Annotated in this window: 56 protein-coding genes (1 of these 56 cut by a window edge); 21 read left to right on the top strand and 35 right to left on the bottom strand. The window is 65.1% G+C overall.

Features of this window, described 5'->3' with window-relative positions; genetic code table 11:
* A protein-coding gene (locus Mrose_RS02590) for an insulinase family protein (protein WP_119275871.1) crosses the window boundary here: on the top strand, window positions 1-2,517 show its 3' portion. Its footprint begins 420 nt before the window's first position; only the last 2,517 of its 2,937 coding nucleotides appear in the window; its start codon lies off the left edge, out of view; its stop codon occupies window positions 2,515-2,517.
* A gap of 301 nt (window positions 2,518-2,818) precedes the next feature.
* Here Mrose_RS02590 and Mrose_RS02585 read toward each other — a convergent pair whose 3' ends face one another.
* The 14 genes from Mrose_RS02585 to Mrose_RS02520 all read right to left on the bottom strand — a co-directional run bounded on the left by Mrose_RS02585 (window position 2,819) and on the right by Mrose_RS02520 (window position 15,535).
* A complete protein-coding gene (locus tag Mrose_RS02585; RefSeq protein WP_119275870.1) occupies window positions 2,819-3,589 on the bottom strand; it encodes an ABC transporter permease in 771 nt (256 codons plus the stop codon).
* Between the two features lie 2 nt (window positions 3,590-3,591).
* Window positions 3,592-4,530 (bottom strand): ABC transporter ATP-binding protein, encoded by a 939-nt coding sequence (locus Mrose_RS02580; protein WP_119275869.1) that lies wholly within the window; start codon window positions 4,528-4,530, stop codon window positions 3,592-3,594.
* Complete coding sequence (locus tag Mrose_RS02575) at window positions 4,527-5,831, bottom strand: ABC transporter permease (protein WP_119275868.1); 1,305 nt, start codon at window positions 5,829-5,831, stop codon at window positions 4,527-4,529. Before Mrose_RS02575 ends, Mrose_RS02580 begins: the two co-directional genes overlap by 4 nt.
* A 9-nt stretch (window positions 5,832-5,840) precedes the next feature.
* Window positions 5,841-6,755: a glycine betaine ABC transporter substrate-binding protein gene (locus Mrose_RS02570; protein WP_182482638.1), complete on the bottom strand. Its 915-nt coding sequence runs from the start codon at window positions 6,753-6,755 to the stop codon at window positions 5,841-5,843.
* 130 nt (window positions 6,756-6,885) lie between these two features.
* The gene (cax, locus tag Mrose_RS02565; RefSeq protein WP_119275866.1) at window positions 6,886-7,959 is read right to left on the bottom strand and encodes a calcium/proton exchanger; all 1,074 of its coding nucleotides are present in this window, start codon (window positions 7,957-7,959) and stop codon (window positions 6,886-6,888) included.
* Window positions 7,960-8,118: 159 nt separating this feature from the next.
* On the bottom strand, window positions 8,119-9,231 hold the full coding sequence (locus Mrose_RS02555) for a zinc-dependent alcohol dehydrogenase (RefSeq protein ID WP_182482640.1): 1,113 nt from the start codon (window positions 9,229-9,231) through the stop codon (window positions 8,119-8,121).
* 135 nt (window positions 9,232-9,366) lie between these two features.
* A complete protein-coding gene (locus tag Mrose_RS02550) occupies window positions 9,367-9,801 on the bottom strand; it encodes a hypothetical protein (protein ID WP_119275864.1) in 435 nt (144 codons plus the stop codon).
* A 174-nt stretch (window positions 9,802-9,975) separates the two neighbouring features.
* Complete coding sequence (locus Mrose_RS02545) at window positions 9,976-10,938, bottom strand: VWA domain-containing protein (RefSeq protein ID WP_119275863.1); 963 nt, start codon at window positions 10,936-10,938, stop codon at window positions 9,976-9,978.
* The gene (locus Mrose_RS19300; RefSeq protein ID WP_245969465.1) at window positions 10,939-11,280 is read right to left on the bottom strand and encodes a vWA domain-containing protein; all 342 of its coding nucleotides are present in this window, start codon (window positions 11,278-11,280) and stop codon (window positions 10,939-10,941) included.
* Entirely contained in the window at window positions 11,277-11,834 is a 558-nt protein-coding gene (locus tag Mrose_RS19295) for a VWA domain-containing protein (protein ID WP_245969462.1), read from the bottom strand. Before Mrose_RS19295 ends, Mrose_RS19300 begins: the two co-directional genes overlap by 4 nt.
* A 9-nt stretch (window positions 11,835-11,843) precedes the next feature.
* Complete coding sequence (locus Mrose_RS02535; protein WP_119275862.1) at window positions 11,844-12,890, bottom strand: VWA domain-containing protein; 1,047 nt, start codon at window positions 12,888-12,890, stop codon at window positions 11,844-11,846.
* On the bottom strand, window positions 12,887-13,849 hold the full coding sequence (locus tag Mrose_RS02530; protein ID WP_245969460.1) for a DUF58 domain-containing protein: 963 nt from the start codon (window positions 13,847-13,849) through the stop codon (window positions 12,887-12,889). Before Mrose_RS02530 ends, Mrose_RS02535 begins: the two co-directional genes overlap by 4 nt.
* 16 nt (window positions 13,850-13,865) lie before the next feature.
* Window positions 13,866-14,921, bottom strand: coding sequence for an AAA family ATPase (locus tag Mrose_RS02525; RefSeq protein WP_182482637.1), 1,056 nt, complete (start codon window positions 14,919-14,921; stop codon window positions 13,866-13,868).
* A gap of 107 nt (window positions 14,922-15,028) precedes the next feature.
* Window positions 15,029-15,535 carry a hypothetical protein gene (locus Mrose_RS02520; protein ID WP_119275861.1) on the bottom strand — a complete coding sequence of 169 codons (507 nt, stop codon included), beginning with the start codon at window positions 15,533-15,535 and terminating at the stop codon, window positions 15,029-15,031.
* 150 nt (window positions 15,536-15,685) lie between these two features.
* Between Mrose_RS02520 and Mrose_RS02515 the strand changes: the two genes are divergently transcribed.
* Window positions 15,686-17,308, top strand: coding sequence for an N-acyl-D-amino-acid deacylase family protein (locus Mrose_RS02515; RefSeq protein ID WP_119275860.1), 1,623 nt, complete (start codon window positions 15,686-15,688; stop codon window positions 17,306-17,308).
* A gap of 18 nt (window positions 17,309-17,326) precedes the next feature.
* On the opposite strand, the gene Mrose_RS02510 is transcribed toward Mrose_RS02515, so the two are convergent.
* The 6 genes from Mrose_RS02510 to gmk form a co-directional block, all read right to left on the bottom strand.
* Window positions 17,327-18,199: an NAD(P)-dependent oxidoreductase gene (locus tag Mrose_RS02510; RefSeq protein WP_119275859.1), complete on the bottom strand. Its 873-nt coding sequence runs from the start codon at window positions 18,197-18,199 to the stop codon at window positions 17,327-17,329.
* Complete coding sequence (locus Mrose_RS02505) at window positions 18,196-18,591, bottom strand: RidA family protein (protein ID WP_119275858.1); 396 nt, start codon at window positions 18,589-18,591, stop codon at window positions 18,196-18,198. The genes Mrose_RS02510 and Mrose_RS02505 overlap by 4 nt, the downstream gene beginning before the upstream one ends.
* 22 nt (window positions 18,592-18,613) lie before the next feature.
* Window positions 18,614-19,231 carry a MarC family protein gene (locus tag Mrose_RS02500; protein ID WP_119275857.1) on the bottom strand — a complete coding sequence of 206 codons (618 nt, stop codon included), beginning with the start codon at window positions 19,229-19,231 and terminating at the stop codon, window positions 18,614-18,616.
* A gap of 6 nt (window positions 19,232-19,237) precedes the next feature.
* The gene (argR, locus tag Mrose_RS02495; RefSeq protein WP_119275856.1) at window positions 19,238-19,696 is read right to left on the bottom strand and encodes an arginine repressor; all 459 of its coding nucleotides are present in this window, start codon (window positions 19,694-19,696) and stop codon (window positions 19,238-19,240) included.
* A 204-nt stretch (window positions 19,697-19,900) separates the two neighbouring features.
* Window positions 19,901-20,230: a DNA-directed RNA polymerase subunit omega gene (gene rpoZ / locus Mrose_RS02490; protein ID WP_119275855.1), complete on the bottom strand. Its 330-nt coding sequence runs from the start codon at window positions 20,228-20,230 to the stop codon at window positions 19,901-19,903.
* A 31-nt stretch (window positions 20,231-20,261) separates the two neighbouring features.
* Window positions 20,262-20,930, bottom strand: coding sequence for a guanylate kinase (gmk, locus tag Mrose_RS02485; protein ID WP_119275854.1), 669 nt, complete (start codon window positions 20,928-20,930; stop codon window positions 20,262-20,264).
* Between the two features lie 175 nt (window positions 20,931-21,105).
* On the opposite strand from gmk, the gene Mrose_RS02480 reads away from it, so the two are divergent.
* From Mrose_RS02480 to lpxA, 3 genes are read left to right on the top strand one after another with little or no spacing between them, the layout of a single operon-like run.
* Window positions 21,106-22,077: a Gfo/Idh/MocA family protein gene (locus Mrose_RS02480; protein ID WP_119275896.1), complete on the top strand. Its 972-nt coding sequence runs from the start codon at window positions 21,106-21,108 to the stop codon at window positions 22,075-22,077.
* 7 nt (window positions 22,078-22,084) lie between these two features.
* Entirely contained in the window at window positions 22,085-22,513 is a 429-nt protein-coding gene (gene fabZ / locus Mrose_RS02475) for a 3-hydroxyacyl-ACP dehydratase FabZ (protein WP_119275853.1), read from the top strand.
* A gap of 6 nt (window positions 22,514-22,519) precedes the next feature.
* Window positions 22,520-23,308, top strand: coding sequence for an acyl-ACP--UDP-N-acetylglucosamine O-acyltransferase (gene lpxA / locus Mrose_RS02470; RefSeq protein WP_119275852.1), 789 nt, complete (start codon window positions 22,520-22,522; stop codon window positions 23,306-23,308).
* A 73-nt stretch (window positions 23,309-23,381) separates the two neighbouring features.
* Here the strand turns inward: lpxA and Mrose_RS02465 are convergent, their stop codons facing one another.
* From Mrose_RS02465 to Mrose_RS02430, 8 genes are all read right to left on the bottom strand, one after another.
* Window positions 23,382-24,671 (bottom strand): NAD(P)/FAD-dependent oxidoreductase, encoded by a 1,290-nt coding sequence (locus tag Mrose_RS02465; RefSeq protein WP_182482636.1) that lies wholly within the window; start codon window positions 24,669-24,671, stop codon window positions 23,382-23,384.
* A 230-nt stretch (window positions 24,672-24,901) separates the two neighbouring features.
* Window positions 24,902-25,528, bottom strand: a complete 627-nt coding sequence (locus Mrose_RS02460; protein ID WP_119275851.1) for a rhomboid family intramembrane serine protease — start codon at window positions 25,526-25,528, stop codon at window positions 24,902-24,904.
* Between the two features lie 84 nt (window positions 25,529-25,612).
* Window positions 25,613-26,032, bottom strand: a complete 420-nt coding sequence (locus Mrose_RS02455) for an Hsp20/alpha crystallin family protein (protein ID WP_119275850.1) — start codon at window positions 26,030-26,032, stop codon at window positions 25,613-25,615.
* A 131-nt stretch (window positions 26,033-26,163) separates the two neighbouring features.
* Window positions 26,164-27,318, bottom strand: a complete 1,155-nt coding sequence (locus Mrose_RS02450; RefSeq protein WP_119275849.1) for a VLRF1 family aeRF1-type release factor — start codon at window positions 27,316-27,318, stop codon at window positions 26,164-26,166.
* Between the two features lie 146 nt (window positions 27,319-27,464).
* On the bottom strand, window positions 27,465-30,029 hold the full coding sequence (gene clpB, locus Mrose_RS02445; RefSeq protein ID WP_119275848.1) for an ATP-dependent chaperone ClpB: 2,565 nt from the start codon (window positions 30,027-30,029) through the stop codon (window positions 27,465-27,467).
* A gap of 268 nt (window positions 30,030-30,297) precedes the next feature.
* The gene (locus Mrose_RS02440; protein WP_119275847.1) at window positions 30,298-30,840 is read right to left on the bottom strand and encodes a hypothetical protein; all 543 of its coding nucleotides are present in this window, start codon (window positions 30,838-30,840) and stop codon (window positions 30,298-30,300) included.
* Window positions 30,841-30,883: 43 nt separating this feature from the next.
* Window positions 30,884-31,621 (bottom strand): molybdenum cofactor guanylyltransferase, encoded by a 738-nt coding sequence (mobA, locus tag Mrose_RS02435; RefSeq protein ID WP_119275846.1) that lies wholly within the window; start codon window positions 31,619-31,621, stop codon window positions 30,884-30,886.
* A gap of 32 nt (window positions 31,622-31,653) precedes the next feature.
* Window positions 31,654-33,162: a carboxypeptidase M32 gene (locus tag Mrose_RS02430; protein WP_119275845.1), complete on the bottom strand. Its 1,509-nt coding sequence runs from the start codon at window positions 33,160-33,162 to the stop codon at window positions 31,654-31,656.
* Window positions 33,163-33,281: 119 nt separating this feature from the next.
* On the opposite strand from Mrose_RS02430, the gene Mrose_RS02425 reads away from it, so the two are divergent.
* The gene (locus tag Mrose_RS02425) at window positions 33,282-34,613 is read left to right on the top strand and encodes a cytochrome P450 (protein WP_119275844.1); all 1,332 of its coding nucleotides are present in this window, start codon (window positions 33,282-33,284) and stop codon (window positions 34,611-34,613) included.
* Between the two features lie 304 nt (window positions 34,614-34,917).
* Here Mrose_RS02425 and Mrose_RS02420 read toward each other — a convergent pair whose 3' ends face one another.
* Window positions 34,918-35,262, bottom strand: a complete 345-nt coding sequence (locus Mrose_RS02420; RefSeq protein WP_119275843.1) for a DUF4342 domain-containing protein — start codon at window positions 35,260-35,262, stop codon at window positions 34,918-34,920.
* A gap of 185 nt (window positions 35,263-35,447) precedes the next feature.
* Here Mrose_RS02420 and Mrose_RS02415 point away from each other — a divergent pair, with 185 nt between their 5' ends.
* Window positions 35,448-35,945: a hypothetical protein gene (locus tag Mrose_RS02415; RefSeq protein WP_119275842.1), complete on the top strand. Its 498-nt coding sequence runs from the start codon at window positions 35,448-35,450 to the stop codon at window positions 35,943-35,945.
* Here Mrose_RS02415 and Mrose_RS02410 read toward each other — a convergent pair.
* From Mrose_RS02410 to Mrose_RS02400, 3 genes are all read right to left on the bottom strand, one after another.
* Window positions 35,938-36,669: a hypothetical protein gene (locus Mrose_RS02410; protein WP_119275841.1), complete on the bottom strand. Its 732-nt coding sequence runs from the start codon at window positions 36,667-36,669 to the stop codon at window positions 35,938-35,940. The genes Mrose_RS02415 and Mrose_RS02410 overlap by 8 nt on opposite strands.
* A 109-nt stretch (window positions 36,670-36,778) precedes the next feature.
* On the bottom strand, window positions 36,779-37,231 hold the full coding sequence (locus Mrose_RS02405; RefSeq protein ID WP_119275840.1) for a hypothetical protein: 453 nt from the start codon (window positions 37,229-37,231) through the stop codon (window positions 36,779-36,781).
* Between the two features lie 51 nt (window positions 37,232-37,282).
* Window positions 37,283-39,427, bottom strand: coding sequence for an ATP-dependent helicase (locus Mrose_RS02400; RefSeq protein ID WP_119275839.1), 2,145 nt, complete (start codon window positions 39,425-39,427; stop codon window positions 37,283-37,285).
* Window positions 39,428-39,524: 97 nt separating this feature from the next.
* Between Mrose_RS02400 and Mrose_RS02395 the strand changes: the two genes are divergently transcribed.
* The 8 genes from Mrose_RS02395 (at window position 39,525) to Mrose_RS02365 (ending at window position 46,031) form a co-directional block, all read left to right on the top strand.
* Window positions 39,525-39,923, top strand: a complete 399-nt coding sequence (locus Mrose_RS02395; RefSeq protein ID WP_119275838.1) for a hypothetical protein — start codon at window positions 39,525-39,527, stop codon at window positions 39,921-39,923.
* A gap of 95 nt (window positions 39,924-40,018) precedes the next feature.
* Window positions 40,019-41,416, top strand: coding sequence for a phosphoglucomutase/phosphomannomutase family protein (locus tag Mrose_RS02390; RefSeq protein WP_119275837.1), 1,398 nt, complete (start codon window positions 40,019-40,021; stop codon window positions 41,414-41,416).
* Between the two features lie 117 nt (window positions 41,417-41,533).
* Complete coding sequence (locus tag Mrose_RS18755) at window positions 41,534-41,704, top strand: hypothetical protein (RefSeq protein ID WP_182482635.1); 171 nt, start codon at window positions 41,534-41,536, stop codon at window positions 41,702-41,704.
* 99 nt (window positions 41,705-41,803) lie between these two features.
* Window positions 41,804-42,085: a hypothetical protein gene (locus tag Mrose_RS02385; RefSeq protein WP_119275836.1), complete on the top strand. Its 282-nt coding sequence runs from the start codon at window positions 41,804-41,806 to the stop codon at window positions 42,083-42,085.
* Window positions 42,086-42,871: a nitroreductase family protein gene (locus Mrose_RS02380; RefSeq protein ID WP_119275835.1), complete on the top strand. Its 786-nt coding sequence runs from the start codon at window positions 42,086-42,088 to the stop codon at window positions 42,869-42,871.
* A 7-nt stretch (window positions 42,872-42,878) separates the two neighbouring features.
* Window positions 42,879-43,922, top strand: a complete 1,044-nt coding sequence (locus Mrose_RS02375) for a type III polyketide synthase (protein ID WP_119275834.1) — start codon at window positions 42,879-42,881, stop codon at window positions 43,920-43,922.
* Complete coding sequence (locus Mrose_RS02370; RefSeq protein ID WP_119275833.1) at window positions 43,922-44,740, top strand: ABC transporter permease subunit; 819 nt, start codon at window positions 43,922-43,924, stop codon at window positions 44,738-44,740. Before Mrose_RS02375 ends, Mrose_RS02370 begins: the two co-directional genes overlap by 1 nt.
* 136 nt (window positions 44,741-44,876) lie before the next feature.
* Window positions 44,877-46,031: a BMP family ABC transporter substrate-binding protein gene (locus Mrose_RS02365; protein ID WP_119275832.1), complete on the top strand. Its 1,155-nt coding sequence runs from the start codon at window positions 44,877-44,879 to the stop codon at window positions 46,029-46,031.
* A 116-nt stretch (window positions 46,032-46,147) separates the two neighbouring features.
* Here the strand turns inward: Mrose_RS02365 and Mrose_RS19605 are convergent, their stop codons facing one another.
* Window positions 46,148-46,273, bottom strand: a complete 126-nt coding sequence (locus Mrose_RS19605) for a hypothetical protein (protein ID WP_275052652.1) — start codon at window positions 46,271-46,273, stop codon at window positions 46,148-46,150.
* A gap of 105 nt (window positions 46,274-46,378) precedes the next feature.
* Here Mrose_RS19605 and Mrose_RS02360 point away from each other — a divergent pair, with 105 nt between their 5' ends.
* The 6 genes from Mrose_RS02360 (at window position 46,379) to Mrose_RS02335 (ending at window position 53,810) form a co-directional block, all read left to right on the top strand.
* A complete protein-coding gene (locus tag Mrose_RS02360) occupies window positions 46,379-48,673 on the top strand; it encodes a 3-hydroxyacyl-CoA dehydrogenase/enoyl-CoA hydratase family protein (RefSeq protein WP_119275831.1) in 2,295 nt (764 codons plus the stop codon).
* Window positions 48,674-48,680: 7 nt separating this feature from the next.
* The gene (locus tag Mrose_RS02355; RefSeq protein ID WP_119275830.1) at window positions 48,681-49,292 is read left to right on the top strand and encodes an SGNH/GDSL hydrolase family protein; all 612 of its coding nucleotides are present in this window, start codon (window positions 48,681-48,683) and stop codon (window positions 49,290-49,292) included.
* 95 nt (window positions 49,293-49,387) lie between these two features.
* The gene (locus Mrose_RS02350) at window positions 49,388-49,903 is read left to right on the top strand and encodes a DUF4442 domain-containing protein (RefSeq protein WP_245969458.1); all 516 of its coding nucleotides are present in this window, start codon (window positions 49,388-49,390) and stop codon (window positions 49,901-49,903) included.
* 35 nt (window positions 49,904-49,938) lie between these two features.
* Window positions 49,939-51,111, top strand: a complete 1,173-nt coding sequence (locus tag Mrose_RS02345; RefSeq protein ID WP_119275829.1) for a thiolase family protein — start codon at window positions 49,939-49,941, stop codon at window positions 51,109-51,111.
* A gap of 123 nt (window positions 51,112-51,234) precedes the next feature.
* Window positions 51,235-51,864 carry a hypothetical protein gene (locus Mrose_RS02340; RefSeq protein ID WP_119275828.1) on the top strand — a complete coding sequence of 210 codons (630 nt, stop codon included), beginning with the start codon at window positions 51,235-51,237 and terminating at the stop codon, window positions 51,862-51,864.
* A gap of 206 nt (window positions 51,865-52,070) precedes the next feature.
* Entirely contained in the window at window positions 52,071-53,810 is a 1,740-nt protein-coding gene (locus Mrose_RS02335) for an acyl-CoA dehydrogenase family protein (protein ID WP_119275827.1), read from the top strand.
* Between the two features lie 206 nt (window positions 53,811-54,016).
* Here the strand turns inward: Mrose_RS02335 and Mrose_RS18535 are convergent, their stop codons facing one another.
* Together Mrose_RS18535 and Mrose_RS02330 are read right to left on the bottom strand one after the other, a co-directional pair.
* Window positions 54,017-54,610, bottom strand: coding sequence for a hypothetical protein (locus Mrose_RS18535; protein WP_147371550.1), 594 nt, complete (start codon window positions 54,608-54,610; stop codon window positions 54,017-54,019).
* The coding region (locus Mrose_RS02330) for a CHAP domain-containing protein (protein ID WP_119275826.1) at window positions 54,607-55,420 on the bottom strand (814 nt) is incomplete at its 5' end. The genes Mrose_RS02330 and Mrose_RS18535, both read right to left, overlap by 4 nt.

Raw genomic sequence — 55,420 nt, 5'->3', positions numbered from 1 at the left:
TTTCGTCAGGAGGGCTGGCACTACCGCTTTGCCGAGCCGGAGAACCCGGCCTCGCCCTTGCAGTACAGCGGGGTGGTCTTCAACGAGATGAAAGGCGCGATGTCGACGCCGACCAACGTCATGTTCCGCAGCCTGGGCCAGGCCATCTTCCCCGGCCTCACCTACGCCCACAACTCCGGCGGCGACCCCCGCCACATCCCCGAGCTAACCTGGGAAGCGCTCAAGGCCTTCCACGCGCGGCACTACCACCCCTCCAACGCCTACTTCTACACCTACGGCAATCTGCCGCTGGAAAAGACGCTGGGCTACATCGAGCGCTACGCCCTCTCGCGCTTCAGCCCCATTGACCCTGGCACCGCCATCCTCGACCAGGTGCGCTTCAGTGCGCCCCGGCGGCACGAGGCCACCTACCCCCTGGCCCCCAGCGAGAACCCCCACAAGAAGTCGCAGGTGCTGGTAGCCTGGCTCACTACCTTCGTGGGGGACGTGGTGGAGGTGCTGGGGCTTTCGGTACTGCAACGGGTGCTGCTGGCCAACGCTGCCTCGCCCCTGCGCAAGGCGCTGCTGGAGAGCAAGCTCGGCGAGGCCCTGGCCGATAGCACCGGCTTCAACACCGTCTTCCGCGAGGCGGTTTTCGCCGCCGGGCTCAAGGGGGTCAACCCCGAGGACGCCGAGGCCATCGAGGACCTGATCCTGGATACGCTGCGCGGTCTGGTGCAGGGCGGCGTGGACCAGAGCATGGTGGACGCGGCCATTCATCGCATGGAGCTGGAGTCGCGCGAGGTCTCCAACCAGGGCTTCCCCTACGCGCTCAAGGTCTTTTTCCAGATGGCGGGGCCCTATCTCCACGGGGGCGACCCTTACCTGGCCCTCCAGTTCGACGCGGCCCTCGAGCGCCTGCAGGCCGAGCGCGCCAGGGGGCCTTTCTTCGAAAACCTCATCCGCAAGCACTTCCTCGACAACCCCCACCGAGCAACCATCGTGCTCAAGCCCGACCAGTCCCTCACCGAGCGGCAGGAGCGCGAGGAACGGGAGAAGCTGGAGCGCGTCCGGGCCACGCTAAGCGAGGCCGAGGTGCGGCGGATCGTCGAGGAGGCCAGGACCCTCAAGCTGCGGCAGGAGGCCAAAGAGGACCGCTCGGTGCTGCCGACGCTCGAGCTCTCCGACATCCCCATGAGCCTCGAGGACGTGCCCCACACGCTCAAGATCGTGCAGGGAGCGACCGTGGGCCTTTTCCCCCAACCCACCAACGGCATCAGCTACCTGGATTTGAGCTTCGACCTCTCCGGGCTGAGCGATGCTCACCTCGACCTGCTGCCGCTCTTCGCCTTCGCCCTGACGCGCATGGGTGGAGGGAGGAGCGATTACCTCGAGATGGCCGCCCGCATCGAAGCCCACACCGGGGGCCTGAGCGCCGGGGCCTCGCTGCGTTCGCTGCCGGAGGACTACAACGCCTTCCGCCAGTCCTTCGGCCTCTCCGGCAAGGCCCTCTACCGCAATCACGCCGAGTTCTTCGCCATCCTGCACGACCTGCTCAGCGAGCTCAGGTGGGACAGGGCCCACCTTAAGAACCTGCTGGGCCAGCTCAAGGCCAGCTACGAGGCCCAGATCGTGCAGGCGGGGCACGCCTACGCCATGCGGCTCGCCGCGCAGCAGTTCGGCGGGGTGGCGGCGCTGCGCGAGCGGCTGGAGGGCCTCTCCCAGCTCGCCACCCTCAAGCACCTGGCCACCCTCGACGAAGCCGGCCTGGAGCGCCTGCTCGACGACCTCGAGGCCATTCGCCAGCAACTGTTCCGGCGCGGTGGGCTGCGGGTGTGCGTGACGGCAGAGGAGCCGGTGCTGGAGGAGCTCGAGGGGCGGCTGGAGGAACTTCTGGCGGCCTTGCCTGACGGAGCGGAAGAGCCAGCGAAAAGCGAGCGCAGCCTGCCGGGCCGCAACCTGTCCCCCCAAGCCCGCACCACCGCCGTAGCCGTGGCCTACGACGCCAAGCTCTTCCAGACCGTGCCCTACACTCACCCCGACGCGCCCGCGCTGCAGGCCCTGGCCAACCTGCTGCGCTCGGAGTACTTGCACAGGGAAATCCGGGAGAAGGGCGGGGCTTACGGGGGCTTCGCAGTCTTCAACCCCGAGAGCGGCCTGTTCGGCCTGCTCTCCTACCGCGACCCTCACATCGTGCGCACCTTCGAGGTCTTCGCGGGAATCCACGACTTCCTGGCCCAAGACATCGAGGCCCAGAAGGTCAAGGAGGCCATCCTGCGCGCGGCGGGCGACGTAGACCCCCTGCTCTCTCCCGATTCCAAAGGCCGCACCCGCTTTTTCGACGACCTAGCCGGGTACACGCCGGAAAAGAAACAGCAGTACAAGGAGCGGCTGCTGCAGGTGAGGCCGGAGGATTTGCGCCGGGTAGCCCAGCAGTACCTCTCGGGCGAGGCCGCGCTGGCGGTGATCAGCAGCGAGGAAAAGGTTAAGGAAGCCAATAAACTGATAGCTCACCCCTTCGCGGTGGCTGCAATTTAACCTCAACCCATACCCCCTGCGCTTCGTCTCCGACCAGCAAATCCTGTTCCTTTTCATGAACCTGTTTCTGGCTACCCTGTTCATCGAACGCGCTGATCCTGACCGGAGGCCGCATTGGCCGCAGCCTGCAAATCCTCAACTCCAGCCGGGTGTCGATAGGGCTGTCGCGGGGGGCTTTCGTGCTGATCCCCGGAAGCTTGGACTTCAGGATGACCGATCTCTTTTTCCTGCTCGCCCTGAGCCTCATCGTCATAGGCAGTGCTCAGCAGATATCGAGCAGCTAGGGGACAAGCATCAGTCGTCAGGCCCTTATAGCCCGCCAGGGCGTGAGTACGGCTTCCAGCCGGGCGAAGGTCCAGTCCAGGAGGACGGCCAGCAAGGCCACCGCGATCGCCCCCTCACTCACGAAAGCCTGGTTGTTGACCGCCAGCCCCGCCACAATCGGTACTCCCAGACCTCCCCCGCCGATCAGCGGGGCTAGCGTGGCCGTGGCCAGGATGAGCACCGCGCTGGTCCGTATGCCGGAGAGGATGACCGGGAGGGCCAGGGGGATTTCAACCCGCCAAAGGCGTTGGAGAGGGGAATAACCCATGCCGCTGGCCGCCTCGAGCACGTCCGGCGGCACGGCAGCAAGCCCCTCGAGGGTGTTGCGCACCACCGGCAACAGCCCGTAGAGCAACAGGGCCAAAATCGCTCCGTTCGAGCCGAAGCCTACGAAGGGCAGGGCCAAGGAGAGCACCGCCACCGGGGGAAAGGTCTGGCCCACGGCCACCAGGTTCTCGACCAGGGGCCGAAACGCCGCCCCCGAGGGCCGGGCGACCCAGATCGCCAGCGGCAATCCCACCAGCAGCACGAAGAGCCCGGCGGTGGCGGTGATGGCGAGGTGCTCCAGCGCCAAGTTGAGTAGGGTCTGGCGCTCAAAGAGCGGAGTCTGGTTGGGGAACAGCGCAGCCAGGGTTCGTTTCCAGAGGTCCTGGTAAGCGAACAACCCCATCAACAACCCCCAGGCCACCACCGGGGCGACCAGGGGGGCGATCGCGGCGCTTCGCTTCAGGGAGCGGGCCTCGAGCATGCTCAGTCCTCCGAGGCCACCCGCAGCAGGGTCTCCAGCCGCACCTGCCCCACCGCTCTGCCCTGCTCATCGGTCACGGCAACGCTGCGGGCTCCCTGGGCCAGCAGCACCGAGAAGGCTTCGCGGGCCATGGCGCTCAGTGGAACCGAAGCCGCCGGAACCTTGCCGTTGAGGGGTTCGATCAGCCCCTTGAGGGGGATGCGCGAAAGCCGCAGCAGGGTGCGCGAGGGACCGATGAACTCCCGCACGAAGGGGGTCTTGGGGTCGCGCAGCAGGGTCTCGGGCTCGTCGTACTGCTCGACTTTGCCGTGGTTCATCAGACAGATCCGGTCGGCGAGCTTGACCGCCTCCTCGAGGTCGTGCGTCACGAACAGCACGGTCTTCTTGAGGTCGGCCTGGAGCCTGAGGAACTCGTCTTGCAGGCGTTCGCGGGTGGGCGGGTCCACCGCGCCGAAGGGCTCGTCCATCAGCAGCACCGCCGGATCTGCTGCCAAGGCCCGCGCCAGGCCCACCCGCTGGGCCTGCCCGCCGGAGAGTTCGCGGGGGTAGCGGCTGGCGAAGACCGCCGGTTCCAGACCCACCAGCCTCAGCATCTCGCGGGCGCGCGCCTCGCGCCGCGAGCGCTCCCAGCCCAGCAGGCGCGGCACCACCAGCACGTTTTCCAGCACGCTCATGTGGGGGAAGAGCCCGATGCTCTGGATCACGTAGCCGATCCCCCGGCGCAGTTCCTCGGGCTTCAGCCGCCGCACGTCCTCCCCACCCAGGTAGACCGTTCCCTCGCTGGGCTCGACCAAACGATTGACCGTGCGCAGCAGGGTGGTCTTGCCGCAGCCCGATGGCCCCAGCAAAACCACTACCTGACCCTGGGCGACCTCGAGGCTCACCCCCCTGAGGGCCTCGAAGTCCCCGTAGCGCTTGACGACATTCTCGAAGCGAATCATGCCAAAAGCCCCAGACGACGGCGTAGCGCCAGCCCAATGCCCCGCAAAAGCCCATCCGCCAGCAGCGCCAGGGCGATTACCGGCAGCGCACCCACCAGCACCATGTCGCTGGCTCCGCTCTGCACGCCTTGCAGGATGAAATAGCCCAGCCCCCGCGCCCCGATCAGCGCAGCCACCGTGGTGATGCCGATGGTGAGCACCAGTGCTCCCCGGATGCCCTCGAGGATCAGCGGCGAGGCCAGGGGCAACTCCACCCGCCAGAAAAGCTGGCGGCTGCTCATGCCCATGCCCCAGCCCGCATCCCGCGCGGCTTCGGGGACCGCCCGCAGGCCGGTGTAGGTGCTGATCACCACCGGCAGCAGGGCATAGAGGCTGAGGGCCAGCACCGCCGGGGCCGCCCCGATACCCCGCACCCCGGCGGCAGCCAGGGGCTGGGATAGCTCCAGCCGCAGGGGTTCAGGCCCCACCAGGTTGAACAGCAGGGTTCCGCCCAGCACCAAGGCCAGCAATCCCACCGGGAAGGCCACCACCAGCCCCAGCGAGGGGCTGGTAGCCCACAACAGCCGGCTGAGGAACAGCCCCGCCGCGATCACCCCCAGGGCCAGCCCGAGGCTCACCTCCTGCCCGAGTTGGGCCAGGATGGGCAGCAGCAAGCCGAAAAGGGCCAGCGAGGGAATGGTCTGCAAGAAACCGCTCAGGCTCAGCACCCAGCCAAAGCGGGCGCTGCGGGCGGCCAGGACGCCGAGGGGAATACCCACCAGCAGGGCCTGCACCACCGCGCTCGAGGCCATTGCCAGATGTCGCCAGGCCTCGAGGCCGAACTGCTCCCCATAGGCCGCCCCCTCGACCACCGGGGCCAGGGGCCGGAAGCTTCCCGTCAGCAAGGCCACCAGAAGCGCCAGGGGAAGGGTCAGGGGAATCCAGCGCCGGGCCTGAGGGGGTGCGCCCACCGAGGCCGAATACAGCGCCAGCAAGGTCAGCCAGAAGCCCGCAGCCAGGCTGGCCCGCGCCACCTCGGACTCCCCCTCGAGCAAGTCCCCAGCCACCGCCCCAGCCAGCACAGCCCAGCCCAGCGTGAGCAGGCCCAACAGCAGCGGGTAGGCCGCACGGCGCAGCCAGGGCAGCGCCAGCCAGCCTGCGGCCAGGGCCGCGGCGAGGCCGGGCTCGAGGCCCCACACCCCCACCCCGGTTCCCTCGAGCAATCGGTTGGGCTTGAGGGTGATCCAGGGCAGCGCCAGAGAAAGCAAGCCCACCCCGGCAGCCAGCAGGGCTACCGGATTGAGCTCACGCAGACGCAGCACACAGCGCCCCTACTTGATCAGGCCCTTTTTCTTGAGATACTCGGCGGCCACGTCAGCAGCCTTCTTGCCCAAGGCCACCTGGCCGTTGAGGTCGGAGAGCACCTCCTCGGTGAGGGTGGCGAAGAGGGGGTTGATGAGGGTAGCGAGTTCAGGGTACTTGTCGAAGACCGCCTTGCGCACGGTGATGGCCGGCTGGTAGACCGCGACCGCACCCTGGGGGTCGGTGAGGGCCACCAGGCCCAGCGTGGCGATGGCCCCGTCGGTGCCGTAGGCCATGGCCGCGTTGACGTTGTTGGTGCCCCGTGCCGCAGCCGTCTCGGTGAGGGTGGTATCGCCGCCGGGCAGGATGAGGATCTGCTCGGGTTTGAGCTTGAAGCCATAAACCCGCTCGAAGGCCTTGAGCGCGTCGTCGCGCTCGGCAAACTCCTGGCTGGCCGCGAGCTTGACCGGCTTGCCGGCGTTGACGTAGCGGGCGAAGTCGGCCATGGTCTTGAGGCCTTCCTTCTCGGCCAGGGCCTTAGGCACGGCGATGGCCCAGGTGTTGTTGGCCGGGGCCGGGTTGAGCCAGACGACGCCATTCCTTGCGTCGAGTTCCTTGACCTTGTCGAAGCCCCTCTTGGCGTCGCGGGTAAGGGCCGCGTCGATCTGGGCTTCGGGGAAGAACTGCGTCAGGGCGGTGCCGGTGTACTCAGGGTAGAGGTCGATTTCGCCCGAGGTGAGGGCCCTGCGCACGATGTTGGTGGTGCCGGTACGGCAGCGGTCGTTGACCCTGAACCCGGCAGCCTCGAGCCGCAGCTTGACCATCTGACAGAGCACCTCTCCCTCGGTGTCGATCTTGGAGCCGATGGTAATGGGGCCCTTCTGGGCCAGCGCAAGGCCCACCCCCAGAGCAATCAACAGCGTGAAGACACTCTTCACTCTCATCCTCCTCGAGGTACTGCTTAGGTTTGTAACATAACACTTCAGCCTCAGTAGTATGTCAGCGAGCTTACTCAACAACCACTCGGTGGACAGGCGAATAGCCGATCGGACGTACTCATTGTCTCCTGGCGCATTAGCGCGGTGTGAAGAAGAAGGCAAAGCCCAGCAGGGCATAGACACCCAGCAGCAAGAAGCCCTCGAGCCAGTTGCTCTCCCCGTCGCGCACCACCGCGTTGGTCGCCAGGATGCTGGCGGCCAGGGCGGCGAGCTCGAGGGGGTTGTGGAAGACCAAGTCCATGGGTCGCCCGGCGAAGTAGCCCACCAGCACCAGGATGGGGGCCACCAGCAAGGCGATCTGGAGGGAGGAACCCACCGCGATCTGCACCGCCAGGTCCATCTTGTTTTTCATGGCGAAGACCACCGCCGCGAAGTGCTCGGCGGCGTTGCCCACCAAGGGAATGAGGATGATGCCCACGAAGAACTCCGACAGCCCCAGGACCTCGGTGGCCGCCTCGAGGCTTCCCACCAGGAACTCGGCCATCACCGCCACCCCTACCGTGGCCGCGGCCAGCACGCCCACGGCCACCGGCACGCTCCAGGTGGCTGGGTGTTCCTCGGGGTGAGCCTCGTCGAGGCCGCTGACGAGGTCCTTGTGGGTGCGCAGGGTGAAGTAGATGTTGGCCAGGTAGATCAGGATCAGCACCCCCGCCGTGGCGAGGCTGAAGAGTTCGTCGGGCAGGGTGGGGTCGAGCACCTTGAAGAAGTTGCGCTCGGCGAGATCGAAGAGGGTGGGCAGCATGAAGGCGATGAGGGTGAGGGTCAGCAGCGAGGCGGAAAGCCCGGCGGCGTGGGCATTGAAGTTTTGGCGCAGGTAGCGCAGGCCCCCCAGGAAGATGGATAACCCCAGCACCAGCAGCAAGTTGGAGAGGATGGAGCCGGTGATGCTGGCCTTGACAACCTCAAGCTTGCCCGCCAGCAGGGCCACGACGGCGATGATCAGCTCGGCGGCGTTGCCGAAGGTGGCGTTGAGCAGCCCCCCCACCGTGCTCCCGGCTCGAGCGGCCAGCTCCTCGGTGGCCTGGCCCATCCAACTCGCCAGGGGCAGCAGCGCCAGCGCCGAGACCAGGAAGATCCAGACCGCCGGGGCGTGGGTGAACTCGAGCACGAGGGCCAGCGGAATGAATACCAGCATGCCGTAGCGAAACATGGGGGTATTCTACCCGCCTGCCGGTCATGCCCTTGCAGTCGCCGGGACGTGCCCCTACCCCGCCGGAAGCAGGGCCAGCACCTCTCCCCCAGCCCGCTGCCGCAGCTTTTCCACCTCGCGGCGGGCTCGAGCCAGCCCCAGCCAGGGGGTCCAGTAGGGCTAGGGTTTAAACACGATCTTGGCCCCCCCGCGCCTGGCCGCACGGATGGCCTCGGGCCAGGCCTCGAGGCCGAACTGCTGGCCTACCAGGGCTTCGATGCCTTCCAGCTCGGGCAGCAGCTTGACTGCCGTGGCGAAGGCATCCCAGTTGTAGGCGTAGCTGCCCATGAGCCGCACCTCGCGGAACCAGTAGGGCGAAAAGTCGTGCAACGCGCTGCCGGGTGAACCCAGGAGCAGGATGCGGCCTCCTTCGGCTACGGCCCAGCTCGCCTCCTGCAAGGCCGCAGGGTTGCCGGAAGCTTCGATGACCGCACCGAAGCCGCCACGCCAACCCCACCGGCCCAGCATTCCCTGGTAACTCTGGTACTTCTGGGCTTTCTGGGCCTCACGCACCGAGGAATAGGTCACGTTGGCCCCGAAAGCCCTGGCCCACTGCGCAGCGTGGCTGCGCCGGACCACCGCGTGGATGGGGCCTTCGAAGCCCAGCACCCGCAAAAGCGCGATCGAGAGCAGGCCAATGGTTCCCCCTCCAACCACCAGGATTTCCTCGGGCCAGTCCTTCGCCAGGGCCTGCTGAATGCCGTGCACGGCGACCGCGAGCGGCTCCGCCAGCACTGCCCGCTCATCCGGGACGCTCTCGGCGATGGGGAAAATCCGCTCGCGATGGGCTACGATGCGTTCGCTCCAGCCGCCGGGCAGGTCGGAGCAGTAACCTAGCATGCCAGAGCGGAAGTTTCCCTCGGTGAGGTTGCGGCAGCGGTGGTCCTCGCCCTTGGCGCAGGCCGGGCAGTCGGGCAGGCCCCGCTCGAGGCAGGCCAGCAGGGGATTGACCACCACCCGCACCCCACCCAGCTCAGCCAGGATTTCGTGCCCCAACACCGCTGGGAAGGAGTAGAAGGGCGAGAGTGCGAGGGAAGTCCTTCCATAGATCAGGTCCAGATCGGAAGCGCAGATGCCGGCCAGGCGCACTTTAAGCCGCTCGAAGCCCCGCGGAGGGATCGGTTCGGGCAGGTGAACGAGGTGGAGCGGCAAGCCCCGTACGGGATAGCGCCGGCCCATGAGCCTGGCAAAGACGTAGCGGGGAAGCGAGGGGGAGAAGCTCAGGGCACGCATCATGGCCCGGCTGCCCCCGGCTAGCTGCGTGGCGGCTCGAGCGGGCAAGGCAGGTGCCTGAAGCATAAACCTGGTTCTAGCTTACCGCTTTACACCGAAGGCCAACCAAGTGCAAAACGCCGAACACTGAAGACATCACATCGCATAGCGCAGCATAGCCCAGGCCATCAGCAGCCCCCGGGCCGACCAGGCAAAGGTGCGAACCCAGTTGGCCTGTATGAGCAGGCTGAGGTCTCGAGGATCGAAGCGTCGGGCGAGTCTTTTCTGCACGGGAGCCTGCACCAGCAGGCCCCATGCCCAGATCAGCGCAAGCAGGGCCATTCCCAGGGCAAATACCCACGATGGAATCCAGCCTGGCGGAAAGATCAGCAAGAAGGCTCCGGTGAGGAGTTCGATCACCATCAGCGTCCCCATGACCTGAGGCAAGAGCAGGCTGTGGTTGGCCTCGTAGGCCGAAAAATCATCCTTCCCCACCTTGGCAAAGAGGGGCAGGTACACGATCTGAAGTGCCCAGATCAGGCCCACCAGCGCCCAGGTAGCGCAGAAGTGCGAAAGGATGATAAAGCGCATATCCGTTTGTGCCCAGAGTATATGGGGCTTTTGCCAGCGCTTCCAGGCTCATCGCGGTGTAGGAGCATAAGTCGAATGGCTTAGGTCGTACGCTGGACGCGCGTAGCTATCGACTACCGAGCACCGACGCGCTTTTGACTAAGTGCCCTCCACTTGATTTTCCCTCATCTGGGGTTAAATCACCCTTCGCCGCACCTCGCTCAGCAGCAAACTCGCCACCAGGCACAGCGCTGCCGCGATGACCGCGTAGCCGGTGGCCTCGTCGCGGCGATAATGCCACACCAGCGAATGGCTGAGGTCGCTGTAAAGCTGCTTGAGCTTGTCGGCAGAATCGACGAAGTAGTAGTTACCGCCGGTCTTCTGGGCGATTGCACGCAGCGTTTCCTCGTCGAAGCGGGCTGCCCACCACAGGCGAGGCTCGATTCCCTCAATCGGCCCGTCGCTAGCCGTGCCGACGCCGACGGTGTGCACCACGACCTGTTGCCGCGCGGCCTCATCGGCGGCCTCGAGCGGGTCCATGCCGCCGAAGTTGCGTCCGTCAGAGAGCAGGATGATGGTCGTGAGCTTGCGGGGGTCCTCACCCGTAGCCAGGCGCTCCTCGAGGCTGGGCAGGGCGCGCAGGCTCTCCATGATGCCGTCGCCGATGGTGGTGCCATAATCCATGCTCAGCAGGTTGACCGCTTCCATCACCCGGTGGTGCTCGCTGGTGAGCGGAACCACCAAGCGAGCATAGCGGGCGAAGATCACCAGGCCCACCCTCGCTCCCTCGGGCAACTCCCGCACGAAGGTTTTCACCGCGTTTTGGGCAGCGATGAAGCGGTTGGGCTTGACGTCACCCGCAGCCATCGAACGGCTCACGTCGAGGGCGAGCATCACGCCGGCCCTGGGATTGGCCTGGGGAACGGCCAGGCTGGGACGGGCCAGGGCCACAATCAGCAAGCCCAGCGAGGCCAGGTACAGCAAGGCTGGCAGGTAGCGCGACCAGCGGCGGCCCCCGGCTGTGGCCCGCACCAGCAAGGTCAGGTCGGGGTACAGGGCCACCGCCTCGGCCCTGCGGCGCAGGTTGTGGCGATATACCCACACGAACAGCGGCAGCAGCGCCAGCAAGAACAGTGCCCAGGGCCAGGTCAGGCTCATTCACACCACCCTTCTGCGAGAGAATGCCGTACCCAGGCTGAGGCACAGCAGCACGGCGGCGGCCAGCGAGAGCATTCCACTCACCTCCGTCGGCCTGGGCCGAAGGGCGATGACCCGGCCCAGGTCGCGATGGGCGTCGCGCAGATCACCGGCCGAGAAGATGGGGTAGTAGCGGCCTCCGGTGCGATCAGCCACCTGCTTGAGCACGTCGTCGTCGAAGTTATGGCCGTGGGTTCCCACTCCGATGGTGTGGATCCGGACGCCGCGCCTGGCAGCTTGGTCGGCGATCTCGAGCGGGTCGTTGCCGGAGTTGTCGTGGCCGTGGGAAAAGAGCACGATCACGCCGGGGGGGTGCCCGGCGTAGCTTCGGGCAGCGCCTCGAGCGCGGTCAGCAGGCCGTAGGTGAAGGCATAGCCACCGCCCAGCTCGAGGAGTTGCAGGACCTCGTAAACCCGCTCACGCTCGGTGGTGAGGGGTAGCATGGGCGTGCCGTAGTTGGAGAAGACGGCGATACCCACGGGGATGCCTGCGGGCAAGGCCTCGACCAGGGCACGGGCAGCGGTCTGGGTGGCCTCGAGGCGGTTAGGGGCGATGTCGGTCGAGCGCATGGACCAACTGGTCTCGATGGCCAACATCACCCCGGCCAGGTTGTCGGCAGCCAGGAGCATGAGGGTGGGACGGGCCAGAGCCAGCAGCCCCAGGACGAGCGCTCCCAGGTACAGCAGCGCCGGAAGATGCATCGCGCGCGGGTTCTGCTCTTGTGCCCCAGCCAGTATCCGGGTGTCGGGGTAGGTGGCGAAGGCCCTCGAGCGCCCCAGCACGCCCCGTCGGTACAGCAGCACCAGCAGGGGCAGCCCCAGCAAGGCCAACAGCACCCATGGGCTGAGAAAACCCATCCCCCACCTCTAGGGCACCCTGCGCTGCCAGTGCAGGTTGAGCGCACCGGCCAGCACCAGCAGGATCAGGGCCACACCCGACAGCAAGGCCGAGACTTCGGTGCGGGTGGGCTCCCAGCGAATCACCGTGCCCAGCTCGGCAAAGACCTCCCGCAGCGCCTCCCGGCTGGGGGCATAGGTGTACTTGCCGTCGGTCTCCTGCGCCAGGGTTTGCAGGGTTCGGGGCTCGAAGGGCACGAAGTAGTTCTGGCCGTTGAGCTGCATGATGGCCCCGCCCTCGCGCCCCACGCCCACGGTATAGACCCTCACCTTCCACTGCGAGGCGAAACGGGTGGCGATGCGCAGGCCGTCGCTGGCCGAGATCTCCGGGTTGGAGCTGGTGTTGTTGACCCCATCGGAGATGATCAGGATGGCTCCTGGCGGCATCTTCTCGGGCTGGAGGGTCGGCGGGGTGGAAGGCTGGACGTCAGGGAGGCTGAACATGCGCGGGGTGAGTTCCTCGGGGGGCCTGACGTCCTTGCGCCCGGGCAGCATGCGCACCCCGGTCACCACCGCCGAGGCCAGCGAGGTGTTCTGGGCGATCTTGAGCTGGGAGATAGCCTCGCGCAGGCGCTCGCGGTCGGTGGTGGGGGGCACCAGCACCGTAGCCACGTCGGAGAAGCTGGTCAGCCCGATCTGGGTGGATGGAGGAGCCAAATTGACGAACTCCAGCGCGATGGCCCGTGCGGCCTCGAGGCGGTTGGGGTTGAGGTCGCTGGCCAGCATAGAGCGGGAGGTGTCTATGGCCAGCACCACCGCTGCCTTGTTCACCGGCAGGGGCAGCAGGGCGACGGGCCGGGCCGCTGCGAAGAGCAGCACCCCTAAAGCCAGGAGCTGGAGGGCCAGCGGCCAGCGGCGGTGAGCCCTGGAGGCCGGGCGCAGCACGCTCCCCAGCAGATGTGCATCGGCGAAGGCCTGGGCGGTGCGCTCACGGCGGCGCTCGAGGCCCCACAGCACCAAGGCGGTGACGGGCAGCAGCACCAGCGCCAGCAACAGCGCAGGCCAGGTGAAGCTCATACAGACCTCCTCCCCTTGCGGCGCAGGGTGAACTTCAGCAGCGGTTGCACCAGTTCCTGGGCCGTGGAAAGCTCGAGGTGATCCACTCGGGCAGCCCTGAAGGCCCGCAGCAGGCTGTCCTCACGCTGCTTGACCAGCGCCGCGTGGGCCGCGCGCACCCTGCGATCGTCGGTGTCGAGCCAGACCTCCTCGCCACTCTCGGGGTCGCGCAGGCGCACCTCGCCGGCCTTGGGCAGCTCCCGCTCGGCGGGGTCGAAGATGCGCACCGCGATGGTCTCGTGACGCTGAGCCAGGCGGCGCAGGGCGCTCTCCCAACTCTTATCCTCGTCGAGGAAGTCGGAGATCACGAAGATCAAAGCCCGTCGCCGCAGGCTCTTGCTGAGGTGCTCGAGCCCTTCACCCAGGCTCGAGCGCCTTCCCTCGAGGGAGGGCTCGCTCATCAGCGAGTCCAGGATGCGCAGGGCCTGCTGGCGGCCACTGCGCGGGGGGATCAGGCGAAGGCGGCCATCGCCCAGGCCCACCGCCCCCACCTTGTCCCCGTGACGGATCGCGATGGAAGCGGCGATGGCGGCAAACTCCAGCGCCAGCTCACTCTTGAGCACCCGGCGGGTGCCAAACTGCATCGAGGCTGAGCGGTCCACCACCAGCCAGGCGGTGATCTCACGCTCCTCGCGGTACTGCCGCACGTGTAGAGTGCCGGTGCGGGCGGTCACGTTCCAGTCAATCCGGCGCACCTCGTCGCCGGGCTGGTACTGCCGCACCTCGGCCAGGTCGAGGCTGGGGCCGTAGAACACCCCGCTGTAATCCCCGAACAAAAAGCCGTCCAGTCGTCGCAGCACGGTGAACTGCAAGCGCCGCAGCAACTCGGCAGCCGGTGGCTTTACCCGCAGGCCCGAGGAGGGCGAGGGGTTAGCCCTGGGGGGTGGCAGGGTGGAAGGACGTCTGAACCGTCTGAGCATCACAAGACCTCTGGGCTCAGGCAGTGGGGTTGTTGGGCTGGCTCAGCAGACGCCCGTCGCGGTGGGGATCACCCAGGTGGACACGGGGCAGCGGCACGGCGGCGATGAGCCTGGCCAACAGAGCTTCGAGCTGCACCCCATCGGCCAGGGCCTCGTAGGAGAGGATGATGCGGTGACGCAGCACTTCCGGAGCTAGGTCGCGCACGTCCTCGGGCAAGGCATACTCACGCCCGCGCAGGATAGCCAGGGCCTTGGCTCCGAGGATCAGGTTGACGCTGGCGCGGGGGCTGGCCCCGAAGCTGATGTAGCGGCGCTGCTCGGGCTGGCCCACCTCGCCGGGCTCGCGGGTGGCCCGCGCCAGGTTGACGGCATACTCAATGACCAGCGGGTGGACGTAGACCTGGTCGGCCATGTTTTGCAGCTCGAGCAGTTCCTGGTGGCTCAGTTGTACTTCGACCGGGGGAAACTTCGCGGAAACCCGTTCGACCACCGTGATCTCCTCGTGCATGCCAGGGTAGCCCACCACCACCTTGAACATGAAGCGGTCTACCTGGGCCTCGGGCAGGAAGTAGGTGCCCTCCGACTCGATGGGGTTCTGGGTAGCCAGCACCAAGAAGGGATCGGGGAGCTTGTAGGTCTCCTTGCCGATGGTCACCTGCCGCTCCTGCATGGCCTCCAGCAGCGCCGACTGGATCTTGGCGGGCGCGCGGTTGATCTCGTCGGCCAGGATCAAGTTGGCGAACACCGGCCCCAGCTCGACCTCGAAGGCGGCCTCCTTGGGGTTGTAGATGCGGGTGCCGATGAGGTCGGCGGGTACAAGGTCGGGGGTGAACTGGATGCGCTTGAAGCTCGCGCCGATGGCTTCGGCGAGGGTCTTGATGGCCAGGGTCTTGGCCAGCCCTGGCACGCCCTCGATGAGAATGTGCCCCCGTGCGAGCAAAGCCACGAGCATGCGCTCGAGCATCAGATCCTGCCCTACGATGATCTTCTTGACCTCGAAGAGCAGGGTGCGCAGCCTCGACGAGGCATCTATCACGGCCTGGGGCTCGAGGGGGGTGATCGGCTTATCCATCAGATAATCCTCCTGGAGATCGCGCGAAAGGGGGGAAAGTTTACGCAGAATCTTCGTCCGTGGAGGGTGAGCCAAAGGTGACTCAGGTGTCAATCCCCCAGACCGCTTCAGGTGCGGTTGTTTGGCTGGGGACTGGGTGGCTCGGGCAGCGGGGCTGGGATGGTGGGACCAGGGTTGACGGGATCGAGCGGGATGAGTTCGGGCGAACCTCCAGGCCAGCCGGGCAGCGGGCCTGGGCCGGGACCGGGCTGCTGCTGTTGCGGCTCCTGCCCCGGACGCGGAAGCTGGTAGAGCCGCCCGTCCTGATAGATGAAGATGGGGCACTCCTGTGGCTGCTGCCCCTGACCCGGCTGGGGCTGTTGGCCCTGCCCTGGCTGGTTGCCCCGGCCCGGTCCTGGCAGCGGGATCAACTCCTGCGCTCCCTGATCCGGCGGGGTCTGAGGGAACTGCAACTGAACGGGCCGGGCAAATTCAGCAGCAGAAGAGGCAACAACGAACGCGCTCGAGCCCTGCGAGAGCCGCCCGGCGAAAAACCCCGTAAGCAGCAGGCCCACTCCGGCCAGGACCAAACCGGAGAGGCGGAGCCAAGGAAACTTCCCTGCGGTGGTTGCCATGGTTCAGTGTAGGCGCCCTCGGGAGCTGCGATCAACAAAACAAGGCACAGTGTTTGTGAAGATGAACCAAAGAGTCCTCCAGGTTCGAGGGCTGGGGGCTGGTGGTTATCAGCTTTCGGCGTCTTGCGTACGACCCAATACAATGACCGCGTGCGCTTCGACCAGCTCATCCGCAAAGCCAAGGTGGTCGATGGCTGCGGCAATCCCTGGTTCTACGGGGACGTGGCCATCGCAGGAGAAAAGATCGCGGCCATCACCCCGGCAGGGCAGCTTTCGACCCGTGAAGCCAGGGAGGTGCTCGAGGCCGAGGGCCGGGTGCTGGCTCCGGGCTTCATCGACATCCTCTCCCACTCCATCCAGCCCCTCATGCGCGACGGGCGCTGCCTCTCCAAGATCACCCAGGGCGTGACCACCGAGATCATGGGCGAGGCCTGGACCCCAGCCCCCCAGGGCGGGCACATCGCCCCACGCAAGCTCGCGCCCTACGTGCCCGAGGCGTGGAACGAGCGCATGAAAACCTGGGAGCGCTTGGGGGACTGGCTCGAGGCCATGCTCGAGCACGGCGTATCGCCCAACGTCGGAAGCTTTCTGGGCGGGGGCACCCTGCGGGAGTACGCCTGTGGGATGCGCATGGGAAAAGCTGGCCGGGACGAACTCGAAGCCATGCGCCGCGTCGTGCGCGAGGCCATGGAGGACGGGGCCTTCGGGGTGTCCTACGCGCTCATCTACCCGCCGGACGACTACGCCGACACCGAGGAGATCGTGGAGGTCTGCAAGGTCGTGGCCGAGCACGGCGGGCTCTACATCACCCACCTGCGCTCGGAGAGCGACCGGCTGCTCGAGGCTGTGGAAGAGGCCCTGGAGATCGGGCGGCGGGCCAAGCTGCCGGTACAGATTTACCACCTCAAGGCCTCCCGCGAGGACAACTGGCCCAAGATGGCCCAGGTGATTGCCCGGATCAACCAGGCCCGAAAGGCCGGGCAGGACGTGAGCGCCGACGTGTACCCCTACACCGCCAGCGGCACCGGCCTCACGGCCATGCTGCCCAACTGGGTCGCGGAGGGGGGCGGGCTCTACGAGAAGCTGCGCGAGCCGGGGGTGCGGGCGCGAATCCGGGCTGAACTCGAGGGCCCCAACCCCAACGTGGACACCCGCTCCCGCGCCGAGCACGTCATGCCCGTGGGGTTCCAGAGACCCGAAAATCAGGTCTACGTGGGCAAGCGCCTCTCCGAGATCGCGGCCATGCGCGGCCAGGACTGGCTCGAGGCCGTCTTCGACCTGCTGGCGTCGGAGGGACAGCGCATCAGCACCATCTACTTCAGCATGAGTGAGGACAACCTGCGGCTCGAGCTCTCTCAGCCCTGGACCATGGTCTCGACGGATGCGGGCGGCTTCGACCCTGAGTGGGCCAGCGCCTACGGGCCGGTCCACCCCAGGGCTTATGGCAGCTATCCCCGCGTGCTGGGGCGCTACGTGCGCGAGGAAGGCGTGCTGAGCCTCGAGGAGGCGGTGCGCAAGATGAGCTCCTTGCCCGCCAACCGCCTCTCCCTCTTCGACCGTGGCCGTATCGCCCCCGGCTGCAAGGCCGACCTCGTCCTCTTCGACCCCGACATCATCAGTGACCGCGCCACCTTCGAAGACCCCCACCAGCTCTCGGTGGGCGTGCAGGAGGTGTGGGTCAATGGGGTGCGGGTGCTCGAGGGAGGCCAGCACACCGGAGCGACGCCGGGACAAGTCGTGCGGGGACCAGGCTGGAGAAGTGCAGCGAACTGAGGCTCACCCTGTCTAGTACTACCTAATCTCCACCCCTGCCCACCGCTCGAGCAGCCTCGCCACCGCCGTGTGGTCGACGTCGGCTGAGCCCACCTCGCGTTTGGCAATCTCGAAGAACTCGCGGAGCTGGCGCAGTAAGGGGGCGGGCGTGCCGGCGGCCTCGAGCACCTTCACGCAGATTCCCATGTCCTTCGCCAGCAGGCCCAGGGCAAAGGTGTTGGGGAATTCGCGGCTGAGCACCCGTTGCCCGAAGAGGTTCTCCGAGACGTTGGAGCGGCCCGAGGAAGCGTTGATGACCTCGAGGGCCAGCTCCAGCTTGATGCCCTGCTTGGCCAAGGCCACCATGCCTTCGCTCAGGGCCCAAAGGTTGACCGCCAGCAAGCCCTGATTCACCGCCTTGACCGCGTGGCCCGCCCCCAACGGCCCCACGTGCACAATCTTGGCGGCGTAGCTCTCCATCACGGGCTTGGCCCGCTCGAAGTCGGCCTCGCTCCCGCCGCACATCACGGTAGCCCTGGCGTTGATGGCTCCGGCCACCCCGCCCGACAGGCAGGCGTCGAGGTAGCTCACACCCCTGCTCGCCAACAGGGCAGCAGTCTGCTTCGCCAACTCGGGTTCGCCCGAGGTGTGATCCACCCACAGCGTTCCTGCCCGCAAGTGCGGTAAAAGCGCGCGGGCCAGGTCGTCGACGTCCTTGGAGACGGGGACACAGGTGAAGATGATGTCGGCTTCGGCGGTCTGCTCGAGGCTCACCGCTTTGCTGCCGAACTCGAGGGCGTGCTGCTGGGCCTTGGCCGGAGTGCGGTTGTAGACCAAGGTCTCATACCTCTTGGCGAGGTGCCCCGCCATGGGATAGCCCATCGCGCCCAAACCGATAAATGCCACCTTCATAGTCCCTCCGCAATGATTGCGTCTGCCTCGATCTCTACCAGCATCTCGGGGTCGATGAGGGCGCCGACTTGCACCATGGTAGCCGCCGGGCGAACCTCACGGAAGAACTCACCGTGGGCGCGGCCCACTGCTTCCCAATCACGCTCGATGTTGAGCACGTACATGCGGGTGCGCACCACGTCGGATAGCCTGGCCCCGGCTTTAGCCAAAGCTCCTTCGATGATGTGCAGGATCTGTTTGGTCTGGGCGTAGGCATCACCCACGCCCACCAGCCTGCCGTCTGGCCCCACCGCCGTCGTTCCCGCCACGTGCACGTAAGGGCCAACCCGCACCGCCCGGCAGTAACCGACGATGGGCTCGTAGGGAGAGGTTCCGGGGATGTTGTGGCGCATGGACAGAGAATACAGGATGCAGCTAGCTCTCCAAAAAGGCCCGTGCCCCGTCGGCCACGTACTGCACGGCCAGGGCGGCCAGCAGCAGCCCAAGTACCCGCGTGATCACGTTGATGCCGGTGCGGCCCAGCAAGAAGCGCAGGCGGCTCGAGGCCCGCAGAAGGAAATAGGCCATCACCAGCACCACCGCGGCCATGCCCAGCACGATCCACAGCCCGAACTCGACCCTGCGCGACTCGCCCGCCAGAATCAGCACGCTGGCCAGGGTTCCCGGCCCGGCGATGAGGGGGATGGCCAGCGGGAAGACCGAGACGTCCGAGCGCTCCCTGGCCTCGTCCTGCTCCTCCTTGGTCTCGCGCTCCCAGTGGGCAAAGACCATGTCCACGGCGATGCGGAAAAGCAGGATCCCCCCGGCGATGCGCAGGGCCTCGAGGCTGATCCCCAAGCGCTCGAGCAAGGGGCCTCCGACCAGGGCGAAGAACAAGATCACCCCGCCCGCAACCAGGATGGCCTTGCGGGCGATGCGAAGCTGCTCGGGGCGGGGGCGGTTCCCCGCCAGGGCCACGAATATCGGCACCACCCCCACCGGGTCGATGACCACGAAGAACGTCAGGAAGGCCTTGCTCGCCAGTTCCAGCATGTGAGCCTACTCGAGGTAGCCCTCGAGGTCATTCTGAAGCCGCTCGGCGTCCTTGGCGCTGCGGGTCACGATGAAGATGGTATCTTCCCCGGCCAGCGTCCCCACGATCTCGTCCCGCGCGAGGCGGTCCAGCAGCAAGGCAATCCCCGTGGCATGTCCGTCGGCAGTGCGCAACACCAGGATGTTTTCCCCCCGGTCCACGTCGTGCACCATCTCGCGGAACATGCGCCGCAGTTCCTCCTCCACGTCCTCGGCCAGGGTCACCGCCGCGAGCGCATACTTATGCCGACCCCGGCCCATGGGCATACGCACCAGCCGCATCTCGTTGATGTCCCGGCTCACGGTGGCCTGGGTCACCGCATAGCCACGCTTGCGCAGTCGATCGACTAGTTGGGCTTGGGTGGAGATATTCTCCTGGGAGATGATCTCCTGAATGGCCCGGTGACGCTGTTCTTTGCTTGCCATAATGATCCCTCTGCGGTTTGCGCAGGTGAGTATACATCATTTTTATGCAAGGAAGTGCTCCTTGCTAGAAGTCATGCATCGTACAAACGTGCCGACGGTCGATATCGATAGTCGATACCCATCGGACCGTATTCACACAAATATGCCGATAGCCAAAAGCCCCTATAGGGCAAGCAGGTGGCTCGCCCTCGCTTACTGTTTTCTCTAATCCCGGTCCCGCTCGCGGTCGGCGACGGGTTCGGGGACTTCGCGGGGGTACATCTGGTCGAGCATGCGCGAAAGGCGGTCCTCGGGCACCAGGCCCTCACCAATGCTCAAGCGGCCAGTCCGCAGTTCCTGCATGGCCCACGTCACCGCGTTGGGGTCGGGTTTCTCCCCTTCCAGGGTGCGCATCTTGGGCCACTCGGAGGGCTCGAGGACGGTGTTCTTGAACTGGTAGCGCAGCAGTTGCTGGGCGCGCTTGGCCACCACTACGGTGAGTCGGTACTTAGAGTCGGTCAGGCTCAGCAGATAATCAATACCAGGTTCGGCCACGCCCCGATTTTGACCACCCCTCCTCACTCTGTCAAGATCCCGCCTTGCGAATTTTTTCCTCCAGTACAGCATTTTCTGCGTCAATTTCCGGGTCGTGGGTCAGGGCTTGCGCGATGGCCTCCTTCATCCGGGGATAACGCAGGCGCTCGGCGCGGATAATCGCCATGAAATCGTTCACCGCACTGCCCAGCTCGTCATTGACCACCACGTAGTGGAAGTTGTGGGCAGCTTCCATCTCACGCCTGGCCTGGGCCAGGCGCTTCTCGATCTTCTCCAGGCTCTCGGTGCCTCGTAGGAGCAAGCGGTGCTTCAGCTCGGAGAGCGAGGGTGGAACGATAAAGATCATCACCGCGTCGGGCGCTTGCTTGGCGACTTGCAAGGCCCCTTGCACCTCGATTTCCAGCAGAACATCGAGCCCCTTGTTCAAGGCTTCCTCCACCGGCTCGCGGGGGGTGCCGTAGTAGTTGCCCACGAACTCGGCGTACTCGAGGAAGCCATTGCGGGCGATACGGGCTTCGAACTCCTCCTTGCTGACGAAGTAGTAGTCCTGGCCGTTCTTTTCGCCAGGACGCGGCGCGCGGGTGGTCATCGAAATAGAGTAGTGCAGGCTTCTGTGCAAGTAGCCCATTACCTGAGCCCGGATGGTGCCCTTGCCCACCCCCGAGGCCCCCGTCATCACAAACAGCGTTCCTCTTGCCACAGCTTTCTCCCCCGGAGAACTACTGCAAACCACGGCATCCTACCAGAGCCCCCGCGGCCACACAAGGCGGAACGAGATATGCGTGTAGACAATTTCAGGTTCAGTTCAGCCTGGCGGATTGAAGTGTGGGTGTTATGATGCTGGCGATGTCAGATATGCCCCTACTGAGGTGGCCATGGAGCTAAAAGTTGGCGTGGTTGGCGTGGGGGTCATGGGGACCTACCACGCTCAGATCTATGCGGGCCTGCCGGGAGTCAAGCTGGTGGGCGTGGCCGATCCTGACCCCATGCGACGGCGGGTTATTGAGCAAGACCTCGAAGTACCCGCCTACGCCGACCCCGAAGCCTTGCTAGGCCAGGTACAGGCCGTAAGCATCGCCTCCCCCACTTCCCATCACTACCAGCAAACGCGGCTATTCCTGGAAGCCGGCGTTCACGTGCTGGTGGAAAAACCCATGACCCCCTCCCTCGAGCAAGCCCGCGAGCTGGTGCAACTGGCCGAGCGCCGGGGCCTGGTGCTTCAGGTGGGACACATCATGCGCTTCTACCAGGCGGTGGCGGATCTGCCCAACCTGCTGGGGAATCCCTGGGTGATCGAGGCCAGGCGGGTGAGCAACAACCGCCGCATCCGGGACATCGGGGTAATCCTCGACCTGATGATCCACGACCTGGACCTCATCCTGCTGCTTCTGCGGGAAAAGCCCATGCGCTACACGGTGGTGGGCCAGGCCCTCGACGGGCGCGACGAGTATGCCCACGCGGTGCTCGAGTTTCCCTCCGGGACCCAGGCCGTGCTCACCGCCAGTCGGGTCTCTCCTCAACCCGAGCGCTCGCTGACCATCGCCCAGCCGGGCGAGGTAGTGCGCATGGACTTCACCAACGACCCCTACACCGAGTTGTCCATCCACCGCGCCATGAGCAACGGCGAACTGGGCGGCCCCACCCACGTGCACGTCGAGCGCACCTCCATCCACAACGAAAACCCGCTGCGCCGCCAACTCAAGCATTTCGTCGATCGTATCCAGCGCGACGATCCTCCCTTGGTAACCCTCGAGGACGACCTGCTGGCCCTCGAGATGGCCCTCGAGCTTTCCAAGGCCCTCAACTCCTTGCCGCAGGACAGGAGGGTGATGCCCTATCCCAGGTGAACCTGTCATGGATATCACGCAAATTCTGCAATTCCTGCCCCATCGCTACCCCTTCTTGCTCATCGACCGGGTGCTCGAGGCCGATGAGAAGCGCTTCAGGGCCCTCAAGAACGTGACCTTCAACGAGCCCCATTTCCAGGGCCACTTCCCCAGCTACCCCATCATGCCGGGAGTGTTGATCCTCGAGGCCATGGCCCAGGCTTCGGTGGCAGTGGTCACCAAGCAGCCGGAGTTCAAGCCTGGGGGCCTGGTGTTTTTGGTAGGGGTCGAGGAGGCGCGCTTCCGCAAACCGGTAACGCCCGGCGACAGCCTGATCCTCGAGGGCGAGCTTTTGCAATACCGCCGGGGCTTGGGCAAGGTCAAGGTTGAAGCCAAGGTGGAGGGTGAGGTCCGGGCCGAAGCTACCCTGACCTTCGTGCTGCGCAGCGAGGGCTGAGCCATCATGACCCACACCCTCATTCACCCCACGGCGGTTGTCTCACCCAAAGCCCGATTGCTTGGCAGGGTCGAGATCGGCCCCTACGCGGTTATCGAGGGGCCCTGCGAGGTCGGCGACGGGGTTCGGATCGGGCCACACGCGGTAATCCTGCCCTACGTGCGCCTGGGCGAAGAGGTCCGGGTGGGAGCCCACGCGGTGCTGGGCGGGGAGCCCCAGGACCTGAGCTTCAAGGGGCAGGAAAGCTGGCTCGAGGTAGGAGCCCGCACCATCCTGCGCGAAGGGGTCACCCTGCACCGCTCGACCCGCGAGGACTGCCCTACCCGCATCGGTACGGGCTGTTACCTGATGGCCTACAGTCACGTGGCCCATGATTGCCAGGTTGGCGACGGAGTGATCCTAACCAACAACGTCATGCTGGCCGGTCACGTCAGCGTGGGCAAGGGTGCGGTGATCGGCGGTGGGGCAGCAGTACACCAGTTCGTGCGCATCGGGGCGGGCGCGATGCTCGGGGGCATGGCGGGCGCCCGTAAGGACATCCTGCCCTTCACCCTGGCCACCGAGGTTCCGGCCATCCACTACCGGCTCAACACGGTGGGCCTGCGGCGCAGCGGCGTGAACGGAGAACGTTACAAGGCCCTCGAGCGGGCTTTCCGCGCCCTGCGTGCTGGCAACTCCCTCCCCGAGGATCTGCCCGAAACCCCAGAGGTGCTCGAGCTTCGCGCTTTCCTCGCCAGCCCCAGCAAGCGCGGCATCGCTCGTTTCGTCCAGCACGATGCGGATTGGGAGGGGTAGCCATAAGACGTTCAATCCTAAACGCCAAGCGACGTTGAGCGCGCTCTGGCCATCGGCGTGCTTGAGGCTATCCTCAAGCACCCATCTCCGCCGGTTGTTCCAGAGGCGTCTTTAGCGCCGGGAACTCGTGGCGGTGGTGCATGACCCGCACAGCGTAGTCGTAGGTGAAGTAGCTGTAAGCCCAGTTGCCCAGCACCATCAGGCGGTTGCGGAAACCGGCCAGGTAGTAAAGATGCACCCCCAACCAGGCGACCCAGGCCGGGAAAGCGCTCAGGCGAAGCCCCTTAATTTCGGCGACTGCGGCATTGCGGCCCAGCGTCGCCATGTTGCCTTTGTCGAAATAGCGGAAAGCCCTCTTCTCTTCCCCCCGCAGCTCGCGCAGGATGTTCTGCGCAGCCAGGCGGCCCTGCTGCATGGCCGTGGGGGCTACTTGCGGGTAGGGGCGGCCATCTTTGTACTCCAGGAAGTTCATGTCGCCCGCCACGTAGACCTCGGGGTGCTCAGGCACATAGAGTTCAGGGGTAGTGGCGACCCGGTTGCCCCGCACGACCTGTAGGCCGGGGATCCCCTGCCCGGTTACCCCGGCAGTCCAGACGGCGGTGAAGGTGGGGATGAACTTGCCGCTCTCCAGCCTGACCCCGTCGGGCCGGATCTCCACCACCCGCTCACCGAGCCACACCTCCACGCCCAGCCGCTCGAGGAAGCGCTGGGCATAGCGGGCCGAGGAGGGTGCGAAAGCATCGAGTAGCCGACTGCCGGTTTCGATGAGGATGACCCGCACCTCACGCAAGTCCACGCCGGGGAAGTCCCGGGGGATCACGTGGCGGCGCACCTCGCCCAGCGCCCCAGCCAGCTCCACGCCGGTCGGCCCACCCCCCACGATCACCATGGTCAGGAGGGCCCTACGGCGGTGGGGATCTGCGGTACGGCTGGCCTCCTCGCCAGCCGAGATCAGGCGATCACGAATGCGCATGGCGTCATCGAGGGTCTTCAGGGCGTAACCGTATTTCGCCACACCCGGCAGCCCGAAGTCGTTGGTCCTCGTGCCCAAACCTACGATCAGGTAGTCGTAGGGCACCGGCCTGCCCTCGACCATCAGCACCCTGGCCCTGGGGTCAATCCCCTCGGCGTTTCCCAGCAAGAAGCGGGCGTTCTTGTGCCGCCGCAGGAAAGCCCGGACCGGGAAAGCAATCTGGGGGGCCTCGAGGCCCGCCGAGGCCACCTGATACAGCAAGGGCTGGAAAAGGTGGTAGTTGTTGCGGTCTACCAGCGTAACCCGCACCGAAGGCTCGCGCGAAAGCTCCCGCACGGCGTTGAGACCTGCGAATCCAGCACCCAGTACGACGACGTGTTTCTCGGCCATCTGGCCTCCTCCTTCATTCAGGAATCCAGGCAGAGGCGTCAGCTTAATGTTGTGCGAGTATGGCGGCCTTCCCCGGACTCTTGTGTGGGGACAAATGTCCCTCGAGAACAAATGTACTTCTTTTCACAAGTCACAGTGGTATAGATTTCACAATTGCTCCGCAACATCGGGTGCAACAACCCACCACAGCGAGAGGCTGGACCCAACTCAACGTGCTTTGCTTCCGGCCCTCAACGCCGCCGCCAGGCGGGAGCCATTACCCGAATCAACACCACGCCCACGACAAAGCCGCCGATGTGAGCCCAGAAAGCGACCCCCGGAACTCCGCCAAAGGATTGGAACAGCTGCAGCAAAAACCACAGCCCCAGATAGATCACGGCTGGAATGAGGATGGGGAAAAAGCCCAGCAGGCTCACGATCAGCGCACCGGGGTAGAGCACGATGTAGGCCCCGAGCACTGCGGAAATCGCCCCCGAGGCTCCGATCATGGGTGCGTCGCTTCCATAAGAAACGAGGCCCTGGGCCAGCGCCGCTCCCACACCCCCTAGCAGGTAGAACAGCAGGAACCTTCCACGCCCCAGGCGGTCCTCGACGTTATCCCCAAAGACCCACAAGAACCACATGTTCCCCACCAGATGCCCAATCCCCCCGTGCAGGAACATGCTGGTGAAAAGGGTGGGCCACTCAGCCAGGGAGTCGGCGAAGAAGTTGGCAGGAATGAAGCCGTAGGCGTAGATGATGGCCCCAGGATCGTTGAGTACCCACTCCCACACGAAGGCCAGCAGGTTGGCGACGACCAGCACGGGTACCAAAACCGCCCGGCGGCGCGGGCGATTGATGTCGTAAAGGGGGAACATGGGCCAAGTTTACAGGTCCAAGCGCAGGTCAAAAACAAAAATCCCGGCAGGAGTCGCCGGGATAGAGGACTCGAGGCTCGAAACTCAGCCCACCTGCACGTCAATCTTGCGGGGCTGGGCAGCCTCGGCCTTGGGGATGTCTACGTAGAGCACGCCATGCTTGAAGTTGGCGCTCACCTTGGAGAGGTCGTAGGTGTTGGGGATGGTGAAGCTGCGGGCAAAGGTGCCATAGGCGCCCTCGAGGCGGTACTGCTGCACCCCCTCGGGCCGGTTGAAGGGCCGCTGGGCCGTAACACTGAGAGTGTTGTTCTCGGTAGTCAGCTCAACGTTGCCGGGCTCGACGCCGGGCAGGTAGATGGCGAAGTGCAGGCCCTGGGCATCGTCCATGACGTCAACCAGGGGAGCATAAGTGCGGTTGCCGTTCTCGGGGCGGGTCAGGCCGAAGTTGCGGAACAGGCGTTCCTGAATCTCCTCGATTTCTCTGAAGGGGTCAAAGCGTACCATCGTTTACCTCCTGTTTGAATAATAAAACTTGAGTGTTATATTGTCAAGTTTATTGACCATAGCAAACCATAAAAAATTATGGCCAGGAGACTACCCTGGCCTTGAGATGAAGCGGGCCCCCGCGAGCCACCTCACCAGCGAACGAGGCCCGCTAAGCCGCCAAACTCCTCACGCAGGCGGGCTTCAGCCTCGCCGTGAACGATCTCCAGCCGCAGGTTGTAGGCCTGGGCCAGGGTGGGCAGGACCTCCTTCAAGGAGACTTCCTCCAGCTTCTCTCCAGGGCAGTAGGCTTCGGCGGCCTCACGGGTCAGCTCTACCCTGCCCGAGGCGCAGCGGAACACCCTCACCTCCAGACCCCAGGGCACCACCAGCAGGTGCAAGCGCCCTTCCTGCAAAGCTTCCAGCACCTGCTGCAAGCCCCAGATGCCCCGCTCGCGAATGGCATCGAGGAGCTTTTCCTCGCGGGCACGCTCGAGCAGAGGCAACTGCTGCTCGAGGGCCTTGAGAACCTCCCCCGGGCCGACTCTGGAGTGCGGCATGGAGGGCAGGATGTAGGGTTCGGGGAGGCCGTTCGGCAGGTGAGCGGCGAAGTTCTTGGTGTCGGGGTCAGGTCCCATAAGAATGAGCCGTCTAGTGCCCCTGGTTTTCATGGTTTCGGCCAACCTCTGGGCCATCTCCCGGTAAAAGCGTTCGGTCCACTCGCCCATGCGCTCGTTGAAGCGATCCTTGCCACTGCCCCCCGAGGCCCGGCCTACGTACCCCACGGCTCCGGGACCGGCGCTGCGCCCCCCGGCTGCCGTAGCGTCCTCTCCTAGGTCGCGCCACTCATTGGCGGCAACCGCCCGGAAGGCTCCCTCGAGTTCCTCCACCCGCCCCATGTGCAGCTCGAAGAGCCGCCACTTTTCCCGGTCCACCAACACCACCGCGTAGCGCTCGTACTCGTCGAGGGCGTACATCAGGGGGGTGAGGTAAGGTTCGCCCCAACGGGCCTCGACCCCGTCCGGCAGGGGTAGTTCGGTCTGGAGGTCGTAAGCCTCTACCCAGTCTTCCCCGGCGAAAACCGCCCGCAGACGTCCCTCCGGTAGCCTCTCCATCGCGCTCAGGGCCCGGTCGAGCACCTTTTCAGGCACTCCCAGGACCCTCATGGCTTCCTTGGCCCTGGTCAGGTAGGCCCTACCCGAGTTGCTGGGGTTGGCCGGGTTGATGTCAACGTAGAGCGAGAGCATGGGGGCGGGTTTCGCGGCGATCTGCTCGTGAATGCGGCGAATGTTCTCCTGGTTGAGCATACAGGCCTCCTCGAGTTCGCATCCTGTCGTGGTTACCTTTAGGCCGTACGCAATGCGTCGAACACCTAACGCCAACCGCTGGAACTTGTGGCTTCCTGCTCAGCGCTTATCGCTTAGCTGAGTGTCTACCCTCAGTGTAACCCTCTTCAGGCCTGAACAGCTTTCTTGAGCTCGAAGGTCAAGCCCAGCGGTCCGACGTCAACCCACAAGTTGGCTCCCTCGCCGACCTCGCCCGAGAGGATCTTGCGCGAGAGCGGGGTCTCGAGCTCGCGCTGGATGACCCGCTTCAGAGGACGTGCACCGAACACCGGGTCGTAGCCGCGCTCGGCCAGGAAGTCCAGGGCTTCGGAGGAGAGATCGAGGCTGATGTGCTTCTCGACCAGCCGCGCGCGCAGGTTCTTGAGCTGGATTTCCACGATCTGGGCGATCTGCTCGCGCGAGAGCGGGCGGAAGACCACGATTTCGTCGAGACGGTTGAGGAACTCGGGGCGGAAGTTCTGCCGCAGCACGCCCATGACCCGCTCGCGGATGCCCTCGTAGCTCAGGCCCGACTGGATGCCCTCGAGGATCAGCGGCGAGCCGAGGTTGGAGGTGAGGATGATGACGGTGTTGCGGAAGTCCACCGTGTGGCCCTGTCCGTCGGTCAGGCGCCCATCGTCGAGGATTTGCAGTAGGATGTTGAACACGTCGGGATGGGCCTTCTCCACCTCATCGAAGAGGATGACGGCATAAGGGCGGCGGCGGATGGCCTCGGTGAGCTGCCCGCCCTCCTCGTAGCCCACGTAGCCGGGCGGGGCCCCCACCAGCCTCGAGACCGAGTGCTTCTCCATGTACTCGGTCATGTCAATGCGCACCATGGCCTCCTCGGTGTCGAAGAGGGTAGCTGCGAGGGTCTTGGCCAGCTCGGTCTTGCCCACGCCGGTAGGCCCCAGGAACAGAAAAGAGCCAATGGGCCGTTTGGGGTCGCTGAGCCCGGCCCTAGCCCGGCGGATGGCGTCGGCCACGGCCAGGATGGCCTCGTCCTGGCCCACTACCCGCTGGTGCAGCTCGTCCTCCAGGCGCAAAAGCTTCTCGCGCTCGCCCTCGAGCAGCTTGCTCACGGGGATGCCGGTCCAGCGGGCGACGATCTCGGCGATGTCCTCCTCCGAGACCTCGGGGCGGGCGAACTTGGCGCTTTGCATCTGCTGCGAAAGCTGCTGTACCTCGGCCTCGAGACGGGGTAGCTCGCCGTAGCGCAGCTCGGCGGCCTTGTTGAGGTCATAAGCCCGCTCGGCCTGCTCGATCTGCGTGCGCACCTCGTCGAGCTTCTGCTGGGCCGCGCGCAGCCGGTTCATCACTTCGCGCTCGGCCTCCCACTCCGCACGCTGCTTGGTGATCTCCTCGCTCAGCTCGGCGATCTCGCGCTCGATGTCGGAGAGCCGTATGCGCGACTCGGGGTCGGTCTCTTTTTTCAGCGCCTCGCGCTCGATCTCGAGTTGCAGCTTCTTGCGGTTGAGCGAGTCGAGGGCCTCGGGGCTCGACTCCAGCGCCATGCGCAGCCGGGCCGCGGCCTCGTCCACGAGGTCGATGGCCTTGTCGGGCAGGCGGCGGTCGGTGATGTAGCGGTGCGAGAGCTGCGCGGCGGCGATGAGGGCGGAGTCGGTGATGCGTACGCCGTGATGCACCTCGTACTTCTCCTTGATGCCGCGCAGGATGCTCACGGTCTCCTCGAGGCTGGGCTCATCGACGAACACCGGCTGGAAGCGGCGCTCGAGGGCAGCGTCCTTCTCGATCTCGCGGTACTCGTCGAGGGTGGTCGCCCCGATCATGTGCAGCTCACCCCGCGCCAGCGCGGGCTTGAGCATGTTGCCCGCGTCTACCGCGCCCTCGGCCTTGCCCGCGCCCACGATGGTGTGCAACTCGTCGATGAACAGGATGATCTCCCCGGCGCTCTGAACGGCTTCCTGGATCACCGCCTTCATCCGCTCCTCGAACTCGCCACGGTACTTGGCCCCGGCCAGTAGCGAGCCCATCTGCAAGCCGATGATGCGCTTGCCCTTGAGCCCCTCCGGCACGTCGCCCTTGACGATGCGCTGGGCCAATCCTTCGACGATGGCCGTCTTCCCTACCCCCGGATCGCCGATGAGCACGGGGTTGTTCTTGGTGCGGCGCAGCAGGATTTGAATGGTGCGCCTGATTTCTTCGTCGCGCCCGATCACCGGGTCGAGCTTGCCTTCCTCGGCCTGCTTGGTCAGGTCGATGCCGTACTGCTCGAGCGCGTTGTACGTCCCTTCAGCGTGTTCTGAGTTCACTTTCCTCCCTCCTCTGGCCTCGAGCATGGCCGCTTTGACTCTGGCAGCCTCGAGCCCTGCGAAGCCGGTCTCAGCCAGCGCCAGCAGCAGGGTATCCACTGCCACGTAGCTATCTTTGAGCTCGGCGGCCAGTGCCTCGGCCCGTCCAAACAGGCCGTTGAGCTTGCCCGAGAGGTATTGCCCCGCCTCGGCCCCACTGATGCGCGGCAGCCTGCCCAGCTCGCTCTGGGCAGCCTTGTACACCGCCTCCGGACTCAGCCCAGCCCTGGCCACGATCCTGGCCGGAAGCCCCGCTGAGTCTCGCAGCAGCACTGCCGCCAGGTGGGGCACGTCGATCTGCGAGTGGCTCATCTCCCTGGCCAGCACCTGGCTCTGAGCCACCGCCTGACGCGCCTGTTCGGTCCACTTCTCCAAATTCATGTCAAAGCCTCCGTCGCAGTAGTTTTATCATGATACTTGAGCGTAATATTGTCAAGTCTAATGAGCGAAATAACTTGATATAAGCTGGAGATAGTATAGACCTTCGGAGGTTGGAGGGGATTATCCTGCCCCGTACAACCTGACCAAAGCCTTCGCCGCCCCACCTAATTGCTCATCAAACGTTAGCAGATGTGGGGTGGTGCCATATCTATATCTGGAAGTCCGAAGCTTCTCAGCGACCGATATTAGGGATCCGGCTGGGTTGTCTTCATGCACCGAGGTACTTGAAGTAAGCCTCGCGGCGGATGGCCCCGTGAATGGTGTCGCCGTCGGCCACGATGACCACCGGGTACTTGCGGAACATCACCGAGAGGTCGTTGGCGGCGATGTCGCTGCCCACCACGGGGGCTTCTTCCCAGGGGACCAAGGAGTCCTCGAGGCCGATCACCCCGATGGGCACCCCGCCCTCGCGGATGACGGCGAGCTGGGTCTCCAGCGAATCGGTGCCCAGCCCATCGAGCACGGGGATGGGCTTGGCGAGGGCCTTAGCCGAGGTGGGCACGAAAAGCCCCGCTGAGAGCAGGGTGGTGGTGGTCACCCGCACCGCCCTTTTGAATACCCACAGCGAAATGGTGAAGACCAGCAAGAAACAGATGCCCTCGAGCAGGCCGAAGAAGTTCAGGCCGTCCCAGCCGAAGGCCCCCCTTCGCCCAAAGGCCAGGTGAACCAGGCCGGAAGCCAGAATTCCAGCAATGAGGGCGGCGAGGTAGGCGATCAAACCAGCAAGGCGTAGCTCTCGAACGGTTCGCATGTCGTCTTCCCTAGAATACCCTGAGCGGCCCTGGCCCACACCTCTACAGGTCCTGACCCGTCCGCACTGCGCCTCGCTCCAGCCACACCAGGTCCTCTTCCTTATCGATGTCCACACCCACCCCGGCGAAAGGCACCACCAGAGCCCGTGCAGACATACCCAGCAGGTGCGAGACCCTGGCCTCGAGTTCCGGGATGCTGAGCCGGCTCAGCAGCAGCTTGAGGAGCACGCCCCAGCCGATCATCTGGGCCAAGGCGAGGGGGTTTTTACGCAGTGCCACCACCTTGCGGGCCAGCCCCAGCGCCGAGCTGAAGAGCTGTTTGTCGAGCAGGATCACATTGCCGCCGGTGAAGCTGCCCTCCCTGAGCCGGGCGTAGGTGCGGCGCATGCCAGGGAAGGAGCGCTCGATCTCCTCCTTGCGCACCGCACAGTAGACCAGCCCGGCCTTGGGAGCCTGCCCCAGGATGTAGCGGATGGCCTCGGCACTCAGGAAAGGCATGTCACCCGAAGCGACCAGAACCTTATCCGAGTGCGCGACCTCGAGCGCGGCCTCGAGGTTCTCCAGCATGCCCCCCCGGTCGAGCAGTTGGAGCCTGGGAGCGGGCTCGAGGGGATGCTCCGGCCCCACCACCAGCGTGGTGAGGCCCGAGGCGGCCAGGGCCTCCAGCACATGCTCGACCAGCGGACGCCCCCGAAAGGGCACGAAACACTTGCTGGGCACACCGAAACGCTTCGCCAGCGGATCGTCGGGACGTCCCCCTGCCAGCACGATGGCTTCCACGGCAGCCACAATATTTTGTCGAAGACCGAACGTCAAACCCCGTACAGGCTTCTGAACTTGCCGTGGAGGTAGCGGATGAGGTACTCGGGGTTCAGGTCCTCGCCGGTCACGTTCTTTAGCAACTCGCGCGGCCAGTAGCGGCTGCCCTGGTGGTGAATCTTGCGGCGGGTCCACTCCAGGAAGGGTGCGAACTCGCCCCGCTCGAACTGGGGCTCGAGCGCCCCGAGTTCTTTCTCGGCCTGCCGGAAGAACTGCGCGGCGTAGAGGTTGCCCAGGCTGTAGGTGGGGAAGTAGCCGATCAGGCCCGCCGACCAGTGCACGTCCTGCATCACCCCGTCGGCCAGGGTGGGCGAGCTGATGCCCAGGTACTCCCGGTACTTCTGGTTCCAGGCCTCGGGGGCGTCGTCCAGCGAGAGTTCGCCGCGCAGCAGGGCCAGCTCGAGTTCGAAGCGGATCATGATGTGCAGGTTGTAGGTCACCTCGTCGGCCTCGACGCGGATCAGGCTGGGCTGAACCTGGTTGATGGCGAAGTGGAAGTCCTCCAGCCGCACGTCGCGCAAAGCCTCGAAGTGCTGCTGGGCCAGGGGCCAGAAGTAGCGCCAGAACCCCAGGCTGCGGCCCACCAGGTTCTCCCAGGTGCGGCTTTGCGACTCGTGGATACCCAGCGAGACCTCGCTGCCCATGGGCGTGCCGTAGTGCTCGGCCAGCAAGCCCTGGCCGTAGAGGCCGTGCCCCATCTCGTGGATGGTGCCGAAGAAGGCCGGGTTGAAGTAGTCCTCGAAGTAGCGGGTAGTCAGGCGCACGTCACCTGGGCCGATGCCCATCATGAAGGGGTGGGCTACCGAATCGAGCCGACCGGCCTCGAGGTCGAAGCCCAGCCTGGCAATGACTTCCTTGGCGAAGGCTTCCTGGGCTGCGCGGGGAAAATAGCGGTGGAGGACGGAGACATCGGGCTTGCGCGGGGCCTGCTCCAAGCAGCGCAGCAGATCGACCGTGGCCTCGCGCAAGCGCTTGAACACGGGCTCGAGCTGGGCCGCGGTAGCCCCCGGCTCGTACTGGTCAAGCAGGGCATCGTAGCGCTCCTTCTCGTAGCCCAGGGCGTCGGCCACCTCGCGGGTAAGCGCGAAGATGCGCTTGAGTACGGGCTTGAATCCCTCCCAGTCGTTTTTGGGCCGGGCCTCTTCCCACACCGCCTGTCCCTCGGCGGTGGCCTGGGCCAACTCGACGGCAAGGCGCTCGGGGATCTTGGTCTGCTGCTCGAAGCTGCGCCGCCACTCGCGCACGTTGACCGCCTCGACCGAGGTGGGATCGGCCACCAGCTCGGAGCCCTCCACCACCGCCAGCATCTCGCCGATGCGGGGGTCGGTGGCCCGCTGGTGCAGCAGCTTGGCCAGAGTGCCCTGCATCATGGCCCGGTGCGGGTGTCCCTTGCGGGGGGTGTAGGTAGCCTGATCCCAATTAGCCAGGGCCCCGAAAGCCCCCAGGTAAGCCGATTCCTTGCTGTGGCCCTCGAGCCACTCGTAGGCTTCGCGCGCAGTCATGCCGCCCATGATATAGAGGGCTGAACTTCAAAGACTATGACCCGATCCGAGTTGATGACCGCGGGATCGGCGAGTTGCAGCCCAGTCGGCGCGGCAGGGTGGGTTATCATCCGGCACGGATGCGCCAAGCTGTGCCCGGCCCCACCCCCCGCGAACTCCTGCCCCGGCTGCGCGAGTTCCAGCAGGACCCCCTCGAGTTTCTGCTCGATCTCGCCCGGCGCTACGGCCCCTTCGTGCGGCTCCCTGTGCCGGGCCTGCACATCTTCAGCATCGCCCAGCCCAACGCCGTCAAGCACGTGCTGCAAGACAACGCCCGGAACTACTCCAAGCGCACGCTACAGTTCACCAACCTGGCCATGGTGACGGGTCAGGGCCTCCTCACCAGCGACGGCGAGTTCTGGCTGCGCCAGCGCCGCATGGCCCAGCCCGCCTTCCACCGTCAGCGCATCGCGGGCTTCGGCGAAGCCATGACCGCTGCCGCCGTGCGGATGCTAGAACGCTGGAAGGCCCGCGAAGGTGAAGCGCTCGACGTCGACCACGAGATGATGGAGATGACCCTGGAGGTCGTGGGGCTCACCCTCTTCTCCAGCGACTTCTCGGCTGCCGCCAAGCGCATGGTCGAGGCCACGCTCACCACCCTCGACTACGTCATCCACAAGGCCCAAAACCCCTTCGGCCCCCCGGCCTGGGTGCCCACGGCGCGCAACCGCCGTTTCCGGCAGGCCCTGGGCGTGCTGGACCAGGCCGTTTACCAGCTCATCGAGGAGCGCCGGGCCCAGGGCCTACCCCGCGACGACCTGCTCTCCCTGCTGCTCGAGGCCCGCGACGACGACGGCCAACCCATGACCCTGCGCCAACTGCGCGACGAGCTCATCACCCTCATCATCGCCGGGCACGAGACCGTCGCCAGCGCCCTCACCTGGACCTGGCACCTCCTGGCCCAACACCCCCAGGCCGAGGCCACGCTGCACGCCGAGCTCGCCCAGGTCCTAGGAGGCCGCACCCCGACCATGGATGACCTCCCCCGCCTCCCCTACACCCGCGCCGTCTTCGAGGAGGCCCTGCGCCTCTACCCCCCCGCCTGGCTCATCACCCGTCGCGCCACCGGGCCCGACACCGTCGGCGGCTACCCCATCCCCAGGGGCTCCCTGCTGATCCTGAGCCCCTACCTCACCCACCGCCAGGCCGAGGTCTGGCCCGAGCCCGAAACCTTCCGTCCCGAGCGCTTCCTCGAGGACGCCCGCCCCCCACGCTACGCCTACATCCCCTTCGGCGGCGGCCCCCGCTTATGCATCGGCAACAGCTTCGCCCTGGTCGAAGGCCAGCTCATCCTCGCGACCGTCGCCCAGCGCTACCGCCTTCGCCCTGCTGACCCGAAGCCCGTCGAGGCCGCCCCCCTGGTCACGATCCGCCCCAAAGGGGGCCTGTGGATGCGGCTCGAGCGGCGCTGAAGTCGATGGTCGATAGCTGAACGCCTTTTGAAATCGATCATCCACTGGGGTTGTGCCCACCCCGCAGGCCAACTACAGCCCCACTTCCCAGTGGAAGGGCGCTCACGCCGTACTGCCCTGCTCCGGCCGGGGTGTGCGGCTCACGCGGGAGGGGGTGGGCGGGGTGTCAGGGGAGCGACGAACAGGGCAAACACGAGGTTCGCCCCTACAGGATTCCTCGCCCGTTCAGGGTCAAGGCTTTGCTGCTTCCCTTCCTCAGACTCAGCTCCGGGTCTTCTTTCCCTCGGTCACGTCCGGTCCCCCGTCAGAGGGGCTTGTCCTCGGGTTTGACTTCGGTGATGGGTTCCTCCCTGATCTCGGTGGTGGCCCCCTCCTCGCGCTCGATCTTCAGCCGTACACGGGTGACGATCCCGGCAATCACGCCCAGCGCCGCCAGCACGGGCAGAGCCACCGTTACCACGCCACCCACCAGCACCCCCACCGTCAGAGGCACTGAAAAGATTTCCTCCCCATTCTCCTTGCACACGGTTACCCGGCGAGCGTTGCCTTCCTGCACGAGTTCGCGTACCTTGTCGACGAGCTGGCCGCCTGAAATCTCGATCTCCTCGACCCAGGTCTTGCCTTTGGGTTCCTGCGAATTCCCTGCCATGAATTCACCTCCTCCCCTTCAGTGTACCCACCGGATGAAGGCCAAAAAAACCGAACACGTGTTTGTTGTCTCGAAGACGCCGATCACCAACCCCTATGCCACGAGGCTCCCAACACCCGTAACCCCTCGCTCCCCCCTTTCCCAGCCCTCAACGACTCACCCCCGAGGCAATAAACTCAGGAGCGATGAAAACCATTCGTAGTCGCAAGGCACCCACGGCTTATGTGGTGGGGGTGGGTTATCTGCTCTCCACCCTTTTCCTGTTCTGGAGTCTCATCGCAGGGTACTGGCAAGGGGTTGATCCCTTCTGGGCGGCTTTCGTCATCGTATTGGCGATGGTGTTTTACCTGCTGCGGATGGGCCTCGAGCTGCTCTTCTTCGACCGGGTAGAGGTCACCCCCGAGCGGCTCACCCAGCGCAGGCTGCTGGGGGCTCAGCATACCGACCTCGCCCAGCCCAACCTGGCCGACCTGAGCCGCGACCTGGGCGGCAACCGCTACTTGGTGCTGGCCCGGCTCGGCGACAAGCTTCCGCTGGCCGCCGTCAACCTGCGCTATCTGAGCAACGCGCGGGAAGTGGCCCAGGCCATCCTCGAGGCCGTGCAGCACAAGAACCCCCAGCTCGAGATCAGCCCCAGGCTGCTGCAACGCTTCGGGCAGCCCCCCTACGGGACTTTCAACTGACCGCGAAGGCGTCCGGCGGCAGGGCGAAGCCCAGCGCCTCGAGGATCACCGAGAGGTGAAAGCGCTGGAGCTCCTGGGGGCCGATGTACTGGCCGATGAGGCGGTAGGCCTCCTTGGGCACACTCTGCAAGGCCAGTAACGTGTGGTAGGGCTGGAGTATCTCCAGCGGCAACGGCCCGCCGGCGTAGAGGAGCAAGTCGCTGTGGCGGGCCAGGGCCTCGGCCCGCTCGAGGCCCACTACCACGTCGCCCCGCTGGGGCGAGGGGACGCGGGCCATGAAGGCGTCGCCCTCGGGAAAGCTGGGGGCCACCAGTGAGACCCGCGCCACGCTGCGCAACCCGGCGGTGAGTTCGGGGCGCAGCGGCCCCAGCCACAGCAGCCGGTCGCCAAAGGCGTAGCGGTGGAGCAAGTTGGCCAGCGCCATGCCCTCGAGGTAGTAGCCCCGCAGCCGCGCTCCCTCGGGAACCACCAAATCCACCCGCGCAGCCTCGCGGGCCTCGGGCTCGAGCGCCCCCACCAGCTTCAGGGCATCGATACGAACCTGGGGGTCTTCCAGCACCGCCCCGGCAAAGCCCAGCGGGACCAGCCCAGCCAGGGCCGCCACCAGGCCGCTCCCCACCTCCGCCGCGTAGACGTGCAGGGGCAGCTTGTGGCCCACCGTAGCCGTGAGCAGGGGCGAAAGAAGCTGGCTCGAGCGCTGATGCAGGATGACCAGGGGCTTCACGAAAGGCCAGTGTATTCCCTCGCCCCTCTCCTGCCTAGAGATCGGGAAAGTCGGGAGCCAGCCCTTACGGACAGCGTCTTGCGTTGGGCGTCTGGCCACCGATCGTTGGCTAGAGAATCCGCACCTGAGCCACAAAACCCGCTCGGAAGAGGGTAAAGACATCGGCGCCGACGAACTGGGTCACCTCGAGGTAGGGCCGGTAGCCCCGGTCGGGGAACTGCACCCCGGCGCTGACGAAGCCGTACCAGGTCTGCCCCAGTGAGAAAGTGATCTCCCCGGTGCCCTGGCGCACGGTGATCCCCGCCCCCACTCCCCCGCTCACGTAAGGGCGAACGATAAGCTCCATGGGCAGGGTATAGAGCGCCTCGGCGGTGAGGATCAGCCCGTTGGGGCCGCCCACGACCAGGTTGGTGCGCACGTCGAGGGGAAAACCGTCGAGATAGGCGCCCAGGCTACCCACGAAATTGCCATAGGGGCCATTGCGCACCCCTACGCCGAAATCGAGCCCACCGGCGAAGGAAATGCCGCAGAACGCCGTCAGTGCAATCAGCCATTTACGCATGGTTCAACTCCCGTACGAGCCCCCGCGTGCCGAGCCAGGAAAACTATCGACTCAGTCTATACGCTCGAGCCCCGCGAACTGAACCGCCAATTTCTTTAATCCAACGCTCGGAAAATGCACCGTGACCTCGGCCCCCAGCGCCGCGACCACCGTCCCCTGCCCGAAGCGGGGGTGCCGGACCTTCTCCCCCCCCTTGAACGCGCCTAGAGGCTTCTTTTCCTCCACCTTGGCCGGGCGGATCACCACCGCCGCACCCGCACTGCCAAAGGCCGAGACCTCCTCGAGCAGTTCCGGGGGCACGTCGGCTAAGAAGCGGCTCTCGCGGGTGTACTCGCGCTTGCCGTAGACCTCGCGTTCCTCGGCGTAGCTCAGGTAAAGGGTTTCCTGGGCGCGGGTGATGCCCACGTAGAACAAGCGGCGCTCCTCCTCGAGGTCCTCCAGCCGGGAGAGGCTGTTGCGGTGGGGGAGCAGGTTCTCCTCGACCCCCACCAAAAACACCACGGGGAACTCCAGGCCCTTGGCGTTGTGCAGCGTCATGAGCGTGACCTCATCCCCCCCGGCCTCGGGGTCTTCGAGTTTGCCGTCCTGTACGCGCTTGGCCGGTTCCTCCGCCGAGGCAGTGAGGGCGATGGTGTCGAGGAAGTCGGCCAGGGTGCCCCCCACCTCCTCCTCCCAGTCGCCTGCCGCCCGCAGCAACTCCTCCACGTTGGCGATGCGCTCTTCGCCGTCGGGTTCGGCGCGCAGGGTCTCGAGGTAGCCGGTCTCCTCGAGCACCCGCTTGAGGAACTCGCGGGGGCCAGTGTCGTAGGCGGCCTCGATCAGATCGTCCACCAGCCTGACGAAAGCCTCGACCTGCTGGGGCCGGCTGATGACCTGCTGGGCATGGCGGAAGGCCTCGAGGGCTGAAATCCCCTGCTTCTGGGCGTACTCCAGCAGCTTACCCACCGTGCTGGCCCCGATGCCGCGCGGAGGGGTGTTGACGATGCGGCGCAGCGAGAGGGTATCCAGCGGGTTGACGGCCACGCGAGCATAGGCCAGCAGGTCCTTCACTTCGCGGCGCTCGTAGAAGCCCACCGCCCCCACCAGCCTGGCCGGGATGCCCGCGCGGCGCAGGTGCTCCTCCAACAGCCGCGACTGCGCGTTGGTACGGTAGAGCACCGCGATCTGGCCGAAGCTGCCACGCCTGGCGATCTCGCGGGCTACGAAGGCCGCTTCCTCGCGGGCGTTGGGGGCCCGGAAGAGCCTGACCTTCTCCCCGCCGCCCTTGACCGGGCGCAGGGTCTTCTCCAGCCGCGCGGTGTTCTTCTCGATGACTGCGTTGGCGACCTCGAGGATGGCCGCGGTGGAGCGGTAGTTGGCCTCGAGGCGAAAGACCTTCGCACCAGGGTAGTCTTTGGTGAAGCTCAAAATGTTGTTGATATCGGCATTTCGAAAGCCATAAATCGACTGGTCGGGGTCGCCCACCACCACCAGGTTGGGCTTCTCTCCCGCCAGCAGCCGGGTCAGCTTGTACTGCACGGGGTTGGTGTCCTGGTACTCGTCCACGTGGATGAAGCGCGCACGCTGGCGCACCTTGGCCAGGATTTCGGGGTGTTCTTCGAAGAGCTCGATGGCCAGGAGCAGTAGGTCGTTGAAGTCCACGGCCCCCTGGCCGCGCAGGGCCTTCTGGTAGAGGTGGAAGACCTCGGCGGCCTGCTCCTTGGGCACGCCCGCCACGAAGTCGGGGGCCTCACGCAAAAACTCACCCACCCCGCCCAGGCGGTTCTTGATGCGGTCGAGCACCGCCCGGAACTGCCCTGGCCTCGCCTCGAGGTTCAAATCCTTGAGGATTTCCTTGAGCAAGGTGCCCTGGTCGTCGTCGTCGTAGACCACGAAGCCCGGCTTGAGCCCCACCCACTCGCCGTACACCCGCAGGATGCGCAGGGCTGCTGAGTGAAAAGTCGAGACCCACAGGTCTCCGGCCAGGCCGCCCACCATTTTCTCCAGGCGCTCCTTCATCTCCCCGGCGGCCTTGTTGGTAAAAGTTACCGCCAGGATTTCACCCGGATAGACCCGGCGCTCGCGCAATAAGTAGGCGATGCGGTGCACCACCGTGCGGGTCTTGCCCGAGCCCGCCCCGGCCACTACCAGCGCTGGGCCCTCAAAGTGCAGCACCGCCTGTTGCTGGGCTTCGTTGAGCGAGGAAAGCAAATCCATAACAGCCCCCGAAGTCTACCACCTGCCCCTCGGCCAAAGGTAAGGCGGTGTGCGTGCTACGGGACAGCCCGTGGAAGCCAGAAGGTAGACTGCTCTTATGCACAAGACCTTAGCCTTGCTAGCTCTGCTTGGCCTGCTCAGCGGCTGCAACGTCTTCACCTTCCGCATCAGCGTGAACCCCAAGGTGCTCGAGGTCGTTCGTGGCGACTCCAACGGCTCTGCGGCCATCGTGGCGCTCGAGCGGGCCAAGGACTTCACGGCCCCCGTGATCTGCTCGGTGCGCACCCAGGCGGGCGGCTCCCTGCCCAGCGGCCTGAGCGCCACCCTCACGCCCCCCACCTTCGAGGGAGAAACCCCCAACGCGGTACTCAACGTCAAAGCCGAGGAGAGCCTGGACCCGGCGATCACCACCCTCGAGGCCCAGGTCTACTGCGAGTCCGGCACGCTCTACAACTACGACAACCTCACCCTCGACATCAAACCCAAAGCAGGTTGAACCCCCCCACCTCGAGCCAAGGGGCCTGGAGGCGGCCATCGGCTGCTCATGCTCGACCGTCAGTAGCCCTCACGCAGCCTTAGAATGTCCCAGGTATGGCAGCTATCAAGTTCGGCACCGATGGATGGCGTGGGGTTATTGGCGCAGATTACACCTTCGACAACGTGGCGAAGGTAGCCCAGGCTTATGCGGATTATCTGAACTCTCAAGGCGCGAAGCGGGTGGTGGTGGGCCACGACACCCGCTTCCTGGCCGCCAGGTTCGCCGAGCGGGCCGCGCAGGTGCTGGCCGCCAACGGGCTCGAGGTGCTGCTCTCCAAGAGCTACGTGCCCTCTCCGGTGCTCTCCTTCGCGGTCAAGCACCTGCAAGCTGACGGCGGGGTGATGATCACCGCCAGCCACAACCCCCCGGAGTACCTGGGCTTCAAGATCAAGGGCAGCTACGGTGGAGCAGCGGTGCCCGCCCTCATCGCCGAGGTGGAGAAGAAGCTGGGCACCGAAGCAAAGCCCTTCGACCCCTCCCGACACAAGATCGAGCGCTTCGACGTGCGCAAGCCCTACTACGACCACTTGATGAGCCTGCTGGACATCGAGGCCCTACGCGGCTACGAGGGTGTGCTCTACCACGACAGCATGGGCGGGGCCGGGGGCGGTTGGATCTCGGGCTTCGCCAAGCACGCCGGGCTCAAGCTCGAGGTGCGCGGCATCCACGAGGTCCCCGACCCCATGTTCTACGGGGTCAACCCCGAGCCCATCCCCGCCAACCAGTTCACCGTCATGACCGTGCTCAAGGCCGAGGAGGGCACCACCTTCGCCGCCGTCACCGATGGCGACGCCGACCGCATCGGGGCCGTGCTGGCAGGGGGGGCCAACTTCAACAGCCACCAGATCTTCGCGGTGCTGCTCAAACACCTCGTCCAGCGCCGGGGCCTGAGCGGGCGGGTGGTCAAGACCTTCTCGGTTTCCCGCGTGGTTGAACTGCTGGCGAAAAAGCTAGGGGTCGAACTCCTCACCACCCCCATCGGCTTCAAGTACATCACCGACGAAATGCTCAAAGGCGGCGTGCTGATCGGCGGCGAGGAATCCGGCGGCATCGGGGTGGACATCCACCTGCCCGAACGCGACGGGATTTTCAACGCGCTGCTCTTGCTCGAGGCCGTGGTCAAGAGCGGTAAGGGCCTGGGCGAGCAGTTCGCCGAGATCGAGGCCGAGGTGGGCTTCAAGCACAGCTACGACCGCCTGGATTTGCACTTGCCCAGCATGGACCACATCCGCGCCGTGGTGGAGAAGGTCTCCAGCCCCCAGCCCATCGCAGGGCAGAAGGTGGTGGGTACAGACACCCTCGATGGGGTGAAGTGGCTCTTCGAGGACGGGAGCTGGCTGCTTTTCAGGGCCTCGGGCACCGAACCGGTGCTCAGGGTCTACTGCGAGGCCCAGAGCGAGCAGGCCGTAAAAAGCATTCTGGCCGAAGCCAAAAGGCTGGTCGAGGCTTGATGCCGGAAGCCGCTTTTTCGGCATCTACGGCTTCGGTCGCAGCTATAGCGTCCTCGAGCGCCGCGAGCGCCCCAGGAGCTCCAGGTCGCCGAGGCCAGCGACGAGAGCTACAAGGACGTGACCCGCCGCCCCCTGAGCCCCGACGAGATCGCCACGCTGACTAAGACCGCCATCGACCTGCACGCCCGCAGCATCGCCCACGTACAGGAGCGGCGCTGGCTCATCCCACTGCTATGGAGCCTGCTGGGCACCATCGTGGGGATCGTGCTGCAATCGGCGCTGCGCTGAGCCCACATCCAGAACCGGCGCCTCCTGCGTATCTAGGGGTATACGTGCGCTGTATCCCCAATTGCGGTGCTCTGGTGCGACCCCGGTATGCTGGGGCTGATGCATCCCGCGCTGGCGGTGGCTTTGGGGCTCTACCTGCTTAACCTTGCCGTAGGACTGGCGGCTCAATTGCGACTGGGGCGCTTTGGGGTGTGGCACCACGTGCTCTACTTCGCGGTGTCTGTCTCGGCGCTGGCGGCGCTGGTCCTGGCGCGGGAGGGGTGGCTGCTGCTCAGCCTGGCCTGCCTGGCTTATTTCCCCAGGGCGCGGCCTGGTAGCTGGCTGCATCCAGCGCTGGGGATCGCCGGTCTTATGGGATACCTGCTCGCAGTGGGGGTGTGAATGGAGTTTCTCGAGGTCATCCGTAAGCGCAGGACCACCAACGGGCCCTTTCTCGAACAGCCGGTGTCCAGGGAACACCAGCACCTCCTCATGGAAGCGGCCTCGCGTGCGCCCAGCCACTTCAACTCCCAGCCCTGGCGCTTCGTGCTCATCGAGAACAGGGCCATCATCGCCCACATCGCCGAGCTGGGGGGCAGTTCGATGGAGCGCCTCATCGCCGAGGGCAGGTTCTTCGAGCGCTACCGCCCCTACTTCCGCTTCAGCGAGAAGGAGATGGAAGAGCGCCGCGACGGCATCCTGATCGACCAGTTGCCGGGGCCGCTGCGGCCTTTCACCCGCCAGATCATGAGCCCTGGCGCGCTGGGGCTTCTGAGAAGGCTGGGCGTGCCGCGCATGCTGGGAGAGGACAACCGTAAGCTCATCGCGGGCTCTCCCCTGCTGCTGGCGGCGCTGCTGGACAAGCAGGAATACCGCCCTGGCGAACTCTGTGGCTTTTACAGCCTCCTGGGGCTGGGCATGGCCATCGAGAACATCTGGCTCACCACCGTCGAGCTGGGCATGGGCATCCAGTTCGTGAGCACGCCGATGGAGATCCCCGAAGCCTGGGAGGAGGTCAAGCGGCTGCTGGAAGTGCCCGCGGAACTCGAGCTCATGGCGGTGTACCGGCTGGGCTACGTGCCCCCCGAAAGGCCCCGCCCCCGCATCGACTGGAAGTCGGACCACCGCAAACGCCTCTCGCAGTTCGTCTTCCGCGACACCTGCCGCACGCCCGAATCCGATCAGTAGGCTGACTATGAGCCTCTTTCATCCCCGCATCCTGGGTCTTGGCACCGCCAACCCGCCCTACCAGGTGCGCCAGTCCGAAGCGCAGCAGATGGCGAGGGCGATGTTCCAAGAGCTCGAGGGCATCGAGCGGCTGATCAAGGTTTTCGAGAACACCGGCATCGAGACGCGGTATGTCTCGGCTGCCGTGGAGTGGTTCACCCGTGAGCACAGCTTCGCCGAGAAAAACCGCCTGTGGCAGAAGGTGGCCCTCGAGCTGGCCGAGGAAGCCAGCCGCAAGGCCCTGGAGCGGGCTGGGGTTAGCCCGCAGCGAATAGGAGCGGTGGTGCTGGTAACTACCACCGGCATCGCCACGCCCAGCCTCGAGGCCCATCTGGTGCAGCGCCTGGGCATCCCACTGTCGGCCATCCGGCTGCCCATCTGGGGTCTGGGCTGCGCGGGCGGGGCGGCGGGGCTGGCCAGGGCTGCCGAGTTGGCCCGGCTCTACCCGAAAGATTGCGTGTTGATGGTGGCGGTGGAGCTGTGCAGCCTGACGTTCATCCGGGGCGACCTCTCCCGGGCCAACCTGGTCGCCACCAGCCTCTTCGCCGACGGAGCCGCAGCGGTGGTGCTGGGCAGCGGTGAGGGCCCCGAAGTGGTGGGGGGATTCTCGAGGCTGTTGCCCGAGTCCTACGAGGTGATGGGTTGGGAGGTGATCGAGCCGGGTTTGCAGGTGCGCTTCGCCCAGAGCATCCCCCAACTGCTCGCGGACAGGCTGGGCGCTTTGATTAAGGATGGATTAGCGAGCTACGGCCTGAAGGCCCAGGACGTGGGGGTCTGGGTACTTCACCCCGGAGGTAGCAAGGTTCTGAGCGCTTACCGTCAGGCCCTGCCCATCGACGAGCACAGCTACGAAGCCTCCCGGCACACGCTGATGGGCTACGGCAATATGTCGAGCCCGACGGTGCTCTTCGTGCTCGAGCGGCTGCTGGAGAGGGTCGAGGGCAAGGTAGCGGGGGTGCTGTTGGCTCTGGGTCCAGGTTTCGCCGTCGAGGGTGTAGTATTGCGTTGGTGATGCTCACGCTGGTGCTTTTTGCCGTGGGAGTCGTACTAATCCAGCGGCTCCTCGAGTTGGGACTGGCCTACCGCAACCTGCACTGGGCCCTCGAGCGGGGCGGGGGTGAGTACGGGCGGGAGCACTACCCGTACTTCTTCCTGCTGCACGGCGCGTGGCTGCTGGGGGTGCTGTTCGAAGGTGGAACGCGCCAGAGCCTGAGCCCACTGTGGCCCTTGTGGCTCTTGCTGTTCCTGGCGCTGACCATGATCGGCCTGGGCGTGGCGGGGCTGCTGGGCAAACGCTTCGAGGGCTTTCCCCTGTTCAACCAGGCTCCCGAATGGCCCTTCACCCTGGGCGCGGTGCTGCTGGCGCTGCTGCTGGCCTTCGGACTGGCCTATACCCGGTTGGGCCTGGTGGTGCGCTCGGTGGGGGAGAACCCCGCTGCTGCCGACGCCCTGGGGGTCGATGTGGTGCGGGTGCGCTACCTGGCGGTGGCCTTTGGGGGCGCGATGGCCGGCCTGGCCGGGGCCTTCCTCTCGCTGTCCTACCGTCCCTCCTGGACCGATGGCATGACCGTGGGCCTGGGCTGGATCGCGGTGGCGCTGGTGATCTTCGTGGGCTGGAGCCCCTTGCGGGCCATCGGTGGGGCCATCTTCTTCGGCCTGCTGTACTACCTCCAGTTCCGCCTGCAAGGCCAGAGCGGCATACCCACCGAGTTCTTCGCGGCCATGCCCTACCTGCTGGTCATCGTCGTGCTGGCCCTGGCGGGGTTGCGCCGGGTGCAGGGCGCCGCGCCGGAGGCTCTGGGGCGGCCTTATCAGCGGGGGGAGAGGTAGGTTGAATGTCGATGGTCGATCATAGCCCGGTCCCCCTTTCCCCGTCTGGTGAGGGGCGGTGGAAAGAGTGTATATTCGCGTCAGCGAACGGCTCGCAGGGTTTGCGTTGCCGGAAGCGAGGAGAGGGAGGAGCGGTATGAGAATGCGTTGGCTGCTTGCGCTGGTCGCTTTGCTTTTGAGCCTGGGGACCACCACCGCCCAGGACAAGAAGCTCAAAGCCTGTTTCGTCTACGTAGGGCCCATCGGGGACGTGGGTTGGACCTTCGCCCACAACGAGGCCCGCCTGGCAGCGGAGAAAGCCATTCCTGGCCTCGAGACCAGGTACGTCGAGTCGGTGCCCGAAGGCCAGGCCATGCCGGTCATCGACCGCCTGGTGGCCGATGGCTGCAACGTGATCTTCACCACCAGCTTCGGCTTCATGGATCAGACCCTCGAGGCCGCCAAGAAGTACCCCGACGTGATCTTCGCTCACGCCTCCGGCTTCAAGCGGGCCCCTAACATGGCCACCTACATGGCCGACTTCTACCAGGTCTACTACCTCAACGGCCTGATGGCCGGCGCCCTCACCAAGAGCGGCAAGGTGGGCTACGTGGGCGCCTTCCCCATCCCCGAGCTCAAGCGCCACATCTCGGCCTTCGCGCTGGGCGTGCGGGCGGTGAACCCCAGGGCCACCATCAATGTCAAGTGGATCAACGCCTGGTTCGACCCGGCCAAGGCCCGCGAGGCCGCCGAGGCCCTCATCGCCGAGGGCAACGACATCCTGGCCTTCACCGAGGACACCGCCACCGTGGTGCAGACCGCGGCCAGGAAGAAGATCCCCAGCTTCTCCCACTACAACTCCATGTACAAGTACGCCCCCGACTACGTGGTCTCGGGCCAGATCGTGCACTGGGACAAGATCTACATCGACTTCCTGAAGAAGGTGCAAAACGGCACCTACACCAACAAGAACCTGCAAGACGTGGACTACTGGTGGCTCTTGCGCGAGGGCGCGGTCGAGCTGGGCGCCCAGACCGGCATGCCCATCAACCCCAAGTTCATCCCCGCGCTCAAGGCGGCCAAGATGACCGTGAACGGCAAGCAGGTCTCGGTCTACGACCGGGTGATGGAGCTCCTGAAGAACATGTCGAGCGCCAAACCCACCTTCGACCCCTTCACCGGTCCCATCAAGGACCGCTACGGTGTGCTGCGGGTCCCGGCGGGCAAGACCATGACCGTCGCCGAACTCAACAGCATGCAGTGGATGGCTCCGGGCGTGGTGGGCCAGGTCGCCGACGAACCCAAGCAGTAGCGCCAGGCATAGGCTACACGGCTACAGAAAAGCGTGCAGGGCGCCCCTCGTGGGCGCCCTGATTTTGGTTTTCGGTCGCAGAGGGTCGGTCGGGGCGGGACGGGCGACGCTCGGGATCAGCCCTTGAAGGCTCGAGCCAGGCCGAAGAGGAGCACCCCGGCCGTGACGAACGGCCACAGGCTTATGGGCAGCGAGACGAACCCCCGGATCTCGAGCGTGCTCTGACAAGGCGATGAATACAAGCGATTCCACGCCCCCGAACCTACTGTGCCATAGGGCACTGGACGCTGGCGACCCGTGTGTAATAAACTTTGACTCGGTTCAAGTTTTTAGGAGGACTATCCACCATGCAGATCCGAAAAGTTGGTGTGGTTGGGGCCGGGACGATGGGCGCAGGCATCGCAGCGCTGGCTGCCTCGGCGGGTGTGCCCGTGGTGCTGCTCGACATCCCCGGCAAGGAAGACCGCCTCGAGTTCGCCAAGAAGGGTCTCGAGCGGCAGCTCAAGGCCCGCCCGGCCGCCTTCATGGACAAGGCCCGGGCCGACCTGATCCAGCTCGGCAACACCGAGGACGACCTCAAGCTGCTGGCCGACTGCGACTGGATCGTGGAGGCCATCATCGAGAAGGTCGAGCCCAAGCGCGAGCTCTACGCCCGCCTCGAGGCCGCTGCACCCAAAGCCATCATCACCACCAACACCTCGAGCATCCCCATGAGCATCCTGCTCGAGGGCCGCGGCGAGGGCTTCCGCAGGCGCTTTTTGGGCACCCACTTCTTCAACCCCCCGCGCTACTTGCACCTCCTCGAGCTCATCCCCACCCCCGACACCGACCCCCAGGTGCTCAAGGCCGTCACCCGCTTCGGCGAGCGCATCCTGGGCAAGGGCATCGTCGTCGCCAAGGACGCGCCCGGCTTCGTCGCCAACCGCCTGGGCGTGATGGGCATGATCCAGGCCATCCGCATCATGCAGGAGTTCGGCCTGAGCATCGACGAGGTGGACTCCCTCACCGGACCCCTGCTGGGCCGCCCCAACTCGGCCACCTTCCGCACCGCCGACCTCACCGGCCTCGACGTGCTCAAGCTGGTCTCCACCGAGCTTGCCCACAACACCGGCGAGGACTTCGCCCTGCCCGAGTGGGTGAACGGGCTCATCGAGAAGGGGGCGCTGGGCGAGAAGAGCGGGGCCGGGTTCTACAAGAAGGTGGGCAAGGACATCCTCACCCTCGACTACACCACCGGCGAGTACGTTGCGCAGCAGAAGCTGCGCACCCCCGAACTCGGCGCCCTCAAGGACGCGCCGCTGCACGACAAGCTGCGCGGGCTGCTCAAGCTGCCGGGCAAGCACGGCCAGTTCATGCGCAAGCTCTTCGCCGTGACCGCGCACTACACCCTAGAGACCGCCGAGAAGATCGCCTACGACATCGTGGCGGTGGACCACGCGCTCGAGTGGGGCTTTGGCTGGAGCGAGGGCCCGTTCAAGAACATGGACGCGGTGGGCCTCGAGACCGTGCGCGAGCTCTTCCGCGAGCACGGCCTCTCCGAGCCCGAACTGCTCAAGAAGGCCCAGGGCAGCTTCTACAAGAACGGCTCCTACCTGGGCTTCGACGGTCACTACTATCCCGTGCCCAAGCAGGAGGGCGTCATCAAGCTCGCCGAGGTGAAGGCGGCGGGGAAGGTGCTGCTGGAGGGCAAGGAAACCACCCTGCTCGACCTGGGCGACGGGGTGGCCCTCTTCGAGAACCGCGCCAAGATGGGCACGCTGGGTGAGGGGGTCATCCGCGACCTGCACAAGGCGCTGGACTGGGTGGAGGCCCACGGTTACAACGGCCTGGTGCTCTCCCACGAAGACCCCCGCACCTACTCCGCCGGGGCCAACCTTGCCCTGGTGCTGATGGCGGCGCAGGAGGGTGACTGGGACAGCATGGCCCTCGCCACGCACCAGTTCCAGCAGACCGCCATGCGCTTGCGCCGCTCGCCCTTCCCCGTCGTGTCGGCCCCCTTCGGCCTGACGCTGGGCGGGGGGGCCGAGTTCAGCCTGCACTCCGACCTCATCCAGGCCCACGCCGAGCTGTACATGGGCTTGGTCGAGGTGGGCGTGGGCCTGATCCCGGCGGGCGGGGGCACCAAGGAGATGCTCTTCCGCTTCACCAGCGAACTCGCCGCCTATGGCCCCGAGGCCGACCTTTTCCAGGGCGTGAAGCGGGCTTTCCAGCTGATCGCCCTGGCCCAGACCTCCACCAGCGCCCTCGAGGCCCGCAACATGGGCTTCCTGCGGGGCCAGGACCGCATCAGCATGAACCGCGACCGCCTCATCGCCGATGCCAAGCAGCGCGTGCTCGACCTCGCCCCCGACTACGTACCCCAGGTGCCCATGAAGATCCGGGCCCTGGGCGCTGAAGGGATTGGCAACCTGCGCTACGCGCTGTGGCAGTTCCAGGAGGCCGGCCAAGCCTCCGAGCACGATGCCCGCATCGGCGCCGAGCTGGCCTACGTGCTGTGCGGCGGCGACGGCCCGGCCCGCGAGGTGAGCGAGCAGGACATCCTGGACCTCGAGCGCGAGGCTTTCCTCAAGCTGCTGGGCACCCGCAAGACCCAAGAGCGCATCGCCCACACGCTCAAGACCGGGAAGCCGCTGCGGAACTGATGGGGTTATGCGGCACTTCGTGGCATTGGGCGACAGCTTCACCGCGGGGATCGGCGATCCGGTGGACGGGGTTCGGTTGCAGTCGGCCCACGACTGGCTGGCGCAGTGGATGCAGGCGGCCAACCCCGGCCTGCGCTACGTCGGCCTCGCCAGCCGGGGGCTGCGCGCCGCCGAAGTCCGCGCGCAGCAACTCCAGCGCGGGCTCAGCCTGGGGCCCGACTTCGTGAGCGTGATTGCCGGGGCCAACGACTGCCTGAAGGGGCCCTTCAGCGCCGAGAGCGTGCGGGCTGAGCTCAGCCTGATGCTGGGGGCTTTCCAGAGCATCGGGGCGCGGATTTTCACTTCGACCCTGCCCAACTTCACCCTGCGGCTCGAACTGCCCGACCCCCTCCGCGAGCGCGTGAAGCGCAACCTCCAGACCGCCAACGACCTCATCCGCGACCTGGCCCGGCGGTACGATGCGGTGTTCTTCGACTTCTGGGAGCATCCGCTGGAGTACGACAGGGCGCTGTGGAGTGAGGACGGGGTGCACCCCAACGCCAGGGGGTATCTCGAGATTGCCCGGCAGGTGGCGCCGGTGCTCGAGCGGCACGGAATCAAGGTCGGAGCCCCAACGTGAATGAGCCTATCATCCTAGGCGGCACGAAGCGGAGTCGAGGGATCTCGGTGTGCAAGAGGCTGTTTTGCTTTACCCAATGAGTGAGGGAGGGGTTCGTGGCTGTCAGGGATAAATCCCCCCAGGCCCCCTTATTGAGGGGGGAAAGGAAGAGCGAAAGCTGGCGCACTCGCATTTGGCGCTGGGGCTTCAACCTGTTCCCGGCCTACCGGGGCACCGGCGGGCGGGTGACCTACATCGCCGCCGACTGGAAGGAGGTTCACGTGGCGCTGCCGCTCAACTGGCGCACGCGCAACTACGTGGGCACCATCTTCGGTGGGAGCATGTACGGCGCCATCGACCCCATCTACATGCTCATGCTCATCCAGGTCCTGGGGCCCGATTACATCGTGTGGGACAAGGCGGCCACCATCCGCTTCCGCAAGCCGGGGAAGGCCACGCTCTACGCCCGCTTCGTGCTCACCGACGAGGAGCTGGGGACCATCCGCGCCCTCACCGCGCAGAACCCCTCCGTAGACCGGGTCTACCCGGTGGAGCTGGTGGATAAGGACGGCGTGGTCCACGCTTCCTTCGAAAAAACCCTCTACATCCGCAGGAAGGGTGTTGCGTCATAGTCGGAAAAGATTAAACCGAGTACAAAGGAGCCAAGATGAAAGAAGCCGTGATCGTCAGTGCAGTCCGCAGCGCCGTAGGGCGCGGCAAGAGCGATGGGGCGCTCGCCAGCGTTCACCCCATCGACCTCTCGGCCACCGTGATGAAGGCGGCCATCGAAAAAGCCGGGGTGAACCCCGGGATCGTCGAGGACGTGCAGTGGGGCTGTGCCATGCCCGAGGCCAGCCAGGGCCTCAACATCGCCCGCCTGGCCCTCCTGCGGGCGGGGTTTCCGGTCGAGGTTACCGGAGCCACCATCAACCGCTTCTGCTCCTCGGGCCTGCAGAGCATCGCTTACGGGGCGCAGGCCATCCTCTCGGGCATGAACGAGGTGGTGCTGGCCGGGGGGGTGGAGATGATGAGCCAGGTGCCCATGTCGGGCTACCACACCCAGCTCCACCCCGAGCTGACCGAGGCCTACATCGGCATGGGCTTCACCGCCGAGCGGGTGGCCCAGCGCTGGGGTGTGAGTCGGGAGGACCAGGACGCCTGGGCTTATGACTCGCACCAGAAAGCGCTCAGGGCGCAGGCCGAGGGCAGGTTTGATGAAGAAATTGTGCCGGTGGCGGTGAAGCGGGTGAGCTGGAAAGGAGCCAAGAAACAAGTAGAAGAGACCTACTTCGCCAAGGACGAGATCCCGCGCGCGGACACCAGCCTCGAGCGCCTGGCCAAGCTCAAGCCCGCCTTCAAGGAGGGCGGCACCGTGACCGCGGGCAACGCCTCGCCTTACTCCGATGGGGCCGCGGCGGTGCTGTTGATGAGCCGCGAGAAGGCCGATGAGCTGGGCCTAAAGCCCCTGGCCCGCTTCGTGAGCTTCGCCACCGGGGGCGTGGAGCCCGACATCATGGGCGTGGGGCCCATCAAGGCCGTGCCCAAGGCGCTGGCCAAGGCCGGCATCGGGCTCGAGGACATCAAGCTCATCGAGTTCAACGAGGCTTTTGCCGCGCAGGTGCTGGCGGTGATGCGCGAGTTGTGCTTCAACCCCCAGATCGTCAACGTCAACGGCGGGGCCATCGCGCTGGGCCACCCGCTGGGGGCTACGGGGGCCAAGCTCACCACTCAGCTCATCCACGAACTCGGACGGCGTGGGGGTGGGCTGGGCCTGGTGACGATGTGCATCGGCGGGGGGATGGGAGCTGCGGGGGTGTTCGAGGTTTACTCGAGCCTGTAATCTTCGCTCTTCCTTTGACCCTGGGCCCCGCCGCTTTGGGCTGAGGGGAAGACCAGTGGGCATGTCCGGCTGTCCGTCGCTTGGCCGATTGACAGCCAGAGCCCCATTGAACAGGCTAGAACCATGGCTCGCTACTTGTCTCTTCTCATCCTTGCCCTGGCTGGCTGCGCCCCGGTGCCGCTGGGAAGCGTCTCGACCAGGCCCTTCGACCTGACCTCGAGCCGGCTGCTCACTGTTACCGCCGGCCAGCGTTGGTATGTCGCAGCAGACTACGACCAGCAGCGCTGGCGTGGCAGGGCTACCCGGCTTGTGGGGGGACAGCTCACCAATGTTTCGATCGAGAGCCTGGGCTATACCTCAATCCCCATCTTCGAGCGAAGCCTCAGGGAACTCCTGTTCAACCCTTTCGCTCGCTGCACGTATCCCGGCCTTACCACCCGTCGCTCGATGGAGGGGTTCGTGTTGCGCCAATTGCCGGGGAACTGGTCTGCGGGTCTGATTTCCGCTGAGGGCGTGCTCGAGTGCCTTCAGGCGGAGCACAGAGACCTGGCCCCGCCTACCCAGATGGATCCCACCTTGCCGGAAAGCATCCTGAACATCGAGTTCACGACCGGGCTCCACATGGTGCTGGCCTTCGATGTTCCAGCGAACACCCCGCCGGGGCAGTACACCCTGCGCACTGAGATCGAGGACGTGCTCAGCGGAAAAAGGACTCAGCAAGACCTCCAGGTGCTCGTCGAGCCCACCAAGTAGCTCTATAGACGCGGAAATTGCCGATAGCCGATCCGTTACGTTACATCAGGCCGTTGCGTCGGGGTGGCTTGCGGACGCGTCCGCAAGGGATCTGGTGAAGGGCGTGGCTCGAGTCTTCCGAATGGCTGCTCCAGGCGGGGCGGTTTGACTTAGGCTTTGCCTTGGTATAAACTTTGACTCGGTATAAGTTTCCCGGAGGTACAGGCATGATCGCAGATCGCAAACTGGCGAAAAAAGGCGGCGGCTGGCTGTTGGAGAGGCCCGAGGGCATCTTCACTCCCGAGGACTTCGACGACACCGTCCGCGAGATCATCAAGACCACCCGCACCTTCGTCGAGCGCGAATACCAGCCCGTGGCCGAGCGTCTGGAGCACGGCGAGCTCGAGCTCAACGTACCCCTGATGCGCAAGGCCGGCGAGCAGGGCCTCTTGGGCATCGAGGTTCCCGAGGAGTACGGCGGTCTCGACCTCTCCAAGACCATCTCCACCGTGGTCGCCGAAGAGCTCTCGCCCACCGGCGGCTTCAGCGTGACCTACGGGGCTCACACCTCCATCGGCACCCTGCCGCTGGTCTACTTCGGCACGCCCGAGCAGAAAGCCAAGTACCTGCCCAAGCTGGCCAGTGGCGAGTGGATCGCGGCCTACTGCCTCACCGAGCCCGGCAACGGCTCCGACGCGCTGGCGGCCAAGACCAAGGCGGTGCTCAGCGAGGACGGCAAGCACTACGTCCTCAACGGCACCAAGATGTGGATCTCCAACGCCGGTTTCGCCCACCTCTTCACCGTCTTCGCCAAGATCGATGGCGAGAAGTTCACCGCCTTCCTCGTCGAGCGCGACACCCCCGGCCTGTCCTTCGGCGCTGAGGAGAAGAAGATGGGCATCAAGGCCAGCAGCACCCGCATGGTGATCCTCGAGGACGTCAAGGTGCCTGTCGAGAACGTGCTGGGCACCATCGGCAAGGGCCACCAGATCGCCTTCAACGTGCTCAACGTGGGCCGCTACAAGCTGGGTGCAGGGGCCATTGGCGGGGCTAAGCACGCCCTGGCGCTGTCGGCCAAGTACGCCAAGGAACGCGTGGCCTTCGGCAAGCCCATCGCCCACTTCGGCCTGATCCAGCACAAGCTCGCCGAGATGGCCACCCGCATCTATGCCGGGGAGAGCGCCACCTACCGCACCGTGGGCCTCATCGACGAAGCCTTGCAGGGCAAGAGCGGCACCGAGGCGGTGCTGGCGGGCATCGAGGAATACGCCATCGAGGCCAGCATCATCAAGGTGCTGGGCTCGGAGGTGCTCGATTACTGCGTGGACGAGGGTGTGCAGATCCACGGCGGCTACGGCTACAGCGCCGAGTACCCCATCGAGCGGGCCTACCGCGACAGCCGCATCAACCGCATTTTCGAGGGTACCAACGAGATCAACCGCCTGCTCATTCCCGGCATGCTGCTGAGGCGGGCCATGAAGGGCGAACTGCCGCTGGTGGACGCCGCCACCCGCTTGCAGAAGGAGCTCTTGGAGCCCTCCTTCGACCAGCCCGACGACCTCGAGCTCGCCCAGATCGACAACCTCAAGAAACTGGTGCTGATGACGAGCGGCCTGGCGGCCCTGAAGTACACCACCAAGATCGAGGAGGAGCAGGAAATCCTGGCCACCGCCGCCGACATCCTCATCGACATCTACGCCGCCGAGTCCATGTTGTTGCGCTCGCGCCGCTTAGGGGGCGGAGTCTACGCCGACATGACCACCCTCTACCTCTACCAGGCTCTCGACCGCGCTCAATCCGCCGCCCTCGGCGTGTTGCCCCGCCTGGCTGAAGGCGACGAGATGCGCGTGATGGCCTCCGCCGTGCGTCGCCTGACCAAGCACGAGCCCACCGACCTCGTGGACCTACGCCGCCGCATTGCCCAGAAGGTGCTCGAGGCCGAAGGCTACCCGCAGCCCAGGGCTTGAGCATAGGTGTGGCCAATACCCCCGCAAAGGCGCGGGGGTATTGTATTTTTGGGGCACGTCCATCAAGCACGAAATCGCCGCATTGAGACCATCTGGGTTTCTCCTTGCGCTCCTACCGCAGCACCTGGGGTCTTCTGCTCGCGGTTATCCTGGCCTACTAAGTCATCCCAGAATGCTGTTCTCATCAATCTTCAACCCACCACGATCTACGGCATTGCGAGGAAATTCAACTCCAGTAGGTTCGTAATTTCGGGATCGGAGGGGATATCACTCAGATCGAGTTTGCACTCGAGTATAAAAGACTTGTATTTCCCAACCCTGTTGGCAAGACGACCTTCTTGAACCACTTTTTCACCTACTCCTATTGAATTGCGCTTTGCCAATAAACACCTCTGCAAGAAGTCCCCTCTCATGTCTATACCTAAAAGGGATTGATATAAGTCGGAAATATACTTCGTTTGTTCGGGCCTTATGTTCTTGACTATTGGTATCAAGGTATATAGCGCAACTATTGTTGAGTCTTGATCTCTCGCTGCGTGAATGCTTTGGTTAGCTATTTGAGGATGCTTATTGCCGAAAGATCTTTCTAAGGGAATAGTCGTGTATAACTGTCCGCGGTCCTCGCCAGGTTTGCATTTGTATCGACCACAAAACACCGTATTCATCAGGCTGCCTTTAGTGCCCAATACTCCGTTTGCAGAACTCTGAACAAGGGCAACGCCAATGAAGAGCAACACGATACCTACGGGAATCACACGCCATTGCCATTTCAAGTTCAAGCCAAGGGATTGCAGTTTCATGGCCTCAGCCACCCTCTAACCCTGGTGCTGTTGATCCGCCAGCGGGTTTCACCGCCGACGAACACCTTCTCGAGCGGGAATCTCTCCGTAACATCGGTTTCGACATTCTGCTGCACGATGGTGATGGAGTCATCGCTGACCTCACCGATGATCGCAACATGGCCGGTGGTAGAATAGTGCATTACGATCAGATCGCCCTTCTGTGGCTTTGAAACGCTGCCTTTACCAGTAAATTTTCCTACTCTGCGGTCGTAGCCGTGATCATTTACATACTGCCTGAGCCCGCGGTGATTTCCGCCGTCCTTGACTTCATCGCTAAAATAGGAGTGGGCATCCCCACGGCCCTCAAATAAGAAACCGTGTTTGTAGTAGAAATAGCGTCGGATAAATTCGACGCATTGCCACTTTAATCCAAAATCATAAATTACCTTTCCATTGGAGTCTTCCAGTTTGTTTCTTCTATTATTGTTGCCTTCGTCGCGCGCATTATAATATACAGGAATACCATCAAGTGAACCAATTTGCTTTCCCCAGTAGGGGGATTTATACCCACTCGTCCTATCCGATCTGGAAGCGTTGTTAATTTCCTCGATCAGTTGGGTATTGATCGCAATCCCTGAATTAGGCACCCATACAGCCGTAAGTCGGTAAATAGTTTCCTCCCCCCGCTCATCCTTGCCCAACCACTCCCCCTCGAGGGTCTTGGGCTTGCCCCCTGGGCTGAAACTGAGCCGCCCGTTGCGGAATTGCCGGGTCTGCCCCCGAAACTTCCCCCTTTCGTACTTGGCGGTGAACTCCACCGCGCCGTCG

This window comes from Calidithermus roseus, assembly GCF_003574095.1.
In the GTDB taxonomy this organism is placed as follows: Bacteria; Deinococcota; Deinococci; order Deinococcales; family Thermaceae; genus Calidithermus; species Calidithermus roseus.
This window is presented reverse-complemented; position numbering and strand designations above follow the sequence as displayed.

What these genes read in the sequence shown, in the direction of transcription:
- Mrose_RS02585 (WP_119275870.1), bottom strand. Translation starts at nt 3,589, where the DNA reads ATGCTCGAGGCCCGCTCCCTGAAGCGAAGCGCCGCGATCGCCCCCCTG.
- Mrose_RS02580 (WP_119275869.1), bottom strand. Translation starts at nt 4,530, where the DNA reads ATGATTCGCTTCGAGAATGTCGTCAAGCGCTACGGGGACTTCGAGGCC.
- Mrose_RS02570 (WP_182482638.1), bottom strand. Translation starts at nt 6,755, where the DNA reads ATGAGAGTGAAGAGTGTCTTCACGCTGTTGATTGCTCTGGGGGTGGGC.
- cax (WP_119275866.1), bottom strand. Translation starts at nt 7,959, where the DNA reads ATGTTTCGCTACGGCATGCTGGTATTCATTCCGCTGGCCCTCGTGCTC.
- Mrose_RS02555 (WP_182482640.1), bottom strand. Translation starts at nt 9,231, where the DNA reads ATGCGTGCCCTGAGCTTCTCCCCCTCGCTTCCCCGCTACGTCTTTGCC.
- Mrose_RS02550 (WP_119275864.1), bottom strand. Translation starts at nt 9,801, where the DNA reads ATGCGCTTTATCATCCTTTCGCACTTCTGCGCTACCTGGGCGCTGGTG.
- Mrose_RS02545 (WP_119275863.1), bottom strand. Translation starts at nt 10,938, where the DNA reads ATGAGCCTGACCTGGCCCTGGGCACTGTTCTTGCTGGCGCTGCTGCCG.
- Mrose_RS19295 (WP_245969462.1), bottom strand. Translation starts at nt 11,834, where the DNA reads ATGGGTTTTCTCAGCCCATGGGTGCTGTTGGCCTTGCTGGGGCTGCCC.
- Mrose_RS02535 (WP_119275862.1), bottom strand. Translation starts at nt 12,890, where the DNA reads ATGAGCTTCACCTGGCCTGCGCTGTTGCTGGCGCTGGTGCTGCTGCCC.
- Mrose_RS02530 (WP_245969460.1), bottom strand. Translation starts at nt 13,849, where the DNA reads ATGCTCAGACGGTTCAGACGTCCTTCCACCCTGCCACCCCCCAGGGCT.
- Mrose_RS02525 (WP_182482637.1), bottom strand. Translation starts at nt 14,921, where the DNA reads ATGGATAAGCCGATCACCCCCCTCGAGCCCCAGGCCGTGATAGATGCC.
- Mrose_RS02520 (WP_119275861.1), bottom strand. Translation starts at nt 15,535, where the DNA reads ATGGCAACCACCGCAGGGAAGTTTCCTTGGCTCCGCCTCTCCGGTTTG.
- Mrose_RS02510 (WP_119275859.1), bottom strand. Translation starts at nt 18,199, where the DNA reads ATGAAGGTGGCATTTATCGGTTTGGGCGCGATGGGCTATCCCATGGCG.
- Mrose_RS02505 (WP_119275858.1), bottom strand. Translation starts at nt 18,591, where the DNA reads ATGCGCCACAACATCCCCGGAACCTCTCCCTACGAGCCCATCGTCGGT.
- Mrose_RS02500 (WP_119275857.1), bottom strand. Translation starts at nt 19,231, where the DNA reads ATGCTGGAACTGGCGAGCAAGGCCTTCCTGACGTTCTTCGTGGTCATC.
- argR (WP_119275856.1), bottom strand. Translation starts at nt 19,696, where the DNA reads ATGGCAAGCAAAGAACAGCGTCACCGGGCCATTCAGGAGATCATCTCC.
- Mrose_RS02480 (WP_119275896.1), top strand. Translation starts at nt 21,106, where the DNA reads ATGGAGCTAAAAGTTGGCGTGGTTGGCGTGGGGGTCATGGGGACCTAC.
- fabZ (WP_119275853.1), top strand. Translation starts at nt 22,085, where the DNA reads ATGGATATCACGCAAATTCTGCAATTCCTGCCCCATCGCTACCCCTTC.
- lpxA (WP_119275852.1), top strand. Translation starts at nt 22,520, where the DNA reads ATGACCCACACCCTCATTCACCCCACGGCGGTTGTCTCACCCAAAGCC.
- Mrose_RS02465 (WP_182482636.1), bottom strand. Translation starts at nt 24,671, where the DNA reads ATGGCCGAGAAACACGTCGTCGTACTGGGTGCTGGATTCGCAGGTCTC.
- Mrose_RS02460 (WP_119275851.1), bottom strand. Translation starts at nt 25,528, where the DNA reads ATGTTCCCCCTTTACGACATCAATCGCCCGCGCCGCCGGGCGGTTTTG.
- Mrose_RS02455 (WP_119275850.1), bottom strand. Translation starts at nt 26,032, where the DNA reads ATGGTACGCTTTGACCCCTTCAGAGAAATCGAGGAGATTCAGGAACGC.
- Mrose_RS02450 (WP_119275849.1), bottom strand. Translation starts at nt 27,318, where the DNA reads ATGCTCAACCAGGAGAACATTCGCCGCATTCACGAGCAGATCGCCGCG.
- clpB (WP_119275848.1), bottom strand. Translation starts at nt 30,029, where the DNA reads ATGAATTTGGAGAAGTGGACCGAACAGGCGCGTCAGGCGGTGGCTCAG.
- Mrose_RS02440 (WP_119275847.1), bottom strand. Translation starts at nt 30,840, where the DNA reads ATGCGAACCGTTCGAGAGCTACGCCTTGCTGGTTTGATCGCCTACCTC.
- Mrose_RS02430 (WP_119275845.1), bottom strand. Translation starts at nt 33,162, where the DNA reads ATGACTGCGCGCGAAGCCTACGAGTGGCTCGAGGGCCACAGCAAGGAA.
- Mrose_RS02425 (WP_119275844.1), top strand. Translation starts at nt 33,282, where the DNA reads ATGCGCCAAGCTGTGCCCGGCCCCACCCCCCGCGAACTCCTGCCCCGG.
- Mrose_RS02420 (WP_119275843.1), bottom strand. Translation starts at nt 35,262, where the DNA reads ATGGCAGGGAATTCGCAGGAACCCAAAGGCAAGACCTGGGTCGAGGAG.
- Mrose_RS02415 (WP_119275842.1), top strand. Translation starts at nt 35,448, where the DNA reads ATGAAAACCATTCGTAGTCGCAAGGCACCCACGGCTTATGTGGTGGGG.
- Mrose_RS02405 (WP_119275840.1), bottom strand. Translation starts at nt 37,231, where the DNA reads ATGCGTAAATGGCTGATTGCACTGACGGCGTTCTGCGGCATTTCCTTC.
- Mrose_RS02400 (WP_119275839.1), bottom strand. Translation starts at nt 39,427, where the DNA reads ATGGATTTGCTTTCCTCGCTCAACGAAGCCCAGCAACAGGCGGTGCTG.
- Mrose_RS02395 (WP_119275838.1), top strand. Translation starts at nt 39,525, where the DNA reads ATGCACAAGACCTTAGCCTTGCTAGCTCTGCTTGGCCTGCTCAGCGGC.
- Mrose_RS02390 (WP_119275837.1), top strand. Translation starts at nt 40,019, where the DNA reads ATGGCAGCTATCAAGTTCGGCACCGATGGATGGCGTGGGGTTATTGGC.
- Mrose_RS02385 (WP_119275836.1), top strand. Translation starts at nt 41,804, where the DNA reads ATGCATCCCGCGCTGGCGGTGGCTTTGGGGCTCTACCTGCTTAACCTT.
- Mrose_RS02380 (WP_119275835.1), top strand. Translation starts at nt 42,086, where the DNA reads ATGGAGTTTCTCGAGGTCATCCGTAAGCGCAGGACCACCAACGGGCCC.
- Mrose_RS02375 (WP_119275834.1), top strand. Translation starts at nt 42,879, where the DNA reads ATGAGCCTCTTTCATCCCCGCATCCTGGGTCTTGGCACCGCCAACCCG.
- Mrose_RS02370 (WP_119275833.1), top strand. Translation starts at nt 43,922, where the DNA reads ATGCTCACGCTGGTGCTTTTTGCCGTGGGAGTCGTACTAATCCAGCGG.
- Mrose_RS02365 (WP_119275832.1), top strand. Translation starts at nt 44,877, where the DNA reads ATGAGAATGCGTTGGCTGCTTGCGCTGGTCGCTTTGCTTTTGAGCCTG.
- Mrose_RS02360 (WP_119275831.1), top strand. Translation starts at nt 46,379, where the DNA reads ATGCAGATCCGAAAAGTTGGTGTGGTTGGGGCCGGGACGATGGGCGCA.
- Mrose_RS02355 (WP_119275830.1), top strand. Translation starts at nt 48,681, where the DNA reads ATGCGGCACTTCGTGGCATTGGGCGACAGCTTCACCGCGGGGATCGGC.
- Mrose_RS02345 (WP_119275829.1), top strand. Translation starts at nt 49,939, where the DNA reads ATGAAAGAAGCCGTGATCGTCAGTGCAGTCCGCAGCGCCGTAGGGCGC.
- Mrose_RS02340 (WP_119275828.1), top strand. Translation starts at nt 51,235, where the DNA reads ATGGCTCGCTACTTGTCTCTTCTCATCCTTGCCCTGGCTGGCTGCGCC.
- Mrose_RS02335 (WP_119275827.1), top strand. Translation starts at nt 52,071, where the DNA reads ATGATCGCAGATCGCAAACTGGCGAAAAAAGGCGGCGGCTGGCTGTTG.
- Mrose_RS18535 (WP_147371550.1), bottom strand. Translation starts at nt 54,610, where the DNA reads ATGAAACTGCAATCCCTTGGCTTGAACTTGAAATGGCAATGGCGTGTG.